The following is a 57,671-nucleotide window of genomic DNA, read 5'->3' as shown; positions in this document are numbered from 1 at the left end:
TGAGGGTTCAATTGACCATATTGGGCCATTTGAGATTTAATAAATCCTTTGGCGAATTCTTTAAGTTCGTCAAATTGAATTTGAATGTCGTTGTCTTTTATTATTTTACCCTCGATAAGCTGATAGCGGAGTCCTTTTTCCGACTTTTCGTATTCTGCATCGGCCTGTTCTTGACTAAGCGGTTCTTCTCCCGTCATTTGTATCCATTTCGTCAAAAATTCGGTTGGCAGGTCGAATTTAGTGTTTTCGATAAAATACTCCGTCACGTCGTTTAGAAGCTTCTGGTCCGATTGTTGTTCGAATTGATTTTCGGAGTCTTCTTTGATCTTGTTCTTAAGCTCTGCCTCTGAACTTACCGTGCCTTCACCAAATAATTTATCGAATAGCTCTTGATTAAGTTCGGCAGGCTGCCGCTCGTTTATTTCTTCGATAGTGAACGTTGTTTCAATATCAAGGGTTTTGGCTTTGTCTCCAGGTATTCCTAGGGCACTTGAAAGAAGGTAGTCTTCTTTGAAAAGTCCTTTTGTCTTTAGGGTGAGGGTGTCACCGACCTTTTTCCCAATAAGGCTTTCCGCCACTTTTTTAGAGTCGATCTTGTCTAGCTCTACCGTGGTTTTGTTGTCGATCTCTTCTTCTTCATTTTTAAAGGTGCCATTGACCTCATCTGTTTTTCCTACTTCAGATTTGGAAACCAGCTTGCCGTATTGTTTCTGAATTCGTTCGATTTGCTCATTGACCATTTTCTCGTCAGCAACGATTTTATAACGGGTCAAGGGCTTTTTTGTTTCTAGGGGCACTGCAAAATCAGGTGCTAACCCTAATTCGAACTCAAATGCAAAATCATCTCCGTCCCAATCAAAATTGTCTTGTTGTTTTGGTAAAGGATTGCCGAGAACATCTAATTTCTCTTCAGTAAGGTATTTGTTAAGGTTGTCTTGTATGAGTTTGTTTACCTCATCTACAAGAACTGCCTTTCCATATTGTTTTTTAATAAGCCCCATAGGAACTTGACCCTTTCTAAAACCTGGGATATTGGCCTGCTTTTTGTAATCTTTTAGTATTTTTTCAACCTTGTCTTGATAGTCGTCTTTTGTTATGGCGACTTTGACAACGGCATTCAATTCATCAATCTGCTCTTTCGTAATATTCATGCTGTTTTCTTTTTACTCATATCTTTTCTTTGCCTATTTCAAAGCAAAAAGGGATTCTGTGAACCAATATACTTGAACAATTTTCGGTGTAACTCTACGGAAATTGTGTTCTTAATTTTTCCGCTAACAAATTACGGGATGCAAAAATACCACATTTTATGAAGCCCGACAAGTTTTAAATTGTTGTATTTCAGAAGTGTGTCGGTACTTTACTTATCCTCCTTTAACAGCGAAAAAAGAATGGATTGAAGGAATGATAAGAGTAGGCTGAACAAAAGGGCCCACCAGATAGAAGATACTTGAAAACCATCGACTAGCGAATCGGCCAATAAGATGATAATTGCATTGATTATCAGTAAAAAAAGGCCAAAAGTGATAATCGTGACAGGAAGGGTGAAAATGATCAAAATGGGTTTCACTATAAAATTTAAAAGACTCAGTACAATAGCTACAATGATGGCAGTGGCGTAAGAATCAACGCCCACCCCGGGTAAAATCTTAGACAAAACGACAACTGCCAAAGCGCTTAAAAGTATTCTTAAAATGAGTTTCATAGGGCGTGGTTTAGGTTTTAAATATAATTATAAATGTTCAATCCCTCTTTTTAGTTTTAAAAGTTTCGGTCTAACTTTTAAGAAATTGTACGGACTTTTCGAAAAATTGTTTCGGATTTTCGGCATGCAGCCAATGACCAGCATTTTGAATAGTCTCTAATCGGGCTTGAGGAAAATGTCTCTTTATTTCTGGAAGGTCGTTTTCCATGACGTATTCCGATTTCGAACCTCTAAGAAAAAGTGTGGGACCGTTATAGATATCGACTGCTTCAATGTTTTCTCCGATTTCTTCCATTTTGTCAGCGAGCACTTCCAAATTAAAGCGAAACCCCAACTTATCTTTAGAGACCCAATGCAAGTTTTTTAAAAGAAATTGCCGGGTCCCAAAATCTGAAATATATCCTCCTAAGATTTTATCTGCCTCGGTTCTTGATGCTATTTGGTCGAAATTCAGCTGTTGAAGGCCGTTGATGATGTCTTGGTGGTGTGGTGGATAATATTTGGGCGCAATATCGGCCACAATCAGTTTCTGTGTCAAATTTGGATGGGAACAGGCAAATTGCATCGCAGTTTTTCCTCCCATGGAATGCCCTAAAATCATTGCGCTTTGAAGTTCTTTCTCCTTGATATAGGTCTTGATGTCTTCGGCGAGAATATCGTAATCAAAAACATCCGAATGAAAACTTTTTCCATGGTTTCGCTGGTCTATCAGATGTACCTGAAATTCGTTTTCGGCATATTGTGCACCAAGGGTTTTCCAGTTGTCTCCCATGCCAAGAAAACCATGTAGAATCAAAAGTGGAGTTCCTTGACCAATGATTTTTGAGTGTAACTGCGCCATTATTTCAGTTTGTTTAAGTACATGTTTACGACATTTTCAAGACCTAGGTATAGAGACTCACAGATAAGTGCGTGACCTATGGAGACTTCCTCAAGATAGGGTACCTTGCTCTTGAAATATTGTATGTTGTCTAGGCTTAGGTCGTGACCGGCATTGATGCCCAGTTTTAGATTGTGGGCCAATTCGGCAGCTTCTGTAAATGGTTTGACGCCTTCTTCTAGGTTGCCTGCGGTGTACGCATCGGCATAACTCTCGGTGTAGAGTTCGATGCGGTCTGCACCGGTTAGGGCTGCTCCTTCGATCATTTTTAGGTCAGGGTCAACAAAAATCGAAGTCCTAATGCTATTTTCCTTAAAAGTGGCAATAACATCTTTGAGAAAGTCCATATTTGAAACTGTGTCCCATCCTGAATTTGAGGTTACCGCATCAATAGCATCAGGTACTAAGGTAACTTGTGTAGGCCTGGTTTCTAGCACTAAGTCGATGAATTTCGGTATGGGGTTGCCTTCTATATTGAACTCGGTAGTTACAATGTTCTTTAAATCGCGTGCATCTTGATATCGAATATGTCGTTCGTCGGGCCGCGGGTGGATAGTTATTCCTTGTGCTCCAAAGGCTTCAATATCGGAGGCTACCTTCAGAACATTGGGCACTTGACCTCCTCGAGAATTTCTAAGGGTGGCGATTTTATTTATGTTTACGCTTAGCTTTGTCATGTTATAAATTGCTTTTTAACAATGACAAAAATACAAATTAGGCATGCCTTTTGATATATTAAATTAGTATTTTGCGTTATATTTAAAGTTATGCACATCCAAACCCACATAATTACAGATCTTCCGGTTTTTGATATTAATGAATCCGTTAAAAAGGTTATTCGCTTTTTTAAGGAGAATACCTTATCACATGCCTCTATTACTCAAAAAGGTGAATATGTGGGAGTATTGAGCGAGAATGATCTGGATTCTTTTGAAAAGGATAAGAAAATAGAGGATTATAGGTATAACCTAGAAACCTTTTTTGTTCGTAACGATAGTAATTGGTTAGATGTTGTTGAAACTTTTGCCAGAAATGAGGCGAATCTTTTGGCTGTTTTGGATGGTCAGAATGAAATTGTCGGCCATTATGAACTTTCAGATATCGTAGGAGCCTTTATAGATACACCGTTTTTTACCGAAACCGGCGCAATTTTAGTTGTGGCGAAAGGCGCTAATGATTATTCGTTCAGTGAAGTCGCTCAAATCGTTGAAAGCAATAATACCAAGATTATCGGAGCCTTTATTACCGATGTTAGAAATGATGTGGTACAGATAACGCTTAAAATAGGATCTTCAAATCTCAATGATGTTGTTCAGACTTTTAGACGTTATAACTACAATATTTTAATGGGTAATAAAGACGATCAATTTCTTGAAGACTTAAAGCAACGGTCTGACTATTTAGATAAATATCTTAACGTTTAGAATACATGAAGGTTGCTGTCTACGGTCAAACGTATTATGATAATTCGGTCAATTATGTGGTGCAACTACTTGATGAACTTCAAAAAGTGGCGGCAACTGTTTTCATAGAGCGCGATTTCTGCGATCTTTTGCGTGATCGAAAGGGAGTTGAAGGTTACGGAACCTTTACCGATAAAGAAGGGCTCGATTCATCTTTTGATATTTTTGTAAGTTTTGGTGGTGATGGTACCATGTTGAGGGCTGCGACTTACGTTGGTAAGTTGGGTATTCCTATGGTCGGGGTGAATACGGGAAGATTGGGTTTTTTGTCTACCTTTAAGAAGGAAGATGTAAAAAGAGTAGTAGAAGAATTTATAAAGGGTGACTATCACATAGTAGAGCGCAGTTTGGTCGAGGTAGCTTCGCCTGAACCGATTTCGGAATTCGGTATGTTGAACTTTGCTTTGAATGAAATAACGGTAAGTAGAAAAGATACTACTTCGATGATTTCGGTTGAAACATATCTAAATGATGAGTATTTGACCAATTATTGGGCAGACGGACTCATAATTTCCACCCCCACAGGTTCTACAGGATATTCGCTGAGTTGCGGTGGCCCTGTAATCGAGCCAACTGCAAAATCATTGGTGTTGACTCCGATAGCCCCACATAATTTAAATGCAAGGCCCTTAGTGGTGTCTGATGATACCATTATAAGATTGAAAGTTTCAGGAAGGGAGGAAAACCACCTATTGTCATTGGATTCGAGGATTGCATCCCTGGAAAATGGGAGGGAGATAATTGTGAAGAAAGCGGGTTTTTCGGTAAAAATGATTGAATATACTTCTGAAAGCTTCTTGAAAACACTTCGAAACAAACTGTTGTGGGGCCAAGACAGACGTAATTGAAATGTATCGAAACAATAAAATTTGCTAAAAGCTGTTTATCAAAAAGAGAACAGGAATATAACAATGAAATAGGCCAAATGGCTGAAATTGCTATATTTGCAAACTTTTAGAATCTATGGGAAGATGTGTCATCGCCATTCTTATTTTTAGTTGCTTTACCATGAGCGCACAAACATATGAAATAGGATTGTTTGCAGGAGGAGCCAATAATATTGGTGATGTTGGGAGAACGAATTTTATTCTTCCTTCAGATCTGGCGTTTGGCGGACTTTTTAAATGGAATAAAAGTCAACGGTATGCATGGCGCGCCAGTATGATTTACGGAAAATTCAAAGCTGACGATTCGAAATCAAGTATTTCCTCAAGAAGGCAAAGGGGGTATGTTATGGATAATTCTATTTTAGAAATGTCGGCCGGTATTGAATTTAATTTTGTTGAATATAATTTACATAAATTAGGCCCCGCGTTTACACCTTATTTATATACAGGTGTCACCTATTTCAGATACGATTACAACTATTTTGATGCAGGTGTCTTTCGACAACTCAATCAAAGGGCCGGTTCTTTTGCTATTCCTATGACGGTGGGCGCCAAAATGAGGTTGAATCAGTTTTTGATATTGGGAGCCGAAATAGGGGCGAGGTATACATTTACCGATAATTTAGATGCGAGCAATCCTGAGAAGTCTAATGTTAACGATCAATTAGGTGTGGCTTTTGGGAATATTTTTAGCGACGATTGGTACGTATTTTCAGGCGTTACGTTGACCTATACATTTGGCAGAAAACCCTGCTCTGATTGTTTTGAGTAAAGCACATGGACACGATAGAGGATATAAAGAATAAAAATTTACCACGACACCTTGCCATTATTATGGATGGCAATGGAAGATGGGCCAAACAACGAGGGAAACTTAGGGTTTTTGGCCATGAAAATGGAGTCCATACCGTGCGAAACACGGTAGAGAACTGTGTTAAATTAGGACTGGAGTATTTGACGCTTTATACATTTTCTACGGAAAATTGGAAGCGCCCGAAAATTGAAGTTGACACTTTAATGAAATTGTTGGTCTCCTCGTTAAAAAAGGAGCTCTCTACTTTTAACGATAATAACGTAAGGCTCAATACAATAGGTGATATAGCATCCTTGCCCAAGAAAGCTCATAAAGAATTGCTGGAAGTCATGGAGAAGACTGGCAAAAATACAGGAATGACCTTGACATTGGCTTTGAGTTATGGTGCACGAGAGGAGCTGAAAAGCGCGATAAAGGAGATAAGTATCAAAGTTAAAAATAATATAATTTCTCCTGAAAATATTGATGAAACCATTATTAATACTCATCTTTACACGCACGATTTGCCTGATGTAGATTTGCTCATACGCACTAGTGGCGAACATCGGATCAGTAATTTTTTACTGTGGCAGATAGCATATGCAGAATTATATTTTACAGATGTGTTTTGGCCCGATTTTAAAGAGCATCATTTGGTGGAGGCCATTAAAAATTACCAGAACAGAGAAAGAAGATTTGGAAAAACCAGCGAACAACTCAAATAGCGGCATGAAAATGTCCTTGTCACTAGGACTTTTATTTACCTTCCTACTAAATTTTACGACGACTACCATAACTGCGCAGGATGTTTCCTATGATGACGGTAAGAAGTATATCTTAGGGGGGTTGGAAGTTACTGGTCTTCAGAGCTATAATGAACAGACGGTAAAGACTTATACCGGCCTGCGGGAAGGTCAGCCGATTACCATTCCAGGAGATGAAATCAGCGAAATAATCAAAAAGTTATGGGGGCTGGAGCTTTTTACCTCTATTGACTTTTATTATCATGTCGAAGATGATAATAAAGTTTTTTTAGAACTTAGGATATTCGAACGTCCCACACTTTCAAAAGTTACTTTGAACGGAGTGAAAAAGGGTAAGGTAGATGATATTTTGGAGGATACTGACCTTAAAAAGGGAAAGAAGATTACAGAAAGTTTGATTGCCAACACCAAAAACTACTTACAGAACAAATACAAAAAACAGGGTTTTTTAAACACCAAAGTCAATATCGCGACAGCTAAGGATACTGTGGGGGTCAATACCCAGAGCATGGTCGTAAATGTTGATAAGGGCGATAAGGTAAAGATAAAGCACATTGTTTTTGAGGGTAATGAGAAATTATCCGATAAAAAGCTGGCAAAGGCCTTAAAGAAGACTAAGAAGAAACGGTTTTATCGCTTTTGGAAGAAATCTAAATATATCGAAGAAGACTACGAAAATGATTTAACGCTTTTGGTAGATAAATATGCTGAAAACGGATACCGTGACGCACGTATTGTTTCAGACACTATCATAAAGGTCGATGAGAACAACGTAGATTTAAAGATTGCAGTTGAAGAGGGAAACAAGTATTACTTCGGTGATATAGATTTCGTAGGTAATACCGTTTACAACGATCGACACTTGAGCAGGGTTTTGGGCATAAAAAAAGGAGATACTTATAATGGAGTGTTGATGCGGGAACGAATTGCAGATGAAAAACCCGATGCACAAGATTTGACCAATCTATATCAGAATAACGGTTATCTTTTCTCAAGTATCAACCCAATCGAAATTTCTGCTGAAAACGACACCATAAATTTTGAGATACGTATTATTGAAGGTAAAGAGACTTTCTTGGATCATATTACCGTTCATGGTAACGATAAAACCAATGACCATGTTATTTTCAGGGAATTGCGTACGCGGCCAGGCCAACGTTACGATAAATCGAACATTATTCGTAGTATTCGTGAATTGGGGCAGTTGGGCTTTTTTGATGCCGAGCAGATAGTACCCGATGTTCAAAATCCGGACCCTAATGCGGGTACGGTTGACATTGCTTACAACTTGGTAGAATCTGGATCGAGTCAAATTGAGTTGCAGGGCGGCTATGGCGGTGGCGGTTTTATCGGTACCTTGGGGCTTTCCTTTAGCAATTTCTCCATGCAGAATTTGTTTAAGGGAGAAGCATACAAGCCGGTGCCAATGGGAGACGGCCAAAGTTTTGCTTTACGCCTTCAGGCAAGTCGATCTTTTAGGGTATATAGCCTGAACTTTTCGGAACCGTGGTTGGGAGGTAAAAAGCCGGTTCGGTTTAATTTATCATTGTCCCGAACCCAACAATTTGGAACCTCGTACACCAGTAGTGGAAACATAGATGTCGATAAAGATCGTGGTTTTTCCATAACGGGTGTTTCACTAGGTTTGGCCAAAAAGGTGTTATGGCCAGATGATTATTTTGTGGTTCAGCATGCACTAGGGTATCAATTATACGAGTTTAGTGATTATTATACGGGGCTATTTAATTTTGGAAACGGAGCTTCCAATGCGCTGACCTATACTTTTGGTATTTCAAGAAATTCACAATTAGGAGGACGAATATTTCCTAGGGGAGGTTCGAATTTTGAGATTACCGCTAAATTGACCCCGCCGTATTCACTTTTTAGTAATAAGGATTTTGAAGCACTGCGTGACCGCAGTGAAGAATTGACGCCTATCGTATTTGCCCAAGGGAATGCAGATACTGAAGAAAGAAGAGAGCTAGAAGAGGTCGATGGCGAACGCTTTAAGTGGTTGGAATATTATAAAATCAAGTTTAAAGGTGATTGGTATACTACTTTGGTGGGTGACTTGGTATTGCGAAGTAATACGGAATTCGGTTTTCTAGGTAATTATAATAACGATGTAGGTGATGTGCCTTTTGAGCGATTTTTCGTAGGAGGCGATGGTCTAGGCAACTTTACCTTAGACGGAAGGGATGTAGTGCAGTTGAGGGGTTATGAAAACCAATCTTTGACCCCTGTCGACCCCTTGACCGGACGGCAAGAAGGTGGTCTAGTGTATAATAAATTTTCATTAGAATTAAGATATCCATTGACTTTGAAGCCCTCCGCTTCTATTTATGGTCTAGCTTTTTTAGAAGGTGGTAATGCGTTCAACAATTTTCAAGACTTTAATCCGTTTCAAATAAAACGATCGGCTGGAGTGGGGCTACGCATTTTTATGCCAGCTTTTGGGCTTCTCGGTATTGACTTTGGCTATGGCTTTGATCCAGATGCTACGGGAACACCGGGTCCAAGTGGATGGCAGACACACTTCATTATTGGCCAGCAGTTTTAATTTAAGAGTCGTGTAATGAGCTAATCGCTTCATTTTAAATTATTTATTAATTTTGGCACGATATTTTCTTTAGGATAAAACGAATAGTAAAATGAAGTCAAAAGTAAAAGTTCTTGTTATTCTTGCTGCAGTCATATTTGCTGCAAATGTTCACGCACAGCGCGGAGTTCGAATCGGTTATGTCGATATGGAATATATTCTCGAAAATGTTGAAGAATATAGGGATGCCGGTGAGCAATTAGAGACAAAAGTGCAGAAGTGGAAAGTCGAGATTGAGCAAATGCAGAGCGACGTCGAACAAATGAAGAAAGATTTGATGGCCGAGAAGGTGCTATTGACCGACGAATTAATCAGTGAGCGGGAAGAGGAGATTGACATAATGGAAAAGGAGATGTTGGAGTATCAACAAGACCGCTTTGGTCCGCAAGGAGATTTGGTGCTTCAAAAGCGCCGATTGATCCAGCCAATTCAAGATCAAGTTTTTAATGAGGTTCAAAAAATTGGAGCCAATAAAAAATATGATTTTATTTTTGATAAATCGGCGGATGTTGTAATGTTGTATTCTGAAAAAAGACACGACATAAGTGATTTGATTCTCAGGGGTATTGCAAGAACTAGAAAAGTAAGTAAACCTCGACAGAAAGCCGATTCGAGAAGTCGTTTAGATGATTTTGAGGGAGAACCCGATGAAGATGTTATAAGTGATGCGCTTAAAGAACGACAGCAGAAGGCACAACAGGCTTTAGAAGAACGAGTCAAATCGACAGAAGAGAAAAGGGCCGAACAGTTAAAACTGAGAGAGGAACGAAAAAAGGCGTATGAAGCCCGTAGGGCAAAACTCTTGGAAGAGCGGGAAGCCAAAAAGAAAGAAAAGCTTGAAGAGCGCAATGCAAGTACAGAAGAGGAAAATTGAATAAATGAAACACCTGGAGGTTGAACAGGTATTAGGAATAAAAATAAATTAACCAAAACGAGAATACATCAACCAAAAATTAACACTAAAATTGTTTAACAGAAAATCATGAAGAAAGTAAAGAAAATAGCCGTTGCCCTAGTATTATTTGTAGCCGCTACTGGGTTTGTGAATGCACAAAGTAAAGTTGCCCATATTGATGTGACAAAACTTTTGTCTGCAATGCCAGAAATGAAGTCGGCCGAAGCTGAGCTTAAGAAGTTGCAAGAAACTTATGGTGCCGATATCGAGAGTTCTATGACTGAATTGCGTAACAAAGTAACATTATATCAGAACGAGGCTCCTTCTAAAACTCCAGAAGAGAATGAAAAAAGAGCTCAAGAACTTCAAGGTTTTGAAAAAAGCATTGGGGAAGCCAACCAAGTAGCTCAGCAAGAGCTTCAGAAAAAGCAAGGGGAATTGTTTGCCCCAATCTCAGCAAAGGCAAAAGCAGCTATCGAAAAGGTTGCTGCGGCACAAGGTATTGACTATGTAATCGATGCCCAGCCTGGTGGAGGGTTGATCGTTGCTAATGGTAAGGATCTTTTGCCTGATGTAAAAAAAGAATTGGGACTTTAATAAAGTTTACTGATAAATAAAAAAGACCGCCCATGCAATGGGCGGTCTTTTTTTATGTTATAATTTTTTTGAATACTTCAAACTAGTCGGATTTTGTAAATGCAAATTATACAGGGCGAGCAGGTTGGTTTTAATTTCAGCTAAAGCAAACAGTGGTTAAATAAGCTTCCTTCTCATATTTTTCCAGCGTAGTTGTCTGATAAATTTTCCTTGGTCTTTTGAAATTAAAAAGGTTTTTTTTCCTTTTTCTGCGACAAAATAACCTTCCATATTATCTAGAAAGGCATGTCCCTTTTTCTGTTTCCAGGCCATTTTTAAAGAGGCGATTAAAGTAATTGCAAATCCATAGCGCATGCGGTACATAGCCTCCCCTTGAAGCAGCTTTGCTTTCTTATTATAAGCGGCACCTGTGGGCCGTAAGTGTTTTACTTTTAGAGTGCCATCTGTGAAAATGGCAAAACCATGGTATTGCGCTAATAATTCATCAACGGTATCCCATCCCATGGCATTCTTAAGGCCGCCTATGGTAGCGAAGCAATTTTTTGAATACGCTTTAAAGGCACCACGAACATGATCTTTGTTCATTGGGTGGTTCAGTTGCCAGCCTCCGCTGGAATCTTTTTCGTAAATAAAGCCTCCCGCAATACCCACTTCAGGATGCCCTCTAAAAATATAGGCGATACGTTCGAAATAATGATCCGGTAAGATGATATCGGCATCCAATTTGACCAAAAAGTCATAGTCCTCATCGAGCAATTGAAGGCCTTTTTCAAAAGCGCTGATGACTTTACTACCGGGCATATGTGCTTCGGAAGAAGTAGTGTTCAGTTTTTCAATAATAGGGCTCAGTGTCAAAAATTCATCAATAATGGCCTCTGTCGCGTCGGTGGAATGATCGTTGACAACAATAACTTTTTTAGGTTGCAGGGTCTGTCGCAATACAGAATTTAGCGTATCTGCCAAAAAGGCTTCTTCGTTATGTGCCGGAATGATTATATAATAGTCCATATCATTCAAGTGTCAAATGGTAAATACCAAATGAGAATGCTTTATCAATCTGTTTTTCTAGTGGCGTAAACAATGTAATATCTTGGTGTAAAACTACGTAGTAAAGGGCGTATTCCTATTTTTTTAACTGGGTTTGTCCATTTGGCTCGATCTTGTATTTCCCATCCAGACTTCTCCAATAACCAATCGAATTGCCAATCTTCAAATTCGTGGTAATGACGGTCCCAAGGGTCGGTTTTGCTTTTGTAAGCAGACGAAAACCATAATTTCAACGGAATACTTGCTACTAATTTGTTCGCTTTTATTTCTCGCAATACATTGAACGGCGCCAATAAGTGTTCGAAAATCTCAAAGGCGGTAATTACTTGGGCATTGGATTGCATTACAGCAGAAAAATCAATATCCAAATCTTCACCTTTGGTGTTTTCTACAACATATCCATGTTCTTCCAATATTTTGGAAAAGGGATTTTCAACCCCCAAATCGAGTATAGACTCATCTTTGGAAATGTGTTTTTGAAGAAAAGCCAAGGTATGTTGAAATCGTTTGCTCGGAAATGTATTTTCGTACATGCTAACTCAATATCTATAAACTATCGCATTGACGTTCATTCCTGCGCCAACACTGGCAAAGATAATAACATCTCCTGTTTTGATGCGCTGATTCTCGAGTTTTCCGCGCTTTACAAGATCTAAAAGGGTGGGTATCGTAGCTACTGAGCTATTCCCCAATTTTTCGATGCTCATGGGCATGATGTCAGCTGGCATTTCAAGAGCATATAATTTATAGAAACGTTTGACAATCGCTTCATCCATTTTTTCGTTCGCCTGATGAATGAAGATTTTTTTTACCTCTTGTATTGAAATGTCGGTGGAGTCTAGGCAATCTTTCATGGCTTGGGGAACCTTTGTGAGAGCGAATTCATAGATCTTTCGGCCGTACATTTTTATATAGTTCGTATCTTTTTGGGAAGATTTGCTATACGATGCTCCGAAAAATAGATAATTTGCTTCCCCGTTTGCATAGGTGGCCGAATTATGGGCTAAAATCGAACCTCCATCGTCGGTATCTGCAATGATGGCTGCACCCGCCCCATCGGAATAAATCATGGAGTCTCGATCATTTCTGTCAACTACTCGAGAAAGTGTTTCGGCTCCGATGACCAAACATTTTTTGGCCATCCCACTTTTGATAAATGCTTTTGCCTGTATCACGCCCTCTATCCAACCGGGGCAGCCAAATAATATATCATAGGCCACACACTTCGGGTTTTTTATTTCTAGATGATGTTTTACCCGTGTTGCCAAAGTAGGTACGGTATCTGCTTGCGATTTTCCAAAAGAAACATCGCCAAAATTGTGCGCAAAAATGATATAATCCAATTCTTCTTTGTCGATTTTTGCATTTGTAATCGCGCTTTCCGCTGCAAAAAAAGCAAGGTCGGAAGTGTTTTGATGGTCTTTCGCATATCGCCTTTCACCGATACCGGTTATCGATTTGAACTTCTCTATAATCACGGTATTGGTTTGTGGAATACGGGAGCCATCGGCATTAAAAAACTCATGTGCAGTGAAGTCACTGTTTTCAATAATTCGGGAGGGAACATAACAACCTGTTCCTATGATTCCAATATTCATAGCATTTACGTTTTGTTATTTACAAGGTATCGAAACACTTTGTATATACAATTTCTGTGGCTCTATGAATATGATGTTCACAAGTAAATGGGAAGTAAATAAATTCTTACCCAGACACAGTGAACAACTCGAGGTGGCCCGAGATCGTTGTAGTTGCCCTATTTTCTATACCTCGGCATAAGCTTCTATGGGTGCGCAAGTACAAATTAAATTACGGTCTCCATAGGCGTCATCTACACGGCGTACTGACGGCCAGAATTTGTTTTCGGTAACATAAGGCAAGGGAAAGGCAGCTTTTTGTCTTGAATAAGGAAAACTCCACTCATCGTTAGTAACCATAGCCAATGTATGCGGAGCATTTTTTAAAACGTTGTTCGGTTCATCGATCGAAGCTGTATCTATTTCTTCGCGAATAGCTAGTATTGCACTACAGAATCGGTCTAGCTCAGCCAAGCTTTCACTTTCTGTGGGTTCGATCATAAGTGTTCCGGCTACGGGAAAAGAAACTGTGGGCGCATGAAAACCGTAATCCATTAATCGTTTTGCGATATCGGATACTTCAATACCGTTCTTTTTAAACGGTCTGCAGTCAATAATCATTTCATGTGCGGCCCGACCTTGTTCACCGGTATACAGCACATCGAATTTTCCGCTCAAACGTTGTTTGATATAGTTGGCATTTAAAATGGCAGTTTTAGTCGATTTTGTGAGTCCACTTTCCCCTAACATCTTAATGTATCCATAGGAAATCAAACAAACTAAAGCACTGCCCCAGGGAGCTGCAGAAATTGCGGAAATTGCCTTTTCTCCTCCAGTGGTAATTACAGGGTTGCTAGGTAAAAATGGAGCCAATTGTTTGGCTACACAAATAGGGCCCACTCCAGGTCCGCCACCGCCATGGGGAATGGCGAAGGTTTTGTGTAGGTTCAGGTGGCAAACATCGGCTCCTATGGTGGCGGGGTTTGTAAGCCCGACTTGGGCGTTCATATTGGCACCATCCATATATACTTGTCCGCCATTGTCGTGAATTAACTGCGTAACTTCTTTTATGGAAGATTCAAAAACTCCATGTGTCGAGGGGTAGGTCACCATTAGGGCGGCTAGACTATCTTTATGAAGTATTGCTTTTTCCTTTAAATCGGTGACATCGATATTGCCTCTTTCGTCTGTTTTTGTAACTATGACCTTCATTCCGGCCATTACAGCCGAGGCAGGATTGGTACCGTGCGCCGATGCGGGAATGAGACAGATGTTCCGGTGCCCTTCATTTCTTGATTCGTGATAGGCCCGAATGGTCATCAGACCGGCATATTCCCCTTGTGCGCCAGAATTCGGCTGCAACGAGGTGGCGGCAAATCCTGTTATGGTGGTCAGGTCTTTTTCCAATGCCTTTAACATAATTTGATATCCTTTGGCTTGATCGATAGGAACAAAGGGATGGATATTGCTCCAATGGGGCATGCTCAAAGGCAACATCTCTGAAGCGGCATTTAACTTCATCGTGCAGGAACCTAGCGAAATCATGGAATGGTTAAGGGCGAGATCTTTGCGTTCAAGTTTTTTGACGTAGCGCATGAACTCGGTTTCCGAATGATAACAGTTAAAAACCTCATTCTCTAAATAGGGAGATAAACGTAGCAAGGCACCCGAAATAATAGGGTCATCTTGCAAGCTATCTATTTGCAAGGGTTGTTTGTTCGAAGCTTCTGCAAAAACGGCAACAATTTGTTCAAGGTCTTTTAGCGAGGTCGCTTCGTTGACAGAAATCGAGATTGTTTTCTCATCGACATATAGAAAATTGACTTGATTATTTTCTGCTATAGGTCGAATGATATTTGTATCGGCCTCAATGAGAATAGTATCAAAATACACGTTGTTAATTTGTTGGAACCCTAGTTGCTCCAACTTGTTGGTAAGGGTGATGGCGGTGGTATGCACTTTTTTTGCAATATATCGCAATCCTGTAGGTCCATGATAAACCGCATACATTCCGGCCATAACGGCCAATAAAACTTGGGCGGTGCATATATTCGATGTCGCTTTATCTCGTTTAATATGTTGCTCACGGGTTTGAAGGGCCATTCTAAGGGCAGGATTTCCGTCGGTATCTTTGGTCAAACCAATAATTCTACCAGGAATATTTCTTTTGTACGCTTCCTTTGTGGCGAAAAATGCAGCGTGAGGCCCCCCATATCCCAAAGGAATACCAAAACGCTGGGTGGTGCCAACAACGACATCTACTCCAAATTCACCGGGAGGGGTAAGCAAAACAAGACTTAAAATATCAGCGGATACAGCAACTCGAATATCATTTTCCTTGGCCCTGGCTACAAAATTGGCATAATCGTATACCTCGCCATATTTCCCAGGGTATTGTAATAAAACCCCATAAAAATCCGATGTGAAAGTGAATTCGTCATGATTGCCAACAACCAACTCTATGCCTAATGGTAGAGACCGGGTCTGTAAAAGAGACAGGGTTTGGGGCAATACTTGATCTGAGACGAAGAATTTAACGATGTTGTCTTTTTTTTGTTGCCTGCTACGTACATCGTAGAGCATGGTCATAGCTTCTGCAGCGGCCGTACTTTCGTCCAACAGCGAAGCATTGGCAAGCTCCATTGCCGTAAGGTCACATACCATGGTCTGAAAATTCAGTAAAGCTTCTAATCGCCCTTGTGCTATTTCAGCTTGATATGGCGTGTAGGCGGTGTACCAACCAGGGTTTTCAAGAATATTTCTTTTGATTGCCGATGGGGTTAGGCATTCATGGTAACCGAGCCCAATATAGGAACGAAACATTTTGTTTTGGAGGGACAATTCTTGAATATGAGCCAGAAATTTGTGCTCACTCATTGCATCTGAAAGATTGAGCGAATCTTTGAGTCTAATATCATCGGGAAGTGTCTCGTTAATGAGTTGTTCCAAATTTTCGACACCGATTGTCGCTAACATATGTTGAAGGTCTTCTTCTTTGATGCCGATATGGCGCTTTGCAAATACGTCCGTTCTCATAAATAATACCGTGTCTTAAAATAAACGTGAGCAAAATTAGTTATTAATTCTTGTAAAATAGATACCTTGGATGGGTCTAAAGGATAAAGTTTTTAACCAAAAGCGAAGGTTATAAACACTCCACGCCTTTTATTTGATGAGGAACCTAAAACATCTTTTTGATTTTTACATAGATGCAAGTATACATGTCGCTTTGGCAGTTTATTCTTTGCTATGGGTTTCTTCCTGCTTTTTTGATATCGCGGTTGACAATTACCTGGGTGGCTTTGTCTTTTTCGGAACCATTGCCTGCTACAATTTTATGAAGTATGGTGTCGAGGCCCATAAGTATATTCTAGTGGCCAGCCGATATCATAAGAATATTCAATTTTTTAGTTTACTCTGTTTGGGCATTGCGCTGTATTTTGCCTTCTTTTTACATGTTGAAGTGTTGCTTGTTTTGGGTGTTCTTTCGCTTTTAATCGGACTATACACACTGCCTGTTTTGCCAGGCACCAAAAACCTAAGAAGCTTCGGTGGCTTTAAAATTTTTCTTGTAGCTCTGGTGTGGGCCGGTACTACGGTACTACTTCCCGTATTGATGGTTGATATGAATATTTCTTGCGATGTAATTATAGAAATTATGCAACGATTTATTTTGGTTTTGATATTGCTCGTGCCCTTCGAAATCAGGGATTTAAAATTCGATGCACCAGAATTAAACACGCTGCCTCAGCGTTATGGGGTTACAAGGACCAAGATTTTTGGGGCTTTCGCTACCTTGCCTTTTTTCTTTTTGACGCTCTTTAAAGATGATATTAGTCAGCTTGAAGCAGTAAGCAGGGGAGTTATGTTTTTAGCGCTCGGGAGTATGATATTTATTACTCGAAGGAACCAATCGAAGTATTTTGCATCGTTCTGGGTAGAAGGAATACCTATTTTTTGGGCAATTCTGTTATGGGGTCTTTCAAAAGTGCTTTAAATCTTATCTTTCAGTTCCTTTTTCATTTTAAGCTTTTCACTTTGTGAAAGACTGTGTAAATCTGCCTTTTGGCACAAAGAGGTCAATTGCGTATTTTTCTTGGAAAATACAGAACACGTTTTACATATTAGCAAGTGAAACTTTAACTGAATTTTTTCTTTAAGGCTGGCCTCTTTGTACTGCATCTTATCGCAAATCATTGCGGCTTTTTCACAAGAAATCATAGTTTAAACCAATTTTGATTAAGGCACCCCATCAAGGCAGCCCTTGCCCTGTGGATCATCACCCAAAGATTAGACGGGTTAATGCTAAGTTCATTACAAATATCTTCGGTGCTCATACCTTGAACAGTTTTCATTGTAAAAACTAACGATTGCTTCTTGGGTAATTTTGATATACAATCGTGTATGGCTTCGCCTAATTCTTCGTTTTCAATAGCGTTGTTTTCAAAAGTGCTGAAAGGGTCTGATACCTGCTCTTCGAGCCAATCACCTTCTGCATCAGTATGGTTACTGTAACCCATTCGTACTTCGGCCTTGCCTTTTTTTGAATTTATTTTCCGGTAGTAATCTATAACCTTACGCTTTAAAATGGCGATGAGCCAAGTGCGTTCGGCGGCATCCCCTTTGTAATTTTTGGCAGATTTCAATCCGGCAAAAAAAGTTTCTTGCACCAAGTCTTTAGCGATTTCTACATCGTTGACTCTTGCTATGGCATAATTGAAAAGGTAGTCTGCGTACAAATCTACCCAAGTATCCGGTTTTAGCTGATGCGCTGTCATACTAGTTTTTGATGTTATCAAAAGTAGGTGAATTTTAATTAAACTTCGATTTGAATGCTCCCAAAAAGTGACTGTCAGTAAATGTTGATTGTCTTATACTATAGTTAATATACTAATATTGAAATAATTGAATTCCAACGATGGTGTTATTGTTATTTTTTAATGTCTTGATAAATGTTTGTTTTGAGAGCAAAGAAAACACTACAAAATCCGTTTACATTCTTACCTTGGTTTTATAGATAAGTTCTTGCCAGTCACAAAGTAAGTCAAAACCTATCACAGAATTCTCACGAATGGATTTAAATAACGGGATCTTGCTGAGTGTTGGTATCCCGAAAGAATTTACGGCAGAGGATTTGAAAAATGCGATAAGTATCACCCAGTTCGATATCTATTCTAGAAAGCAGGGCGATGTTAGATAAGCAAAAGACCGTTTATGAGTACCGTAATAGGGTAGGTCGAAGTGCCAAGGCGGTGCCTGTTTTTAGATTCTTTAGGCTTCGCGGAGGTAGTCGATTTGTTTGGGGTTATGATGCCCCGCCAAGCATCGGGATTATGTGTTAACCAGCACCTAGAGTAATTTTCGCGCGACTTCTTGCCAATTGTTTACGCGTTCGAAACCATTTGAGTTTATGTTATGGGGGGAAGTGAACAAGAGTGACCTTCCTTCAAAGCTTTCTAGATTATAACTTCTGTCGTCGATTAAAATATCACCTTTTAGAATATGCTTATGACCACAAAGGATGCGGTTTTGCCATGGCACAAAAGGGAAGTGTTCATCAAGCCACTCCGATTTTTCTATTAAGGAATTGGGAAATTGCATCGCTGCAGATGCGATGAACAATTCATATTTTTTGGAAAGCGCCTCTAAGACCTCTATACTGTCGGCTATTGGTTTAAGGTTGCGAAAAAAACCGACATTGGTCGCGTGTTGTCGAACACTATCTTGACGATCGACCGGAACTTTCTGCCATACTTCACTCCCCATACAGAGATCCGGTGTCAGGCATTCTTGATAATCCCGATTGTAAATTTCAATGTGAGCGCCGTAAGTATCGGCCATCACTTCGTCCATGTCAACGAATAAAGTCATAAATATCGATTTTCTGCGAAGTACGTAAAAAAGAAACTACGTATGAAATGCATTTTGAAGAATTAAAGATTTAGTAAATAGTTAAGGCCATAAAAATGTGTACAACAACAAACGTGTCAGATTTTTTGCATTTGACAAGTTTGTTGTGGGTTTTTATTTTATACCACTCTATTGATGAGTCCTGCACGCTCTAGAAGAGGCTCTATTTTAGGCTCGGCACCCCTGAAGCGTTTGTATAGTTCCATTGGGTTTTCGGTACCTCCTTTTGAGAGCACGTTATCCTTGAATTTTGTGGCGACCTCACGATTGAAAATCCCTTGTTCCTTGAAATAGGCAAAGGCATCGGCATCTAAAACTTCTGCCCATTTGTAACTGTAATAACCAGACGCATACCCTCCTTGGAAAATATGGGAAAAGGCTGTGCTCATACAGGTTTTCTTGGTCTGAGGGTATAGGTTGGTGCCCTCAAAAGCTTTTTCTTCATATGCCTTTACATCTGTGATAGATGTAGGGTCGGTACCATGCCATGCCATATCCAATAGGCCAAAGCTTAATTGTCGCAAGGTTTGCATACCCTCTTGAAATGTCGCAGATTCTTTTATTTTTTGAACCAGATCCATCGGAATTAAATCGCCCGTTTCGTAGTGGGTCGCAAAGAGTTCCAAGGCTTCTTTTTCATAGCACCAGTTCTCTAATACTTGACTCGGAAGTTCGACAAAATCCCAATAGACAGAAGTTCCTGATAGACCTGGGTATATGGTATCGGCCAACATGCCGTGAAGTCCGTGCCCAAATTCATGAAATAAAGTGGTTACTTCATTGAAGGTCAGTAACGACGGTTTGCTTTCAGTGGGTTTTGTGAAATTACAGACGTTTGAAATATGTGGGCGTACATTTTCGCCGTTGCGCACATATTGTGATTTATAGGAAGTCATCCAGGCGCCACCGCGTTTCCCGGCCCTAGGGTGGAAATCGGCATAGAATAACGAAACTAGATTTTTGTCCTCATCATAAATACGGTACGTTTTTACATCTTTGTGATAGGTGTCAACGTCAAAAACTTCTTCAAATTGGAGGCCATAAAGTTTCTCGGCTACTTTGAACACTCCGTCAATAACATTTTCCAATTTGAAATAGGGCTTCAGTTTTTCGTCGTCAAGATCGAATAATTTCTGCTTCAGCTTTTCAGAGTAATATGCGCCGTCCCATTTTTCCAGGCAGTCTATGGCATCTAATTTCTTGGCGAAATCTTCTAATTGTTTGAATTCCTTCTCGGCCGCCGGTTTTGCTTTTTCTAAAAGTTCGCTTAAAAAGGCATGGACCTTTTCTGGAGTTTCGGCCATGCGCTCCTCCAAGACAAAATGGGCATGGGTCTTATACCCTAAAAGATTGGCCCTTTCGTGTCGAAGGTTGGCTATTTTTAGAACGTTTGCCTGATTGTCCAAAGCATCGTTATGAAAACCTTTGCTTCCGAAAGCCATAGAGAGGTCTTTTCGCAATGCACGGTTTTTGGCATATTTCATAAAAGGTATATAGCTTGGGTAGTCCAACGTTATCAACCAGCCCTCTTTACCCTTTGATTTGGCCAATTGAGCGGCCGCTTCCTTTTCTCCTTCCGGCAACCCTTCCAAATCTTTTTCATCGGTAAGGTGCATTTCAAATTTGTTGGTCTCGGCCAAAATGTTTTCGCCGAATTTCAGTTTTAATTTTGAAAGTTCGGCGTCTATTTCACGTAAGCGTTTCTTTTTGTCTGCCGTTAGATTCGCACCGTTTCTACTAAAACTTTTATATTTTTTATCAAGTAAGGTCTTTTGTTCTGTAGTTAACTTTAGTGTATTTTGTTGTTCGTGAACGGCTTTAACCCTATTGAATAAGTCTTCATTAAGGGTAATGTCATTACTGAATTCAGAAAGTAATGGAGAAACCTCTTGGGCAATTCTTTGTATTTCCTCGTTGGTTTCAGCCGAATTTAGATTGAAGAACACACTTGAAATGCGGTCTAACTGTTGCCCCGAGAAATCAAGGGCTTCGATGGTATTCTCAAAAGTGGGGGGTTCTGAATTTTCTGTAATAATAGCTATTTCTTTTCTAGTATCTGCTATGGCAGCCAAAAAAGCAGGTTTAAAATCTTCATTTTTTATTTTTGAGAAGGGGGCGGTATCGAAAGGGGTCAATAAGGGGTTCATATATTTTTGTGAATTAATTGCCGTTAGTAACCTATAAGAATCACACGATTTTAATAAATGCTATTTCTCGGTTCGGCAAGAGTTACTGTTGAATCGTTTTAATTTGCTCACTGCTCACTGCTCACTATTTAGTGACTTTGCTCCTTGAATAACTTTTTCTTTCAAGCTTTCTTTATAGGAGATGATTGCTTTTAATACCTCATTATCGGAACTGCCAATAATTTGGGCCGCTAAGATTCCTGCATTTTTTGCCCCGTTCAGGGCAACAGTAGCTACGGGAACGCCTCCTGGCATCTGAAGAATTGAAAGAATAGAGTCCCACCCATCGATAGAGTTGCTGCTTTTTACAGGAACTCCAATAACGGGAAGTGGAGACATTGACGCGACCATCCCGGGCAGATGGGCCGCCCCCCCAGCACCGGCAATGATTACAGCATAGCCATTTTTATGGGCATTTTTACTGAAATCGAAAAGCTTTTCAGGAGTACGGTGTGCGGAAACGATGTCGACGTCAACGGCAATATTGAATTCCTTTAAGATGTCAACGGCTTCTTGCATTACAGGAAGATCACTGGTGCTGCCCATTACTATGGCTACTTTGTTCATAAACTTCTAAATTTTGACCACTGAAATCCAATGCTCATACTTTTTGTATTTAACATTGGCTTTTCTGGTTTACTTACTAATTACTTTAATTGTTTCTTTTACCGTTTGTGCAATTTCCCGGGCTTTTACAATGTCTTGATCTACTATGGTCACATGGCCCATTTTACGAAAAGGACGGGTCTGTCTTTTCCCGTATAGATGTGGGGTGACCCCTTCGAGTTTCAAGATGTCTTCCATATGTTCATAAACTACCTCTCCGGTATATCCTTCGGCACCTACTAAGTTCACCATAATTCCAGCGACTTTGCTGTCCGTGCTGCCCAAGGGCAAGTCTAAAATGGCGCGCAAATGTTGTTCAAATTGATTGGTGTAACTCGCTTCGATACTATAATGGCCGCTATTATGTGGTCTGGGAGCTACTTCGTTCACTAAAATTTTATCGTCTTGAGTCTGAAACATTTCTACCGCCAATAGGCCTACATGTTGAATTTTTTCGGATACTTTCAAGGCTATTTCTTGGGCTTTTTGCGCGACATGCGCTTCAATACGGGCCGGACAAATAACATATTCGACTTGATTGGCCTCAGGGTGAAATTCCATTTCGACTACAGGATAGGTTTTTATTTCACCGCTCACGCTCCGCGATACGATTACCGCTAGTTCGTTCTTGAACGGAATCATATCCTCGGCGATACATTCATCAGTTGGGAGGCCTTCAAGGTCTTCCAGTTTTCTAACCACTTTAACGCCCTGCCCGTCATAGCCGAATCGGGCAGCTTTCCAGATAAAGGGGAAACGTAGCCCACCATTGGCAATGGTGTCTTCGATTTCACTTTTATAAGCAAAACGATGGAAGTCGGCCGTAGGTATGCCATTGTCGACATAAAAAAGTTTTTGCTTCGCTTTATTCTGTATTATACGTAAGGCTCTGGTCGGAGGGTATACTTTTTTACCTTCGTCTTCAAGTTTTTCCAGTGCATCTAAATTTACATTTTCAATCTCGATAGTGAGAACGTCGACATCCTTGGCAAAGTTGTATACCGCATCGAAATCGAGTAAATCTCCTATTACAAAGGTGTTACAAGCTATTTTGCAAGGGGCTTCGTCTGAGGCGTCCATTACTTTGGTTTGAATATCCCATTTCCGGGTTTCTTGCAAAAGCATTTTTCCTAGCTGCCCGCCGCCTAAGATTCCTAGCTTAAAATCGGAAGAAAAATATGACATTGTATTTTTTTAAGTCCAACTGTGGTACACGCACAAAAATACACCGAATTCTTAAAACGAGTCCCGTAGGCGCAAAAAAGAGAAATCAAAATGTTATATTTGGCATCCCGTTAAAATTTTACCATTGATAAAATTACACGACAAGTATTTTGAACCCTATTTGAGCGAAGCGCAGATTGCAACGGCGGTTAAAAAAATCGCCGATGAAATTGCCGCTGACTATAAAGACCAAGTCCCAATTTTTGTGGGAGTGCTTAATGGGGCCTTTGCCTTTGTTTCTGATTTTCTAAAACATTATCAACATCCGTGTGAGGTGTCGTTTATAAAATTGAGCTCGTATCAGGGCTTGACCTCAACGGGTATTGTCGAAACTTTACTTGATGTTTCAGAGGATATTGAGGGGAGAAGCCTTATTATTCTGGAGGATGTTATCGATACGGGCAGAACACTTCAAGAACTGGTGCATCTTTTTTCACATAAGAATATCAAGGAATTCAAGGTCGCCACGCTTTTTTACAAATCAGCAATATACAATGGGGAATATACCATAGACTACTTTGGTATGGAGATACCCGATAAATTTATAGTAGGTTACGGACTCGACTACAACGAACTGGGGCGTAACCTTCGTGCTATTTACCAATTAAACCAATCGCATATGATCAATCTTGTGCTGTTCGGAAAGCCAGGTGCTGGAAAAGGTACCCAAGCCGAATTTTTAAAGGAAAAGTATAATCTAAAGCATATTTCCACAGGGGATGTGTTCCGTTATAACATTAAAAACGGAACCGAACTTGGGAAGTTGGCCAAATCGTATATCGATAAAGGTGATTTGGTGCCAGACGAAGTTACTATAAAGATGCTTCGTGATGAGGTTGAAAAGAACCCTGATGCCAGTGGCTTTATTTTTGATGGATTTCCTAGAACAGCTGCACAAGCCGAAGCCTTGGATAATTTGTTGGAATCAAAAGATATGCAGATCGATGCAACTATAGCTTTAGAGGCCAACGACGAAGTTTTGATTCAGCGCCTTTTGGAGCGGGGCAAAACCAGCGGTCGTAGTGATGATGTTGATGAGGCAAAAATACGAAACCGATTTGATGAGTATAGCCAAAAGACGGCTCCTTTACGTGATTACTACGAGGCTCAGGGAAAGTTTCATGTTGTTAATGGTATTGGAGAAATTGAGGAAATTACCGAGCGCCTACATGCTGTTATCAATCAGCTACAAGAAGCGTAAACCTCATAGCGTACTATATAGGTGAGCTGCGAATTTAGATAGCCTTTGTGCTGTTCTGTTTCTCCTGAGATCTTAATAGAGCCATAACGATGGTTTCGCTACTGACCATGTTGTTGGTCTTGATGATTTTTGGTACGCGGTTTATAGCCTCGAAATGTACTGCTTTGGCTTTGCTGAATCTCCATTTTTATTCCGTCCTTGGTCGTTTGAATTGTGTACTTTTGCAATCTTAAGTGCTTAATTTTCTAAGAGACAACATGACTGAAGGCAATTTTGTAGATTATGTAAAGGTATATCTTTCTTCCGGTAACGGAGGTAAAGGATCAACACACTTACATCGTGAAAAATATATAACAAAAGGTGGTCCTGATGGTGGCGATGGTGGCCGTGGGGGGCATATTATTTTTCGAGGAAATAAAAACTTATGGACACTCGTTCATTTTAAGTTCAAGAAGCATTTCAAAGCCGGTCATGGAGAACACGGCAGTAAGAATCGAAGTTCGGGCGGTGATGGTGAAGATATCTTTATAGATGTGCCATTAGGCACCGTTGTCCGAGATTTTGAAACTAATGAAGTTATACTTGAGGTTACCGAAGATGGTGAGGAAAAAATGGTGATGGAAGGCGGCATGGGCGGTCGTGGTAACTGGCATTTTAGAACGGCTACCAATCAAACGCCTCGATATGCGCAACCAGGGGTTTCAGGACAAGAAAGAGAGGTTGTTCTAGAACTTAAGGTTTTGGCCGATGTAGGATTGGTAGGTTTTCCTAATGCCGGTAAATCAACGTTGCTTTCGGTTATCACCTCGGCAAAGCCAAAAATAGCCGATTACGAGTTCACTACATTAAAGCCCAATTTGGGAATTGTGGAGTACCGCGATTTTCAGAGTTTTGTGATGGCGGATATTCCGGGTATCATTGAAGGTGCGGCAGAGGGTAAAGGTTTGGGGCACTATTTCCTGAGACATATCGAACGCAATGCAACATTACTGTTCTTAATTCCCGCCGATAGTAATGATATTTCGAAAGAATATGAGATTTTGTTGGATGAGCTACGTCGATATAATCCCGAATTGTTGGATAAAAATCGATTGGTGGCCATTTCAAAATCAGACATGCTCGATGAAGAGCTGATGGATGAGATGCGGGTCGAACTTGATAAAGATTTAGCCTCGGTGCCCTATATGTTTATTTCTTCGGTGGCACAACAGGGTATTCAAGAGTTAAAAGATAGACTTTGGGTGATGCTCAATGATTCCCCGGATTAGACTTCTTTTTTCTTGAGTTATCTTTTTTTGTAATTTCAAATCACTTTAAGGCTTGGAGAATGAGAATGTTGCTCTTCGTATTATTGGTTTTTGGTGCATGTCAGTCAAAACAAGCGCTTGTCAGAGAGGTGAAGGTCAAAGATATGGTGACGGCGACTGAAGAATATTGTGTGCTTTCCAACCTTCCGAAAACCGTCAATTATGTTGATGAGATAAAGGGTCTGAAAGAAATTTATTTAGATACTGTCGTTGCTTTGGAAAGTCGTGAAGTTGATGGTGTTCGGTACGACGTAGTATTTGATTTAAAACAATCTTCTCATTCACTCTGGTTGATAAAGCGCTATAGTACCATGAAGGTTGACTCTATCCTGCTCGAATGTTTGCAGGAGACCAAGTCTGTCGAATCATTTTTTGATTTAGAGCAATGTACTATTGAAAAAATGATAACTGAGTTCCATGAAAATGGAGATCCAAAAAGAGATTTTACGGAAGTAATTAGTCTATGAAAATGAAATATAACACATTTTTGCTGGTACTGTTTGTGGTCGTATCCTCTTGCAACGCCATTCGTGTCAACTATGATTATGAAAAAGATGCTGACTTTGCGAGCTATACTACCTATAGCTATTATGGCGATATGGATACGGGCCTCAGTGAGTTGGATGCGAAACGGCTAATACGTGTCTTTGATGAAGCCTTAAAATCTAAAGGTTTGCGATTTTCTACTGAGCCAGATTTTTTTGTAAATATTCAAAGTACCACTTTTCAGACACCAAAAAAGAATACGGTTGGGGTAGGTGTTGGGGGTACTGGTCGTGGTGTGGGAGGTGGTGTTTCGGTAGGAATTCCCGTTGGACGGCCTGATGTGTTTCGAGAAATACGATTCGATTTTGTAGATAGTCAGAAAGATATGCTTTTCTGGCAGGCTATTAGTGAGAGTAGTTTTAAAGAAAATGCTTCTCCGGATATTCGAGAGGAAAACCTTCGACAAATTGTCGAAAAGGTTCTGGTGAAATATCCACCCAAATAGTTAAGGAGGGTGGGTGTGATTTTTCCTGTTTTCGGGCTTGTTCGTAAGCCTTATTTTTTTCTATCATTACGACTTTTATGGATTATTGTTGAACTCGGTATAGGATTGTTATGCGTTATTTTTTAAGGAATATATATTATTAACAAATCTTCGCATTAAATATACGTTGCTCCGGTTTTTCTTGATAGCCGAATGAGTGCCGGGAATATCGGGTAATTACATTGAAATATTATATTAACCATTTAATTTTCAGAACATTGTTTTTTTTGGTGTTATTAGTGGAGTGACAGTGAATTTAAGATTTGGATCAGAATAGTTTTAGGCTTAAATTCGATATTAACATTATAAACCAACGATGTTTGTAAGAATATTTCTTTTGTTGAAAACTTTCGTTTGCAATTCTTTTTTAATTTTCTATTTTGCGTCTCCCAAATGGGAAAATCTCTTATTTGGAATCCCCTAGATTAACGGAGACTGTTTTATAAATAGTTTCAGTATTTTTTTTCATTCAAATTTTGAATGATGTTTTTGTGACCCCTAAAGAGCTAATTTTTTAAATTTTGACACCCTTGTATTGAAATATGAAATGCGCTGAATACTATATTGAAAACCACAAAATAGAAGTTTATAATAGCTCTTTCGGGAAAGAGCGGATTTTGCTTAATGGTAATGAGATATCTAAAAAGAAATCTGTTTTCGGCAAGCACCATCAATTCAAGATAAAAAATAACGAATATACAATTCGACCGAAGTTGAGTATTACAGAGCCACAGGGGAGGTATTTTGAAGTATGCAAAAATGGCACACCTTTGACTTTGGTGAATTTTACCACACAAAATTCGAGAGGGCTTCTTTATCTTCTTGTGTTTATCGGTTTGGGAATCGGTTATTTATTAGGGATTTATTTGTTCGATGTTTTGGGTTTTTAAATATCCGATAAACAAGCGTAAAAACTGATTTTTAAAGGACCATCATGTAAATCGTCTATAATATACTGGTAAAAAAAAGGAGCGGATTCAAACGAATCCGCTCCTTTTTTTTTACGTAAGAAAACTTTCAAGGTCTTAAAATATCTGTATATCGGTCTTTGTAAGAAAAAAGCATAACGATGTTAAAAAGAAGCAGAACTACAGCACCCCAAATTGAACCAGGTTCTAAAAAGGCATGAAACAATATGGCGTTTATTGATATAATCATTAAAATGATCATCATTAGTGCTCCGAATTTGTTTATCAAAAGGGAAACACCGGCAAGTATTTCGACTATTGCCACCACATTAAGGGTGTTTGTGCTCATGAGTGCCGAGAAATAATTCATGGCAGCCTCTGACATTTGGGCCGCTGGCATAAAGTGTAAAAACTTATTGGCACCAAATGTTATAAGAAAAAGACCAAAAACGATGCGAATTGCTAAAGAAAATGTAGGATTCATGCTTTTGTATTTTTAGTTGTTGTATGTTAAATTAATAAAAATAACAATGCATTGTTGTGAATTTCTTAAAAAATACTTATTTAATTTGTAGTCTAACTCCTTCACTATGGCTGCTGTATTCGGGTGCATACATGCTTTGAATGGTGGTAATACCATTGCTGAAATCTCCTGAGTTGTTCACGCGTAAATCATATTCGAAGACATATACACCTTTCGGTAGATAATCAAAAAAGAAATTTGTACTAACGTCTTTGGTGCTTTCATAGTAACCCAGACCATCTTGCCATTTGTATTGTGATAATACATTTATAGGTTCGGTACCAGCAGAACGCATGTCTTTCATATGAACAAATTCCATAGAGCGGTCGACTTGTAGTGTTATTCGTATACGTATTAGGTCACCTACTTTTAGTGTGGATTGAGAGGTTATTTCTGAGATTTCCTCGCCAGAAGCGGTGTTCTTTTTGAGGAATAGTTTCTTTTTCAATTGCAAAGGAGTTTTTGCGGAAGAGATTTTATCTAAATCTTCAAAATACTGCCAGTATAGGGTGCCCCATGTGATGCCCTCACCTTTTTTATCAAGTTGTATCTTTGCCATTTCATTGTGTACCTCATTACTGTTCCAGGTGGTTTTAAAATACCCAGAGCCCGCTTCAATTTTTATATCTTCCGATTGGGATGGGTCTATTTTTTTTTCACCCACTTGGAGATTTACGGCATTGGTAACCGCAAGCCAATCGCCACCTTGGAGCAAGAGTGCATAAACGGCATCGGTGGTGGCTTTAGTCGAATTCCATTGGTTGGTCTTTTTTTGTTGTAATAACCAAATTTTGAGATTGTTTATGGTGGTTTTGTCATTTGTGAGTTCTGAAAACACTTCGATCATTAAGGCTTGGGTCTCAACTGGTGCTTGGTGCCAGAACCAAGAGTTGGTATTTTCTTTCCAATACATGCCCAACTCTTCCGAACTGACGCTATTTTCTTTGAGCGACCGTACGATTTTTTTGGAAGTGGTATCGTCACCCATACGATTCAAGCTTAAGGCTAACAGCCCTTTGGCGTAGAGATTTTTCTTGGGCCAATATTTTTGGGCTTGATTTTTGTAATAAGCCATTGCGTCAATTACGGCGTTTGATTTCGGAATATCTTTGAAAAAACTGCGCATGTACAGGTAATGTAACTGTGTATGGCTTAAATGGTCGGCTTCTAGATTTATGGCTTGTTTTTTCATTTGATCGAATTCATCAACAAATTCTTTGTCGAGAAATTGTAGTGCCTGTTCGATTATTTCTTGTGCATTACCATTCGTTTCGGTCACACGTAATTGTTTTAAATGCCCTAGCCCTGAAATAATATGTTGGGTTATGAAGCGATTTTCGCGTCCGCCGTTAAACCATGCCCAGGCTCCCGATGACATTTGATTTTCTTTAAGTTTATACAAGGCATCGTTTTGTTCGCTTCTCATTTTATTGAGGTCGAACAACAAAGCGATGCGCTTCTTTTGCTCTGTTTCCGATTGGGCATCGCGCAGCCATGGGGTTTCTTGAATCAGTATTGATTTTAATTCCTGATTTTTTTCGAGATTACTCAGTAAGGCTTTCGAATTTGACCACTGATCAAAAACTTCGCGAATTCTCGGGTTATTGTTGGCTATATGACTGCCCAAAGTGTTGGCATAGTATCTCGAGAAAATTTGTTCATTGCAATCGTACGGATATTCCATTAAATAAGGCAGTGCCTGCACAGCGTACCACGCGGGGTTAGAAGTGATTTCAAGTGTAAGTTTATGGTTTCTCAGTGTAGTCGAATTATTTTCTTGTAATTTTTCAAGCACAAAAGTTTTGGTCTGGTTGCTACGTACCCACATGGGTAAGGTTTCGGTGACCAGCATTCTATTGGTTAAAACAGGTAGTACATTTTGTTCCCCATCACTAAAACTCCCTGTTTTTGCCGTAATCGTATACTGAATACCTTGAAGACCCTCGGGGATTTTTAATCGCCACGATACTTGCGTGTTGCCTAGAGCGTCTACTGTAAAAGGTTGTTTTGCTATTTCTTCCGAAGGAGCGAGAATAATCAAGTCTTCCGTAACATCTTTGCCTGTGACAACATTGGTCAATTGCAAATTTGATTGTCCTGAAAGTACTTTATCCGTTAGGTTGGCAATTTTGGAGCTGATTACGATTTCATCGCCTTCCCGCAGAAATCGTGGTACGTTGGGAATGACCATTAAATCTTTTTGAGTAACGGTCTCGAAAGTGGTTAAGGCGTGTTGTAATGTCTTCGTATGGGCCAGCAGCTGTAGTTTCCATCGGGTCAAGGCTTCCGGCGTGGTAAAACTAAAGGAAGTATTTCCCTCGGTATCAGTATGCAATTGTGGAAAGAAAAAGGAGGTTTCCTGGAGGTTTTTTCGAATCTGAACGGTACCGGAAGCTTTATCTGTTTTTTCGTTGGTGGCTCCTGCGACATCGCTTTTTTCCTGCTCGCCATAACCTATGGTTACGACTTCATCTAAACTTTCTGATTCAGGAGCCATCATCCCCATAGTAGGAGAAGTTTTTCGCACGGCCATGGTATTGTATAACCGTTCTCGGCCGTAGCCAAAGTGGAACCCGAACCAATTAAAACTGTCAAACCCCTGAAATTTATAGGTATCTGTAGTTTTAGAATATGTTAGAAAGGAACTGGTTCCGTAGCTTTGATTGGCATTGCTGTAAATGGATGAATAATAATTGGGACGGCAATTGGGGTCGAAACTCCAATTATGCTCTCGGAAGGCATCGAGTGAGGCATCGTACATACTCGCCAATACCTCGGAAGCTACTTTATCTCCCTTTGGTCCTTTTATTTTAAAAGTCCATGTTTCTTCTGTGCCTGGCTCTAGTTTATCACGAAAAGTAACGGTCTCTATTTCGAGATCTGTAGCAGGGTAGGGAACAAAAATAGGAACCGTGCCCGACTCAAAGGAATTAAAGGCAGAAAAGCTGTAGTTGACGGCAAACCCACCTAAATCATCAGGGTTTACTGGTATGCTTAAGGTCTTGGAGCCCTCGCTCAGAAGAACGGTTCGACTATCGACGATTTTTTGGTTTTTTTCCACAAATATCGATACGGTAAGATTTATGGCACTGCTCAACAATGTAACTTCGACCTTGTCACCAATGTTGTACTTCGGTCGGTCCGTTTTTATTTGGAACAATTGATAATCGGCCAATTTTTTGTCCTTACCACTGAATAATCTTGTGTGGGCCGCATCTTTTACTATTTGACCGAATTTATCTTCGGTTTCCAGCTCGATTAAATAATTTCCAGAGGACCATTTTTTGGTGTTGTTCAGTATAACTTTCTTCGATTTTTTTGTGTCGAATTGAACTTCCCAGACCAATTTTCCCTTTTCCCAAGTTGTGGGGTCATGTTCGTTTTCAAAGGCATCGTGGGGATAAAGTGTTTTGAATTCTTCCCTTGAAAAACCTTTATAATCGGGGGTAGGCCAAGGTCTATTTCGGAGCACTATACCAGGCCCTTTTAATTTATACATTTTCAGTGTTCCCCTTGCGGGAACAAACTGCCCGTTAAGATTAGTGGTCGAAATCGTGAGTTCGGTATTATCTTTGTCTTTGTTCAAAGTGTCGGATACTCCGATATTGGCGGTTAGGGTATGATAGCCTACTCGAACAGTGGTATTTGTGCTATGGGTTTCCCCATTGATATCGGTTACATCGGCAGTGATTTCATAAGTGAAAGTAGGCTGTGTTTTGGGGTCTAGGCCGGCATCTGGTATGGCTTTGAACTCTATGTTGTAATTGCCTGAAGCATCGGTAACAGTTTCACCGTGGGCGATTTCTTTGGGAACCCCGTTATGCTGGGGGCGACCCCAATAATACCATCTCGGAAAGTATACTACGCGTTTTACCCTATAGCTTACTTTGGCATCGGTGATATTGCTTCCTGCGTAGGCAATAGCTTTTCCATCTAATGATATACGATCATTTACCTTATAAGTTTCAGTCACTGGTTGAAAAGAAGTTTCAAACTTTGGTCGCTTGTATTCTTCTACCGAAAAAACTGTATTCCCATGAAGATTAACTGCTTTTGAGGTTACTTCCATCGAAAAATTTCCTGTAAGTCCTGCCGAGGGAAGAAGAAATTCCCCGCTAAAAGACCCGAATTCATTGGTGATGAATTCTTGCTTGCCGACCTCTTGGCGATTTACGTCATATAGAATTACTGACACGGTCGTGTTCTCTAGTACGGAAGAAGCGGCCTTATTTTTTTTGATGGCTATTCCCTTAAAATATAATGGTTGTCCGGGTCGGTAGATACTTCGGTCGGTGAAAAGAAAGGATGTATAATTCGTTCTTGGGGTACCGTTGTCCTGTTTCTGATTGACATAGTAATCTCCGAAATAAGCCGTGTCTCCTTGGTAGGTAACCTCGGTCTTGACATTGGTCCAATAATCATTATCCAGTAAGATTGCTGCCATTCCCAATTCGTCAGTAGAAAAAGTATCGGTTAGCTCGGGACCATTATAGTTCTTTCGGTAAGTGAATTTAACTTTTGCCCCATGTATTGGGCTGCCATTGGTTCTATCTATCACCTGGAATTTATGATATTGCGGTGTGCGCGTTTCGACGAGCGCCAAATCTGTCACTTGTATCGGGCTATAGGCAAAATCGGAATCCGAACCACTTTCCGGTATTGCCAAAATCAAATATTGCCCATTAGCCAAAAGCGGAACGGAAACTTCCGTTTTATGTGATTGATAATCTTTTTCGTTTTTTAAATCGACACCCCATTCCTTGATTCTTTTTAATTTTTTGATGTAGGCCAATTTCATGGGCTCGGGGTAAAGTGTATTCAGATGCCGTAGCTCATTTTGCGAAATGGCATAGACGGATAGTCGCAGCCCATCATGATTCTTGTAATCGACCAATAATCGCGATGGTCTATTAACCGGTATGTGCCGTTCGGTAGTCAGTTGAAGGCTTTCTTTTGTTATTTCCGCTCGTAGGGCGCTGCATTTTTTGGCACCCCTACTTTCAGGGAATTTGGCAATAATTTCTTGGCAAATCTCCAACGCCTCTTTCTGTTTCCATCGGTGCTCTTCATTAACATTGGGGATATACTTATTTCCCCATTGCCGATACAAGGAGGCTATTTCATAATTATAAAGCGCTGAGACTTCACTGTGCGATAGACTTTGTGCCGCCTGCTGCAAAACATCGAGATAAAGCTGGTCTTTATCATCGAATGTAGCGTTCTCATGAATATATCTTAGTCTTTCGGTATCGACCTCGACAAGCGCATCCAATTGCGCATCAGGGAAATGAGATTGTATCAGTTGTTGGTAGACTGCCAACGCTTTTGCCTGAAGCGAAGTGCTGTCTTCAGTATTGATTTTTAGTTGTGTAAATTCATAGGCGCCGCACAATATTTCCGTGGAGGCGATTTCAAATTTTTCAGCGGGTCGGGTAATAGTATTTTCGGCGGTCTTATAAAATTGGAGAGCCGTATGGGCCAAAAGGTCGAATAGGGTGGGGCGGTAGGTTTTAGAACCTGGATGTTCGTTTAAAATATCTTGAAAACTGGAGGTGTCCAATTCTTGAAGCCCTTTGGGGTTTTCGAGAGATTTATCGAAATGGATGCTAATTTCCTCGAATAAAGTGGTAAGGTCCCATGTTCTGAAATCGGTACTGTTTCGCTGTGTAGTTTTTGTTCTGGCGTAAAATTTATAACGATTTTGTTGAAAATGCTGCCAATACAAGTTAGCCAAATAACTTTCTAAAATGTTTTTGGTCGGAAATTCTGTATTTTCAATTTCCGCTCTAAAATCACCAATAATCTTCAATTGACTATCATCCTCTAAAGTCATGGCATATTTTGAAGAATATAAAAGGGCTTTGATTATTTGCGCCGAATTGTTTTCTTTTTTGGCCCTTTCCGAAATTGATTGCACAAGTGTCAGTGCAGACTTGCTCAGAGCTTGATCTTCGAGCTTTTGCACCTTTTTCCAAAGGTCTTCGTATGATTCACTATGTTGTTGTGACTGCGTCATTTGTGAAAACAGGATTATGGTGAACAGTGTTGCTATATATTTCATCATCAGGGGTATTTAAGCCATGGCGAAGTCCTTTTCGGATGCCGGTCGTATAACGTAAAATTACGGAACAAATATGGTGCCGATTGCTTTATTGCTCAATAATAAACGAGGGAAGCAGTGCTTTGGGTTAGGGAGGTGTTTTCTAAGTTAGGCGAAATAGCTGCTACATGCTTTTCAGCAAGCCACCGTCGATCGGTATGTTTGTGCCTGTGATATAGGCTGCTTTTTCTGACGCCAAAAATGCAACTAAATGACCATATTCTTTGGGGTCGCCGATGCGGCCTACCGGTACTCTTGCTTCCATTTCCTTTAGCACCTCTTCTGGGGTAACCCCCATTTTCTCCGCTTTTTTGGTGTTGAGTTGGGCTATACGGTCAGTATCGAAATAACCTGTGAGAACATTGTTCACGGTAATTCCGTATTGGCCCACATCAGATGCCAATGTTTTTGCCCAAGTAGTTACAGCCGCCCGAATGCTATTTGACAACGCCAAGTATGATAAGGGTTCTTTGACAGATATCGAAGCTACGTTTATAATGCGCCCCCATGCATTTACTTGCATTTGCTTGAGCGCGAGTTCACTGGTAAAAACTACGGTTTTGAAGAGCAAATCAAACGCATCTTGATAATCATTTACGTCTTTTTCCAATGCTCCGCCACCTGAGGGCCCCTGGGTATTATTAATGAGAATATCGACTGCATTGTTTTCGAAATAGGCGGAAATCACTTTTTTATATCCTTCGAAATCATTAAAATCAACCAAAAGATATTGATGTTTTTGTCCGTCTGCTGTAGGCAATTTCGATAGTATGGCTTTTAATTTATCTTTATTTCGAGCCATTAAGGTTACAGTAGCCCCACTTTCTGCCAATTGTTCCGCTATGGCCCTTCCGATACCACTACTACTTCCGCCAATAAGCGCTTTTTTATTTTTCAAAGATATATTCATAGCTATGTATGTTGACTATGCAAGATAAAAATAATCTGCCCATTAAAGAAGCAGTTTGCGATCACCTTTTCAATCTGTATCTTTGGACTATAATTTTTTTCCATGCAAATTCATTTTATTGCCATTGGGGGAAGTGCCATGCACAACTTGGCCCTCGCACTTCACCATAAAGGGTATACTATTACGGGTAGCGACGATGTAATTTTTGAGCCTTCAAAATCGCGGTTGGACGATAAAGGATTGTTGCCCGAGGAGTTTGGTTGGTTTCCTGAAAAAATACATTCGGGCCTAGATGCTATCATATTAGGCATGCATGCCAAGGCGGATAATCTTGAATTGGTGAAAGCAAAGGAATTGGGAATGACAATTTACTCCTATCCCGAGTTTCTCTATGAGCAGTCGAAGAATAAAACCAGGGTTGTCATCGGGGGTAGTCATGGTAAGACGACGATAACCTCGATGATTCTTCATGTATTGAATTATCACAATAAGCCGGTCGACTATATGGTAGGTGCCCAGTTAGAGGGGTTTGACCGTATGGTACATTTGACCGAAGAAAATGATTTTATTGTTTTGGAAGGGGATGAATACTTGTCTTCCCCAATCGACAGACGACCTAAATTTCATTTGTATAAACCTAATATCGCACTTTTGAGCGGCATTGCCTGGGATCATATTAACGTTTTTCCCACTTTTGAAAATTATGTAGAACAGTTTCAAATTTTTGTAGACAGTATCGTAAAAGGCGGAAGCATTACCTATAACGAAGAAGATTCAGAAGTAAAAAAGGTTGTTGAAGCTTCAGTGAATGCCATTAGAAAATTACCCTATCAAACTCCTTCTTACACTGTAGAGAATGGTGAAACGTTTCTGGAGACGCCTGAAGGGGCCATGCCCATTGAGGTTTTTGGAAGGCATAATTTGAGCAATCTCGCCGGCGCTAAATGGATTTGTCAAAATATGGGTGTAGATGAAGACGATTTTTATGAAGCCATCGCTACATTTAATGGGGCTTCAAAGAGGTTAGAGAAAATTGCCGAAAATAGAAATTCGGTCGCCTATAAGGATTTTGCCCATTCACCAAGTAAAGTCGCAGCTACCACCAATGCGGTGAAAGAACAATACCCGGATCGTAGGTTGATCGCTTGTCTTGAACTTCATACCTATAGCAGTTTCAATGCAGAATTTTTAAAGGAATATAAAGGGGCTTTGAACGCCGCAGATCAGGCTGTCGTCTTCTATTTGCCTGAATCGGTTAAAATCAAAAAATTAAAGGAGGTGACTCCCAGGCAGATTTCAGACGCTTTCGAGCGCGACGATCTGAAAATTTTTACCGATGCAGCCTCATTTCAAAAATTTCTTTTTGATCAAAAATTCGATAACAGTACACTGCTGTTGATGAGTTCGGGCAATTATGGTGGCCTGAACCTGGAAGAATTTACCAAGCATTTTACGGGATAGCATTTTCTCAGGCATGTTCGTGAAGTTAGTTTTTTGAAAAATATCTGCTTTTAGTATTGATTGTTTCGTTCAATAGATAGCTATGGGGTTTTTGACGCTGCGGCTCTTGTTAAGGCGTAATTCTAAACTATTAGCCCTTTAGTTAAACTCAGGTGTTCGAACCGATATTCCAAACTTGCAGGCAATTGGCTATATTTACGCTATGCAAGAAAAACCAACATCTTTCTCTATAAAACACTGGTCAGATGATGATAAGCCCAGGGAAAAGTTGGTGTATAAAGGGAAGTCTGTGCTTTCGGATGCCGAGCTTATTGCTATTCTCATTGGTTCTGGAAGTAGAAACGAAAGTGCAGTGGAACTATCAAAGCGCATACTGGCTTCGGTCAATAATAATTTAAATGAGTTGGGGAAACTCTCCATAAAACAATTGATGCAATTCAAGGGGATTGGTGAGGCGAAAGCGGTGACAATAGCAGCAGCACTTGAAATAGGAAGACGAAGAAGGGGAGAAGATGCTGTGAAAATAACTAAAATAAGTAGCAGTCGCGATGCATTTGAATTATTGCATTCAACAATGGGCGAGTTGCCACACGAAGAATTCTGGATTGTCTACCTAAACAACGCAAATAGTGTTTTACAGTTGTCGCAACTGAGCAAGGGCGGCTTGACCGGCACATTGGTCGATGTTCGAATTGTGATGAAGCAAGCCTTGGAACTTGGGGCCGTTGCTTTGATATTGGCACATAATCATCCGTCTGGCACTTTAAAACCAAGTGCCGCCGATAAACAGATTACCCAAAAGTTGAAATTGGGTGCTGAAGCTTTGGATATAAAAGTTCTTGATCATTTGATCATTACCCAAAAGGATTATTTTAGTTTTGCCGATGAAGGAGTGCTCTGATAGACGGTAGTGAAAATTATTCCTTACCAATTTTCGGTAAAGTACCAAATGAAAGCTCTTGATTTTTTTAACTGGAATTTTAATTTTCGACAATTATGTTGCTGATCTATACCCATAAAATAACGCCCCGTTTTAGCTATATTATGAGGCAACTGTTTACGCGGATTTTAGGTATAGAGGTGTCGTATTGTACTAAGGTAGAAGATTTTATAAAGCATACTGGCCCTAAGATAACCTATACCAAGCAACCCTTGCAGAACGAATTTTTTGTGAGAAGCAATGATTTGTTGTTTGAACAGGGTATTAATGACTTTCGAATTGTTATGGGCGATTGGGAGGGCACTCCCTGTTTCTTTTCAGCAGGGGAACGAAGTAATATTCCTTTTGATATTTTTGCTGCCAGTTTTTTTCTGCTGAGTCGTTATGAAGAATATTTGCCCCATGTGAAAGATATTCATGGTCGATTTCCTCCCAAGGAAAGTCTGGCATACCAGAATGAATTTCTACAACAACCGGTAGTCGATATTTGGATGCTAAAATTGTTAAAGAAGTTGATTGAGCGATTTCCTGATATCGAATATACTGCGAAGACTTATAGATATACTTCGATTGTTGATGTTACTACCTCACACTGTTTTGCTTATAGGGGCCTTGGTCGTAGTTTGGCGGGGCTGTTTCTTGATTTGGGAAACCTAAGGCTGAAAAGGGTTGCGCAACGGGTCGGGGTATGGTTCAATGTAGGTAAAGATCCCTATAATAATTTTGATTACCTTGTAGAAACGCATAAGAAATTCAGCGTAAAGAGTATGTTTTTTTTTCAATTTGCCTCGTACTCGACTTATGACAAGAACGTGTCGCCCAATAATAACAATTTCCGTTTTTTGATTAAGTACATTGCCGATTATAGCTTGGTGGCTTTGTCAGCATCCTATAGTTCCTTTCAAGATGTTGAGCTATTAAAAAAAGAAAAGAAAAATTTAGAAGCCGTAATCAATCGCACTGTAAGCTACTCTAGACAACGCTATAACCGGGTTGACGTTCCTGAAACGTACAGAAACTTGGTCGATGCTGAGTTTACCGATGATTATACCATGGGTTACACACATGAGGTTGGCTTTAGGGCAGGTACCTGTAATCCTTTTTATTTTTATGATATAACTATGGAGATTCAACAACCTATCAAGGTTCATCCGTTCGCTGTACACGATTATGCATTTATAAACACAAAGAGTAAAGCGGCCATTTTAGATCAGGTAAATACTTTATATCATGAAATAAGAAAGGTGAACGGCAATTTTGTGCTCATCTTTTCAAATGAATTGTTGGGGGGTGATGCAAAGTTGGATTGGAAAGACTTGTATCAAACAATAATTACAAAATATCATGTTTAAGAATGTAGTAACTGATGTGTTTTTTGATTTAGACCATACACTCTGGGATTTTGACAAGAATTCGGCCCTTACTTTTGCAAAGATTTTTAAAGACAACGGAATTGATGTTGATTTGTCGGATTTTCTACAAGTATATGTTCCTAAAAATTTAGCTTTTTGGAAATTGTATCGGGAGGAGAGAATAACAAAGGAGGCCCTGCGTTACGAACGCCTTAAATCAGTTTTTGATGAGTTGACTTATACGATCCACGATGATACGATCCATACCTTATCAGAAGATTATATTACACATCTGTCCTCATTTGATCATTTGTTACCTTACACAATTGAAGTATTGGATTATTTGAGCCCCAATTATAAACTTCACATTATAACCAACGGTTTTAACAAGATTCAAGAGAAAAAACTGAAGGGGTCTAGAATACATGGCTATTTTGACCAAGTTATCGACTCTGAAATCGCAGGGGTCAAGAAACCCAACCCACTTATTTTTCAAATGGCCTTGGAACGAGCCAATGTGCAAGCTCAAAATGCCTTGATGATAGGTGATAATATAGAGGCCGATATATTGGGGGCGAGGGCCGTTGGCTTTCATGTAATGCATTTTAACGCACATAATGAACCAATGCACGAAATTTGCCAAGTGATTCACGATTTACGTGAAATAAAAACCTTTTTATAGAGTTATATAACCGTAGCACCCTTCCATTTTCGATTCGAAATCGGTGTATATCGCGCATTATTAAGATGAAAAGTTTCAGAACCTATTTAATTGCAAGTTTTGTATTGGTCTTCCTACTGAGTTCTTGTATGGAAGAACAAAACTTCGATCAATACGAAGATCTTAGATTACGTCCGACCTATGAGGCTAGTATATTGTATATTGAAGCACCTGAAAGTGCTATAGATGCCGTGTCATCGACAACCTTTTTTTCAAGGGATTTTAATTTTGACGCTTTTTCTGAAAGTGTTTTTGCCGAAAGGGTTCGCAGTGGAGTAATTACCTATGAAGTGGAGAATACGACCAATAGAGAGTTTGATCCAATTTTTGTGGAGTTTTTGGATGAAACCGAAAATGTGCTGTATACAGAAAGTTTTTATGTGCCGCCAGCCCCGACCGCAGTTTTACAACGAGAGATTACTTTTGGCCCCGGTGGTGAAAATATAGATATTATACGAAATACTTCAAGCTTTCGGGTAAGCGCCACGGTTGGTGCTGATTCAAGCACTTCTGATTTGTCGGATCCTAAAATCACCTTAAAATCGAGTGGTAAATTTACCGTTGCCTTAAAATGAGATTCCAAAAGACCTTTTTAGCGACCATTTTACTGGTATGCGGCTATGCCCATAGCCAAAATAAACAGCTCTTATATGATTTTGGGGAAGTTCCACAATCATTGATGGTCAATCCCGGTACAAAAATAGATTTTAAGTGGTACGCGGGTATTCCAATGCTTTCCGGTATTTCACTCCAAGCAGGGTCAAGTGGAATTTCGGCGAATGATATTTTTGCAGATGACGGTCTCGATATCAACGATAAGGTGCGGGATCGGGCAATCGGTGGTATGAAAATCAAGGATGAACTCAGCGGAACCTATCAGGTAGAATTGTTAACCGGTGGGTTTCAGGGTAGAAATCCCAATAATTTTTATTCCTTTGGTATTTATAACGAAGGGGATGCCATTGGGTATTGGTTCAAAGATTATGCGATTCTCGCTTTTGAAGGTAATGCTGATTATTTGGATAAAAGATTTGACCTAGGTCATTTGAAGACCCGGGGAGAAATGATGAATGTTTTTCATTTTGGCGTGAACAAACGTATGGATGATGGCTTGGTTCTAGGGCTAAGGGGCAAGCTATATTCAAGTATTTTAGACTTCAATTCAACGGGTAACCGGGGCTATTTTGTAACTACAGAAGGGCAGAACAACCTTTTGGCAAGTACCTTGAATGCCGATATGCAACTTAGAACTTCGGGACTCAATGCCTTGGAAAATGCTCAGGATGAGGGGAATTTAGCCTCTACGATTGTTAAGCGCGGTTTTTTTGGTGGCAATTTGGGGGTGGGACTGGATTTTGGTTTTTCCTATAATATAAATGAGCAACTTGTTGTAACGGGCAGCCTTTTAGATCTGGGGTTTATTTATCACGCCAACGACGTCAAGAGTTATACCTTAAATGGAAGCGCTACGGTAGAGGGAATAGAGATTATTCTGCCCAGTGCCCTGTCTGATTCCGACAGGGATTTTTGGCAAGATTTTGTTGATGAGGTAGACGCCCTAGTGCCCTTTGAAGATAACTCTGAGAGTTATATTGCCTTTAGGCCAACAAAATTATATGCGTCATTAAGGTATAACTTTGGTAAGCCGGTGCGATCAAGGTTAGACTGTGATTGTAATTATTCAGTGTCTAGCAATAAGGGTAGTTTAAAATATGCAAACGGAGTAGGGGCGCAAATTTACATGATAAATAGGCCTAGAGGCCCGCAAACTGCACTTAGCGCTTTTTATCATCGGCGATTTGGTAACATTATGGCAGCAAAAGCTACGTACACGGTAGATAAGTTCTCTCTTACAAACGTAGGTTTGGGTGTTAGCATACAGGCCGGACCCGTAAATTTATATCTTATGGCCGACAACCTTCTGGCCTATCAAAATTTGGCGGCTAGCCAGTATACTTCTTTTCAGTTAGGATTAAATATCATATCTTGGGGAAAGAATTGATATTTTGAATGCAGCGTTGATACCTTCATTTCAATTTATATAGAAGGGCATGCTTTTTGAATACTTGAATGATAAGTATATCGGAAAGATGTTTTTTGTTGATACATTGCATCTTACCAAATATATTCTTGATTCAATGTTTAGTTTTTAATATACTAGCGTGGTTTATAATAATCCAGCTTTTAAATGTACCCCTATATGAAAAAAATGTTTTTTGCGATACTCCTTATCGGAGGTTTTGTTGGCACCGTCAGTGCCCAATTGAATAATTATAAATATATTATAGTTCCCAAAAAATTCAATGAATTTAAGAAGGAGAATCAATACCAGACCAGTACGTTGGTAAAATATTTATTTGAACAGAAAGGTTTTAATGCCTTGTATGGGGATGAATTGCCCGATGAGTTGAACAGCAATAGGTGCTTGGGTCTTTGGGTCGATTTAATTGATGGTTCTTCTATGTTTACGACCAAAACTAAATTGGTTCTTAAAGATTGCGCAGAGAAAGAAGTCTTCGCTACCAAAGATGGTAAAAGTAAGAATAAAGAGTTCAAGGCGGCTTACAGCGATGCCATTCGCGATGCTTTTGATTCATTTAATACTGTTAACTATGTTTATGACGGTAAAGATAATTCGCAAAAATCAGCCCCAATAACCGTTAATTTCAAGAACGATGTAAAAAAATTGGAAGAGAAGAAAGAGGTGGTCGCTCAAAAAAATAATGAAAATGCGGCTGTTATTAAACAAGAAGCATCAACGGCACGACAAACCTATAAAAGTGTCAAGCCCGTGCAATCTGATATTAAGAAAGTGGCAGCCGCTACCGGAACGCTTTATGCGCAAAAACTACCAGAGGGCAATGGGTATCAATTGGTAGATAGTACGCCCAAAATTCTGATGAAAGTTTATAAGACTTCAATGCCAGACTATTATTTAGGAAAGAAGGACGGTACTGATGGAGTGTTGCTAAAAAAAGACGGAAAATGGATTTTTGAATATTATGAGGATGGTGTTTTGAAGGCTGACGAGCTCGACATTAAATTTTAATAATTCTATTGGTACTTATCCTTCCATCGTTTTTTTAAAAAGTCCTGTATGGCATTTTCCCGCTGATTGTTGCCTGGTTTGTAGAATGAAGTACCCGTCAATTCTTCAGGTAAAAATTCTGCATTCACAAAATTATTCTTAAAGTCATGGGCGTATTTGTAATCTGCCCCATACCCGAGGTCTTTCATTAACTTCGTCGGGGCATTGCGCAAGGGCATAGGAACAGAGAGGTCCCCTGTTTGTTTTACGACCTGTTGGGCTTTGCCTATCGCCATATAACTGGCATTGCTTTTGGCGGAAGTCGCTAGGTAGATGGCGCATTGACTTAAAATAATACGTGCCTCCGGGTAGCCAATTGTGGTGACAGCTTGAAAAGCATTGTTGGCAATGACCAGTGCTGTCGGGTTGGCCAAGCCAATATCTTCCGAGGCCGAAATAAGCATTCGCCGGGCTATAAACTTTACATCTTCACCTCCTTCGATCATACGTGCCAGCCAATAGACAGCTCCGTTCGGGTCACTTCCACGGATCGATTTGATAAACGCAGAAATAATATCATAGTGCTGCTCGCCGGTTTTGTCATAGAGAACGGTGTTCTTTTGTACCTTTCCCATAACCATTTTATCGGTAATAATTATCGTATCCGACGCCTCGGATGTTATAACCAATTCGAAAATATTAAGAAGTTTTCTACCGTCTCCCCCTGAAAGTCGCAGTAAAGCTTCCGTTTCTTTTAATGTTATTTTCTTAGATTTTAGAAAAGTATCCTTCTCCATGGCACGGTGGAGTAGATTCTCAAGGTCGCTTTTGCCAAAGGGATTAAGTACGTATACCTGACAACGTGACAACAGGGCCGGAATGACCTCGAAGCTGGGGTTTTCAGTGGTAGCGCCTATTAGCGTCACCCAGCCCTTCTCAACGGCCGCCAACAATGAATCTTGTTGTGATTTGCTAAAGCGATGAATTTCGTCAATAAATAAAATCGGGTTTTTAGAAGTGAAAAGGCCACCGCTTTGCTTTGCCTTTTCAATGACTTCCCGAATGTCTTTTACCCCACTATTGATGGCACTCAACGTATAAAATGGACGACCGCTTTCATGGGCGATAATATTGGCGAGGGTGGTTTTTCCTGTTCCTGGTGGTCCCCAAAAAATAAGGGAGGGTAGAAGGCCTTTCTTAATTTGTTGGGTCAATGAACCATTTTCCCCAACCAAATGGAGTTGGCTAATGTAATCGTCTAAAGTTTGTGGGCGCACCCTTTCGGCTAATGGTTCATTCATGCGATAAAATTAAGATAAAATAGGAGATGACGATTTGTCGTTGTTATATTTATGGAGAGGTTCTTGTTTTTTGAATGTTAAGTTCAATAATTTGATTTGTCGTTAACTCTTTGATTTGAGTTTCTTTAGGGAATAAAGGGGGCGGCAAAATAATTTTTTAACGGCTAGTTGCAACAGGTTTATTTTTTAATCTACATGTCTGAACATCAATATTTCAAATTTACAAATGCAGTGGTTTTGGCGCCAATGACAGCCATACTTTTGATTTGGACGGTGTTTTGGTTTGAACTACGCTTTCAGGTCAACCTGAACCAATTTGGTGTTGCCCCCAGAAATTTTGTGGGGCTACGTGGCATAATTTTCAGCCCTTTTATCCATAGTTCTGTTGAACACCTTTACAACAATACCATCCCTTTGGCGGTATTGTTAGCTGCCTTGTTTTACTTCTATAGAAATATTGCCTTGAGGGTTTTGTTTTTGGGAATACTGCTTTCCGGATTTATGACATGGGCAATCGGTAGGCCTTCATACCATATTGGGGCGAGTGGGGCTATTTATGTTTTGGCCAGTTTTATGTTTTTTAAAGGCATTTTTAGTAAGTACTACCGGCTGGTGGCGCTTTCGCTCATTGTTGTTTTCATTTATGGAAGTTTACTCTGGTATATTTTTCCGATAAAGGACGATATTTCTTGGGAAGGCCATTTGTCGGGATTTTTAACCGGATTGCTGCTGGCCATATTCATCAAAGCAAAACTACCTTCCGTGAAGAAATATGATTGGGAATTAGAGGATTTTAATGAGGAGGAAGACGAGTTTTTACAGCAATTTGATGAGGATGGGAATTTTATAGAGCGCAAGGCCGATGAAATGAAGCTTGGCGCCGAAGAGGTGAAAATCACCTATCACTACAAAGAGAAAGGAGACGATGCCAATTCTTAAACTATCAATTCAGGATTGCAAATTTTGACGCTGCCGTACGGCCTCATAAAGAAAAACACCACAGGCCACAGATACATTTAAGGAGCCAATTTCACCAAGTAGGGGAAGTTTGGCGCTATGATTTGCTACCTTTATAATAGAGGGCGAGATACCTCTGTCTTCTGAGCCCATAATTATGGCACATGGCTCATCAAAGGGAATCTCATAGATCATGGTGTTCGTTTTTTCAGTAGCCGCGATTATTTTGATATCGCATGCCTGCAAGTAAAAAACGGCATCTTTGATATGGTCTACTTTTGCAATGGGAACCTTAAAGGCTGCTCCTGCCGATGTCTTTATCGTGTCGGCGGTTACCGGAGCGGCACCTTTTTTTTGTATTATGATGCCATCAACTCCCGTGCACTCGGCAGTTCTAATGATAGCTCCAAAATTTCGAACGTCGGAGAGTTGGTCCAAGAGTAGAAATAAGGGTAGTTTCTTGTTCGCCGTTACGTTCTCCACTAATTCTTCAAGACTATAAAAGCTAATTGGTGATATGTTGGCTACAACCCCTTGGTGGTTGTTTTGTGTCAAGCGGTTTAATTTCTCAATCGGTACGTATGAGGCATTGATGCCTTTTTTACGTAGGATGCCTTCAAGCTCTTTGAACAGGTCGCCCTTTAGTCCTTTTTGAATAAAGACTTTGTCAATGGGCTCACCCGCGTTTATAGCTTCAATGATGGCCCGTATTCCGTAGATTTGGGTTGTTTTTTGCATGAGGACAAAGGTAAATAAAAAAACCACCTCGATCGAGGTGGTTTTTAGATGTATTCACTTAAAAGTAATTTTTAATGCTCGTCTTCTGGGAAGCCGGTCCGCTTATAGCCTATCATCGAATAGATAGTGCCTGCATCATCAGAGAACTCGGCGTCAAAGGAGATTTTATCAACAGTTGTACCTCCGGTCGAAGTTGTACCGTTTTTTTCGATAACTCCATTCGTTATCGTCACGGAAACCTCATAACCATCGACATTGCTGCTCAGGGTTTCCCCTGAAAAAGTTAAAGCATCAAGGTTAATGGGGCTTTTAACTTTAAAATCCCAGATATGTCCGTGATCGTCTACCCACATTTGAGTACCATCATCGGCTGCCGTATTATATGTCGAGATTTGTTGGTAATCCAATACCAAATCGTCACCGACAAAGGTCTGAACAAACCAATCTCCAGACATTTCAACGGTACTGGTCGCTCCTGCCTCTGGTTCTCCTCCTTCATCACATGAAATTACAAGGCCACCAATCATTACAAACAGTAGTAGTTTTGAAAATATGTTTTTTTTCATTTTTATTTTTTTTAAGGTTACAGTTGCACTTGCTCCAGAGTCACGTCAAAAACGTAAGGGCCAGCGTCCCAATCAGTTTTAAAGTTTATGGTTTTGGCAGTTGGGTCTACTGTCATTTCAGTAATCATGGCTATGCCTCCAAAAGCACCAACGGCAAAATTAGGTCCGAAAGTATAGTCGTTTAAACCATTTACGGTTACCTTGGCTCCCGAAGCCGCATAGGCACTTCCATAAGCCCGGCCGTACATATAATAACCGCCAATTCCGTCAGACATTGTAAAGCTGCCATCGTCATTTTTCCAAATTATGACATATTCCATATTCTCATAATCTTCATCGACTACACCATTTCTAACGACCGTAGATCTATATAAACCTGCAATATTATCAACAAGATTACCTGTCTCCGCCACAATTACATTTCTCGAGCCTGAAGCTTCAAACCCGTCTTTGTTGACAGCTGAGTAAGATATTGAGTAATTGTCTTCTACATTGACATCCAGGGTACCTCCCCTGAAAATTCCATTTGAAGTAGTTTCTACATTGACCGGTACACCTGATTCAGCGGCGTCGGCACCAGGGTCTTCATAGTTTGAGCCTTTTTCAACTAAAATAACGCTGCTGCCCTTAATATTGAAAACGGCGAAATTGGTAACTTCGGAAACATCACCTGTAGATTCTGTTTCACAAGCTGTAAATAAGAAACAGCTAACAACCCCTAAGGATAAAATTAAATTTTTCATAATACTATTTTTTTATTATTTCCACCAAACTGGAACTGTTATCTTAACTGGAGTGCTCGGTGCATTTGCATTTCTGGTCAATTCATCATTGGGCCATTCCAACCTTTGGGGGAATTCTCCACCTGTTGAGCCTTCTACTGAATAGGCAAATTGCCCTGAAACATAGCCAGGGTCTGATTGAGCTACACTTGATTCTGCAGGAATACCTGTCCTGTTATGTTCAAAGAACGACTCAAAGCCGTTACCTGGGAAACTTGAAATCCATTTTTGGGTAATAATAGCTTCTAGTTTTTCTTCTAGTGTACCCGCTGTTGGATATTCATAAACGCCACCGCTTGCAATGAAAGGAGCGGCATCAAATCCCCATTTGTTGAAGGACTCGGTCACTGCAGCATCGTACAGAGCCTTCGCTCCCGCACCGGCACTATATCTTTCCCTAGCTTCTGCTTGCATAAACATACTGTGCTCTGCAGAGATAAAATAAACCGGGGTGGTTGCCGATAGGTTGACAATGGAAATTGAGGCAGGAGCTGCACCACTTTGGTAATCACCTTGATTAAGTGGAACTCCCGTGCCATAAAAAGCATCGAGTCTTGGATCGGCATTATCAGAAAGAAAAGAGTGCATTGTAGTACTGGCCCTAAGATTAGTTGCCGTATTCAATTGTCTTCTGTCACTTTCATATAATGGGTTACTTCTATTAGCTTCATCTATGAATTGTGTCATTGCAGCATCTTCAGATAAGAAGTTGTTTCCTAAAGTCGCAATCCCACTCTGAGCTACAGAAGGTCTGGCATTCGTTTGTCTAAGATAAATCTTCAACTTTAAAGTATTGGCGAACTGTACCCATTTGCTCATGTCTCCCGCGAAAATGAAATCATCACTTTGAGGGGCACTACCTTGTGATGATGCTAAATTCTTCGACAGAGCGTCGTTTAAATCGGCGATCATTAGGTCATATACCTGCTCACCAGTGTTGAAGGAAGGTTCAAAGTTGGTAAAATCATTCGCATCCTCATAAGGAATGTCATCATACCAATCAGCCAGAATTTGAGACCCATAAACTTCAAGGGTGGTGGCAATCAAATAATAATTCCAATTGCCCGCCTCAAATGCATTTCTCTTAATGTTTCTAACATCACCAAGCGCATCGTACATATTGTTCCATGCTCCTTGGTAGTTTGTCGAGTTGATAGAATAGGCGTCTATGGTCCGGTATTGGTTTGCAGCATTACTCTGCGCCCAAAATTGAGACCACATTCCACCGATTATCGCGAATTCAGCTCCCTGTGCACCAACGATACCCGTTATGGCAGAAGGTAATTCTGTAGCGGGTGCTACGCCGTCAGGAGATAGTCTATCTGGATCACGGTTTATATCCAAATCATCTTCGCAAGATGCGAATAGAAAAATCATGCATAAAGCACTTACTATTATTTTTTTCATCTCTTTCATTTTTATTTTTTTAAAATGATAATTTAAGGGCGGCTCCATATGTTCTTTGAGCCGGGTTGGCGGCGAATTCTCCGAATTCACTGGCAAGATCACTACCAAAAGTAGTTACCTCAGGATCGACATACGGATTTTCATCCGGAGTCCATAAGAATAAATTCTTGCCATAGACGCTTACAGAAGCGGCAGACAGCCCAATAGCCTTAACGGCATCAGTCGGAAACTTGTAAGACAATGAAAGGTCTCTCAACCTGATGAAAGTTTTATCAATTACGTGGGTATGCTCAATCGCAGGATTACTCCCTGTTCCCCAGAAATTAGTGACTTGATCAAAATCGATGGGAGTGGTGTTCTCTGAATAATTGCCATTACCATCGTCTACTACGGAATTCGGAACTATAAATGGATTACGCTCATTATAAGTCGTAGCAATTGAATTTCCTGTAAAACCTAACAAGCGGTTGGTGTACGAATACATCTCTCCACCTTCTTTCCAATCCAAGCCAAAAGAAAGGCTTACATTTTTATAGGTAAAGGTGTTTTTAAGACCCATTACGAAATCACGTTGCGAAGTTCCTAAGTCTTGTTCCTCTTCATCTTGAACATAAAAGCCCGTATTGGCGTCTACGATATATTGGCCATCAGCGGTTTTTGCCGGACCTCTAAATCTAAATACACCTAAAGGTCTACCTTCTTCAGCATTGAAAGAAGTACCGTAGGCACTGTTAATGACGAATCTGTCAAGTCCTCTTAAGTCGGTAACCTCATTGTCGTTTTTGGTAAAGGTGTAGCCAATGTTCCATTTGAAATTTTCTGTAAGTACGGGAGTGAGCCCTAGCGCTAGTTCAATACCTTTGTTACTTACGTCGGCATAATTTCCAGTTATCTGTAAATAACCGGTTGACCTCGGTAAAAGACGATCGATCAATAGATCTTCGGTTTTCTTAACATAGTACGCAACATCCAAGGTTATTCTTCTATTAAAGAATGCAGCGTCAGCACCAAACTCATACTCTGTTGTGATTTCGGGCTTCAGCTCGGAGTTTCCAAGCTGGGAATTTAACTCGAACGAGTTTACACCTCCTATGGGCATATTAATCTGTCCAAAATAAGCACCTGCCGTACCTTGAACTAAAGTAGATTCAGTTTTGTAAGGACTGGTGTCGTTACCTACCTGTGAAATACCTCCTCTTAACTTAACAAAAGCCTGTCGACTATCAAAAATGATTGCACTTGCCGTTGCCGATGGGTAAAAATAAGAGTTGTTGCCCATAGGCAAGGTTGAAGACCAGTCATTTCTCGCGGTTAAGGTTAGGAAGTATTTTTCCATAAAACCTAAAGTAGCGGTTCCGAAAAGACCCAATGTTCTTCGTAACTCATTGTTATTGGTTACTGTTGGGGTTACAGCACTGTTGCTGATTTCATAGTAGTCAGGAATGTCCAAATCTGTAATAGCCACAGAAAGTTCATCGAAAGATCTCTGGTTGTAGGTAAGACCAGCAGATGAGGTCAAATTTAAATCACTTGAAATTTGTAAATCGTGATTTAAAGTAAAATAAGTATCATACTGTTTTCTTTCAATTTGATATTCTGTCACACCACCGACAATCGGAAGTGTATTTAGTAATTGTTGTGCAGACCCTGGAGTATAGTCTACTTTGGCACCGTAACTTTTACGCTTTAAGTTTTCTATGTCCGCCCCAATTTGCCAAACAGCAGTTAAGGAAGGAGTCACATTAAAAGTGAAATTAAGGTTGCCAAAAAGACGATTGCTCGCAATGTTGGTAGAGTTTTCATTGACAACAAAATATGGATTAGATGCATAAGGGGTGTAAAAGTTGTCATTGGTGTTGAACGGGTTGTTCTCGTAATCATACAAATCTACAAGACTGATATCGCGAGGTACCTGAAGAATTTCCTGCATAAAGGTATTCCCTTGCCCTGCAGCATCACCTTGGCCTGTATTTACAACATTTTGATCTCTTTCGATGTAGTTTGCACTAGCCCTAACGGCAATTTTTTCATTTTTAATACCTGCGTTCAAACTAAAGGCCTTACGGTCATATTTGTCGGCATCGGTCGGTATTACACCGTCACTGTCAGTGTTCGTGAAACCCAAAGAATAATCTGAATTTGCTCCACCACCACTAACCCTGATAGAGTTGGTATATACGCTTCCTTGATCGTAAAAATCTTTGACATTGTCGGGGAGTGCCACGTATGGTTTTATTTGTTGGGCATTGTCAACAATCTGTCCCCAGGGGCGTATGGCTCCATTGTATTCAGGTCCCCAAGAACCATTTTCGTTACTGGCACCAGGCAGGCCGCTGCCGGGAAGGGCGGAAGAACTAGATCCGTTCCATCCTTGTCCGAAATCATTCTGGTAGTGAGGAACCCTTGATACTTCCAAAACATCCATTGAAGTGGTGAAATCTATGGATATTTTAGAGGTGTCCTTCCCTTTTTTAGTTGTAATCAAAATGGCACCGTTGGCACCTCTCGATCCATAAACTGCGGTTGCGGCAGCACCTTTAAGTATGGTTATGTTTTCTATACTGTTCGGGTCTAAATCATTTACACCTGAACCACCATCAAAAGTTCGATCCGCACTATTGTCATCTGTGTTACTATTTGATTCATTGTATATAGGTGTGCCGTCTACCACGTAAAGTGGAGAGTTGCTACCCGTAATAGATGAAAAGCCACGCACGATTACCTTGGCAGATGCACCGGGCTGCGCGGGTGCGGTAATATCCATACCTGCTACCTTTCCTGAAAGAGACTCGAAGGGGTTAGTATTGGTTACATCGGTCAAATCATCGTTACTTAAACTGGTAGAGGCATAACCTTGGGCTCTCGGCTGAAGTTTAGTACCTAATACCCCAGTAACCACAACTTCTTCCAGAGCTTGGGCGTCTTCCTCCATTTGAACATTGATGGTACTGCCAGACCCGATTGTCTGACTCACATCTTTTTGCCCAATAAAGGTGAACGATAATACTTGTCCAACTTCGCCTGAAATTGAATAATTTCCGTCGAAATCGGTTTGCGTACCGTTCGTAGTTCCTTTTACAAGGATGTTTACTCCGGGAAGCGGTAGACCATCTTGGTCGGTGACCGTACCCGAAATTGTTTTTTGCTGTGCAAAAGTAATGTGCACGGCTAACGCCAGAACGAGCGTCAAAAGTCCATTCAGTTTTGTCTTCATTTTATAATTATTTGAATTAGCTAGCTGCAAAAATCCTAAAATCGTGTTAATAATCCAACTTTTTGGGCAAAAAACTTATGCATGCATAGTTTTTTGATTGTTAAATAATGAAAACATTAGGGATATTTTAAGTTTATTTTAACAAAATAAATAGCGCTTATTACAAATATAACAGTAATTCCTACGTAGTTAGGGCGATGTGGGTTATTTATTGTTAAATAATTGACAAAGTCATAAAATGTGAAAAAATATATTAGAAAATCATAAATGTTAATGTTTTTCATGGTCTTTCGAAAGATTTATAAGGAGTACTTCGGTTGTTGGGGCGATTTTATTGGTTGGTTAAGGGGTTTTTAATTGGTCAAGTTCTAGATAGCGGGTGTATATGGCTATTACATGTCGTTATGGGTTTGTTTTGGGGGTGAATTGAAGAATTGATTCTGTTTGGAATGTAAATGAAAATAGGATTGATTGGTAGTGAGTGTTTTGGTGTCTTAATAATGGAATACGGAATTTGTCTTTTGTTTTTTTGTGTGCTGATAGGTAATTCTCCCCAGTTGAGTTTTTAATCTTTTTTAGGTGATTTTAATTTGAATAAACATGTATTGGCTTTTGGGTAATAGTAGGTTAGATGTTTTGTGGGTATTTTAAGGGTGGTAAAGAGGGTGTTTTGCGGGGATTTAAAGAAATCCGACAAAATTAATGGAATAGGATTTGAATTATTATGAAATATTGTTACATTTGCCAGCCCTAAAACGGGGCTAAGTTTTTTTATACATATATAATAGTATGCCAACAATTTCACAATTAGTACGAAAAGGAAGGGCCACAATTACCAAGAAGAGTAAATCGGCTGCTTTGGATTCGTGTCCACAAAGGAGAGGAGTATGTACACGTGTATATACTACTACTCCAAAGAAACCAAACTCGGCAATGCGAAAAGTTGCAAGGGTAAGGTTGACTAATGGTAAGGAGGTCAATGCCTATATACCAGGAGAAGGACACAACTTGCAAGAGCACTCGATAGTATTGGTTAGAGGCGGAAGGGTGAAAGATTTGCCAGGTGTTAGATACCACATTGTAAGAGGTGCTTTGGATACTGCAGGAGTTGCAGGAAGAACCCAAAGAAGGTCTAAATACGGAGCAAAACGCCCTAAGAAGTAAATGAATTAAGGTTGTGTGGGCCGGTTGTTTTGGTGATATGAAGCATTTTTGCTTCAGTGTCTGAAACCATAAAAGCTCGATGCAAACCGCAAACTTTGAAAAATGAGAAAAAAACAGGCAAAGAAAAGACCGCTTTTACCGGATCCTAGATTTAATGATCAATTGGTTACGCGTTTTGTGAACATGATGATGTGGGACGGTAAAAAGTCTATTGCATTCAGTGTGTTTTACGAAGCAATTGATATTGTTGAGGAAAAGAAGACTGATGAGGAAAAAACGGCATTAGAGTTATGGAAAGATGCGCTTTCAAATGTAATGCCCCATGTTGAGGTGCGCAGCCGGCGTGTGGGTGGTGCTACATTTCAGATTCCAATGCAGATTAGGCCAGATCGTAAAATATCAACGGCTATGAAGTGGTTGATTAGCTTCGCGCGTAAGCGTAACGAAAAAGGCATGCCGCAAAAGTTGGCCGCCGAAATATTGGCTGCCTCTAAAGAAGAGGGTGCTGCCGTGAAGAAAAGAACGGATACGCACAGAATGGCAGAAGCCAACAAAGCATTTTCCCACTTTAGATTTTAATCAGAAATGGCAAGAGATTTAAAATATACAAGAAATATTGGTATCGCTGCACATATTGATGCCGGAAAAACTACAACTACAGAACGTATACTTTTTTATACGGGTGTTAGTCATAAGATAGGTGAGGTGCATGATGGTGCTGCGACCATGGACTGGATGGAGCAGGAGCAGGAACGTGGGATAACCATCACCTCGGCGGCTACTACATGTACATGGAAGTTTCCTTTAGAGAACGCGAAGCCGTTACCAGATACGAAAGATTATCATTTTAATATTATCGACACTCCCGGTCACGTTGATTTTACCGTTGAGGTAAATAGGTCTTTACGTGTGTTGGATGGGTTGGTTTTTCTTTTTAGTGCGGTTGATGGTGTTGAGCCTCAATCTGAAACGAACTGGAGGTTGGCCGACAATTATAAAGTGCCGCGTATCGGTTTTGTGAACAAAATGGATCGCCAGGGTTCTAATTTCTTGATGGTGTGCAAACAGGTCAAGGAAATGTTGGGTTCTAATGCAGTTCCTATTGTGTTGCCAATTGGTGACGAGGCTGATTTTAGAGGTATTGTCGATTTGGCTAAGAATAGGGCTATTGTATGGCATGATGAGGGCTTTGGTGCTACTTTTGATGTGATTGATATTCCTGAGGAAATGAAGGCTGAAGTACGCGAGTACAGAGCAGCTTTGATTGAGGCTGTAGCGGAATATGATGAGGAGTTGATGGAGAAGTTCTTCGAAGATGAAGATTCAATTACAGAAGAAGAGGTGCACGCGGCTTTAAGGGCTGCTGTTATGGATAGGGCTATTATACCTATGATTTGTGGTTCTTCGTTTAAGAATAAAGGGGTTCAGTTTTTATTGGATGCTGTTTGTAGGTATTTGCCATCTCCATTGGATAAAGATGCGATTGTAGGTACGGATCCAGAGACTGGTGAGTCAATAAGTAGAAAGCCTGATGTAAAAGAGCCATTTTCTGCTCTAGCTTTTAAAATTGCTACAGATCCTTTTGTAGGGCGCTTGGCTTTCTTTAGAACATATTCGGGTCGTCTAGATGCGGGATCGTATATTCTAAATAACCGTTCGGGCAAGAAAGAACGTATTTCGCGCATCTATCAAATGCATTCGAATAAGCAAAATGCTATAGATTATATTGAAGCAGGAGATATTGGGGCCGCGGTAGGTTTTAAGGATATTAAAACGGGTGATACGATGTCTTCTGAAAAACATCCTATTGTGTTGGAGAGTATGGACTTTCCTGACCCGGTGATAGGTATTGCTGTAGAGCCTAAGACCAAAGTCGATGTAGATAAGTTGGGTATGGCTTTGGCGAAGTTGGCCGAAGAGGATCCTACTTTTCAGGTGAAAACCGATGAGGCTTCAGGTCAGACCATTATTTCTGGTATGGGTGAGCTTCACTTGGATATAATCGTTGATCGTTTAAGACGTGAATTTAAAGTTGAGGTCAACCAAGGTCAGCCTCAGGTTGAATATAAAGAAGCGCTTACTAAAATGGCGGCTCACAGAGAAACTTATAAAAAGCAATCTGGTGGTCGTGGTAAGTTTGGTGATATTGTATTTGAAATGAGCCCTGCCGATGAGGATTTCGAAGGAGAAGGATTGCAATTTGTCGATGAGATAAAAGGTGGTCGTATACCTAAAGAGTTTATTCCATCGGTAGAGAAAGGTTTTGCTGCTGCAATGCTTAATGGACCATTGGCTGGATTTGAAATGGATACTATGAAAATAGTATTGAAAGATGGCTCTTTCCACCCTGTGGATTCTGATGCACTTTCTTTTGAATTGGCTGCGAAAATGGGTTATAAGGCTGCTGGTAAAGCTGCTGGTGCGGTTATCATGGAGCCTATAATGAAAATCGAGGTGATAACGCCTGAAGAAAATATGGGTGATATTGTCGGTGATTTAAACCGAAGACGAGGTACTATTACCAATATGAGTGACAGAGCTGGTGCAAAAGTGGTAAAAGGTACAGTTCCGCTTTCAGAAATGTTTGGCTATGTTACATCTTTAAGAACGTTGTCTTCCGGTAGGGCGACATCAACTATGGAATTTTCTCATTATGCAGAAACTCCATCGAATATTTCAGAGGAAGTTATTAAGGCAGCTAAAGGGGTAACGGCATAATTTTTAGAAGATGAGTCAGAAAATTAGAATAAAATTAAAATCTTACGATCATAATTTAGTGGATAAGTCTGCTGAGAAAATTGTAAAAACGGTTAAGACGACTGGAGCTGTGGTAACGGGACCAATTCCATTGCCAACACATAAAAAGATATTTACCGTTTTGCGTTCTCCGCACGTAAATAAGAAATCGAGAGAGCAATTTCAGTTAAGCTCATATAAAAGGCTTTTGGATATTTATAGTTCTTCATCTAAAACTATTGATGCGCTTATGAAGTTAGAGCTTCCTAGCGGTGTCGAAGTAGAGATTAAGGTCTAATCGCTTTCCCGTTAGAGACGGGTCTCATCTAAAAATGGATGAGGAGGGAATTAATTTCCCGCATTCGTGGGAATGAACATGTCCGGAGCTGCGTGCAAAGGAAAAACGGAAAAAGAATACATTCAGGGCTGGATGATTTCTTGCCCTGTTTTTTTGCAAAAAAAATTGAGTAATAGTTGAATATTAAATATAAATAAATTATGTCTGGGTTAATAGGAAAAAAAGTAGGCATGACCAGTATTTTTGATGAGAACGGAAAGAATGTTCCGTGTACTGTCATTGAGGCTGGACCATGCGTGATTACCCAAGTCAGAACCGAAGAGGTCGACGGGTACAGTGCCCTTCAGCTTGGTTTCGATGACAAGGCAGAGAAACGTGCTAATAAGGCCGAAGCGGGTCATTTCAAAAAAGCAGGTTCTTCTCCGAAGAAAACAGTCGTTGAATTCCGGGATTTTGAAGGTGAATACAAATTGGGAGACACTATAGGTGTCGATGTTTTCCAAGAAGGGGAATTTGTTGACGTTGTTGGTACGTCAAAAGGTAAAGGTTTTCAGGGGGTTGTTAAAAGACACGGCTTTGGTGGTGTCGGTCAGGCAACTCACGGTCAACACAACAGACTGAGGGCTCCTGGTTCTATCGGTGCGGCATCAACACCTTCAAGAGTGTTTAAGGGGATGAAAATGGCTGGTAGAATGGGCGGTGATCGTGTTACTGTTCAGAACCTGAGAGTGTTAAAAATAGTTCCAGAAAAGAATCTTTTAGTAGTAAAAGGTTGTGTGCCTGGTCATAAAAACGCTTACGTAACGATTGAGAAGTAATGAAAGTAGCAGTTTTAGATATTAAAGGAAAAGAAACCGGAAGAAAGGTAGACCTTTTGGATGAGGTTTTCGCAATAGAGCCGAACAATCACGCAGTGTATTTGGATGTCAAGCAATATTTGGCGCACCAGCGACAGGGAACGCATAAATCGAAAGAACGTGGTGAGATTGCTGGTAGTACCAGAAAGATTAAGAAGCAGAAGGGTACTGGTACAGCTCGTGCCGGTAGTATAAAGTCACCTATTTTCAGAGGTGGTGGGAGAATTTTTGGGCCAAGGCCTAGAGATTATAAGCAGAAGCTGAACAAGAACTTAAAGCGTTTGGCGCGAAAATCTGCGTTGAGTATCAAGTCAAAAGAGCAAGCTATTTTGGTTGTCGAGGACTTTAATTTTGAAGTGCCTAAGACTAAAGATTTTATGCAGGTTTTGAAGTCCTTGGGCTTAGAGAACAAAAAATCTTTGTTTGTGTTGGGTGATTCAAATAATAGCGTATATTTGTCTTCGCGTAATTTGAAGCGTTCTGAAGTCGTAAATAGCTCAGAATTAAGTACTTATAAGATATTAAACGCAAATAATATCGTATTGTTGGAAGGCGCTTTAGAAGGGTTGCAATCAAACTTAAATAAATAGGAAAACCATGAGTGTGTTGATAAAGCCAATTATAACGGAAAAAATGACCGCGGATAGTGAGTTGCTCAATCGTTATGGTTTCATTGTAGATCCAAGAGCGAACAAAATACAGATTAAAGATGCGGTTGAAGCTGCGTATGGTGTTTCGGTTAAGAAAGTGCGTACAATGAACTACGGCCCAAAAAGAAAATCGCGATACACCAAAACTGGTGTGCAGCACGGAAAGACTAATTCGGTCAAGAAGGCAATCGTTGATGTAGTAGAAGGTGATATTATTGATTTTTACAGTAATCTATAGAGACTAAAGATGTCAGTTAGAAAATTAAAACCAATCACTCCAGGACAGCGTTTTAGAGTAGTAAATGGATTTGACGCCATTACTACTGATAAGCCGGAGAAAAGCTTGCTTGCTCCGTTAAAAAAGTCCGGAGGTAGAAACAGTCAAGG

General features: G+C 40.1%; 50 protein-coding genes and 1 pseudogene (1 of these 51 running past the window's edge). 29 read left to right on the top strand and 22 right to left on the bottom strand.

Features of this window, described 5'->3' with window-relative positions:
• From tig to AACZ88_RS15875, 4 genes are all read right to left on the bottom strand, one after another.
• On the bottom strand, nucleotides 1–1,151 hold the 5' portion of the coding sequence (tig, locus tag AACZ88_RS15890) for a trigger factor (protein ID WP_339712124.1). It extends 172 nt beyond the left edge of the window; 1,151 of the gene's 1,323 nt are visible here — the first part of the coding sequence; the start codon lies at nucleotides 1,149–1,151; the stop codon falls past the left edge of the window.
• 209 nt (nucleotides 1,152–1,360) lie between these two features.
• Nucleotides 1,361–1,705, bottom strand: a complete 345-nt coding sequence (locus AACZ88_RS15885; protein ID WP_339712122.1) for a phage holin family protein — start codon at nucleotides 1,703–1,705, stop codon at nucleotides 1,361–1,363.
• A 70-nt stretch (nucleotides 1,706–1,775) separates the two neighbouring features.
• Nucleotides 1,776–2,546, bottom strand: coding sequence for an alpha/beta fold hydrolase (locus AACZ88_RS15880; RefSeq protein WP_339712120.1), 771 nt, complete (start codon nucleotides 2,544–2,546; stop codon nucleotides 1,776–1,778).
• On the bottom strand, nucleotides 2,546–3,262 hold the full coding sequence (locus tag AACZ88_RS15875) for a pyridoxine 5'-phosphate synthase (protein WP_339712117.1): 717 nt from the start codon (nucleotides 3,260–3,262) through the stop codon (nucleotides 2,546–2,548). The genes AACZ88_RS15880 and AACZ88_RS15875 overlap by 1 nt, the downstream gene beginning before the upstream one ends.
• 90 nt (nucleotides 3,263–3,352) lie before the next feature.
• Here AACZ88_RS15875 and AACZ88_RS15870 point away from each other — a divergent pair, with 90 nt between their 5' ends.
• From AACZ88_RS15870 to AACZ88_RS15840, 7 genes are all read left to right on the top strand, one after another.
• Nucleotides 3,353–4,009: a CBS domain-containing protein gene (locus AACZ88_RS15870; protein WP_339712115.1), complete on the top strand. Its 657-nt coding sequence runs from the start codon at nucleotides 3,353–3,355 to the stop codon at nucleotides 4,007–4,009.
• Between the two features lie 5 nt (nucleotides 4,010–4,014).
• The gene (locus tag AACZ88_RS15865; RefSeq protein ID WP_339712113.1) at nucleotides 4,015–4,896 is read left to right on the top strand and encodes an NAD kinase; all 882 of its coding nucleotides are present in this window, start codon (nucleotides 4,015–4,017) and stop codon (nucleotides 4,894–4,896) included.
• Nucleotides 4,897–5,056: 160 nt separating this feature from the next.
• Nucleotides 5,057–5,707 carry a DUF6089 family protein gene (locus tag AACZ88_RS15860; RefSeq protein WP_339712110.1) on the top strand — a complete coding sequence of 217 codons (651 nt, stop codon included), beginning with the start codon at nucleotides 5,057–5,059 and terminating at the stop codon, nucleotides 5,705–5,707.
• Nucleotides 5,708–5,712: 5 nt separating this feature from the next.
• Complete coding sequence (locus tag AACZ88_RS15855; protein WP_339712107.1) at nucleotides 5,713–6,453, top strand: isoprenyl transferase; 741 nt, start codon at nucleotides 5,713–5,715, stop codon at nucleotides 6,451–6,453.
• Between the two features lie 4 nt (nucleotides 6,454–6,457).
• Nucleotides 6,458–9,052 (top strand): POTRA domain-containing protein, encoded by a 2,595-nt coding sequence (locus AACZ88_RS15850; RefSeq protein WP_339712104.1) that lies wholly within the window; start codon nucleotides 6,458–6,460, stop codon nucleotides 9,050–9,052.
• Between the two features lie 91 nt (nucleotides 9,053–9,143).
• On the top strand, nucleotides 9,144–9,965 hold the full coding sequence (locus AACZ88_RS15845; protein WP_339712101.1) for an OmpH family outer membrane protein: 822 nt from the start codon (nucleotides 9,144–9,146) through the stop codon (nucleotides 9,963–9,965).
• A 108-nt stretch (nucleotides 9,966–10,073) separates the two neighbouring features.
• Nucleotides 10,074–10,583, top strand: a complete 510-nt coding sequence (locus tag AACZ88_RS15840) for an OmpH family outer membrane protein (RefSeq protein WP_339712098.1) — start codon at nucleotides 10,074–10,076, stop codon at nucleotides 10,581–10,583.
• Nucleotides 10,584–10,739: 156 nt separating this feature from the next.
• On the opposite strand, the gene AACZ88_RS15835 is transcribed toward AACZ88_RS15840, so the two are convergent.
• The 4 genes from AACZ88_RS15835 to gcvP form a co-directional block, all read right to left on the bottom strand.
• Nucleotides 10,740–11,591 carry a glycosyltransferase family A protein gene (locus AACZ88_RS15835; RefSeq protein WP_339712096.1) on the bottom strand — a complete coding sequence of 284 codons (852 nt, stop codon included), beginning with the start codon at nucleotides 11,589–11,591 and terminating at the stop codon, nucleotides 10,740–10,742.
• A 44-nt stretch (nucleotides 11,592–11,635) separates the two neighbouring features.
• Complete coding sequence (locus AACZ88_RS15830; RefSeq protein ID WP_339712094.1) at nucleotides 11,636–12,163, bottom strand: methyltransferase; 528 nt, start codon at nucleotides 12,161–12,163, stop codon at nucleotides 11,636–11,638.
• 6 nt (nucleotides 12,164–12,169) lie between these two features.
• Nucleotides 12,170–13,228: a 3-oxoacyl-ACP synthase III family protein gene (locus AACZ88_RS15825; protein ID WP_339712092.1), complete on the bottom strand. Its 1,059-nt coding sequence runs from the start codon at nucleotides 13,226–13,228 to the stop codon at nucleotides 12,170–12,172.
• Between the two features lie 165 nt (nucleotides 13,229–13,393).
• A complete protein-coding gene (gene gcvP, locus AACZ88_RS15820) occupies nucleotides 13,394–16,243 on the bottom strand; it encodes an aminomethyl-transferring glycine dehydrogenase (protein WP_339712090.1) in 2,850 nt (949 codons plus the stop codon).
• Nucleotides 16,244–16,379: 136 nt separating this feature from the next.
• On the opposite strand from gcvP, the gene AACZ88_RS15815 reads away from it, so the two are divergent.
• A complete protein-coding gene (locus tag AACZ88_RS15815; RefSeq protein ID WP_339712087.1) occupies nucleotides 16,380–17,204 on the top strand; it encodes a hypothetical protein in 825 nt (274 codons plus the stop codon).
• Nucleotides 17,205–17,424: 220 nt separating this feature from the next.
• Here AACZ88_RS15815 and AACZ88_RS15810 read toward each other — a convergent pair whose 3' ends face one another.
• From AACZ88_RS15810 to AACZ88_RS15790, 5 genes are all read right to left on the bottom strand, one after another.
• Nucleotides 17,425–17,985, bottom strand: a complete 561-nt coding sequence (locus tag AACZ88_RS15810; protein ID WP_339712085.1) for a sigma-70 family RNA polymerase sigma factor — start codon at nucleotides 17,983–17,985, stop codon at nucleotides 17,425–17,427.
• Between the two features lie 571 nt (nucleotides 17,986–18,556).
• Complete coding sequence (locus tag AACZ88_RS15805; RefSeq protein WP_339712081.1) at nucleotides 18,557–19,078, bottom strand: 5'(3')-deoxyribonucleotidase; 522 nt, start codon at nucleotides 19,076–19,078, stop codon at nucleotides 18,557–18,559.
• Nucleotides 19,079–19,236: 158 nt separating this feature from the next.
• Nucleotides 19,237–21,264 carry a M3 family metallopeptidase gene (locus AACZ88_RS15800; RefSeq protein WP_339712079.1) on the bottom strand — a complete coding sequence of 676 codons (2,028 nt, stop codon included), beginning with the start codon at nucleotides 21,262–21,264 and terminating at the stop codon, nucleotides 19,237–19,239.
• A 114-nt stretch (nucleotides 21,265–21,378) separates the two neighbouring features.
• Entirely contained in the window at nucleotides 21,379–21,870 is a 492-nt protein-coding gene (purE, locus tag AACZ88_RS15795; RefSeq protein ID WP_339712077.1) for a 5-(carboxyamino)imidazole ribonucleotide mutase, read from the bottom strand.
• A 69-nt stretch (nucleotides 21,871–21,939) separates the two neighbouring features.
• Nucleotides 21,940–23,094 carry a 5-(carboxyamino)imidazole ribonucleotide synthase gene (locus AACZ88_RS15790; RefSeq protein ID WP_339712075.1) on the bottom strand — a complete coding sequence of 385 codons (1,155 nt, stop codon included), beginning with the start codon at nucleotides 23,092–23,094 and terminating at the stop codon, nucleotides 21,940–21,942.
• A 124-nt stretch (nucleotides 23,095–23,218) separates the two neighbouring features.
• Here AACZ88_RS15790 and AACZ88_RS15785 point away from each other — a divergent pair, with 124 nt between their 5' ends.
• The 5 genes from AACZ88_RS15785 (at nucleotide 23,219) to AACZ88_RS15765 (ending at nucleotide 27,561) form a co-directional block, all read left to right on the top strand.
• On the top strand, nucleotides 23,219–24,334 hold the full coding sequence (locus tag AACZ88_RS15785; protein ID WP_339712073.1) for an adenylate kinase: 1,116 nt from the start codon (nucleotides 23,219–23,221) through the stop codon (nucleotides 24,332–24,334).
• A 257-nt stretch (nucleotides 24,335–24,591) separates the two neighbouring features.
• Nucleotides 24,592–25,602 (top strand): GTPase ObgE, encoded by a 1,011-nt coding sequence (obgE, locus tag AACZ88_RS15780; protein ID WP_339712071.1) that lies wholly within the window; start codon nucleotides 24,592–24,594, stop codon nucleotides 25,600–25,602.
• Between the two features lie 59 nt (nucleotides 25,603–25,661).
• Entirely contained in the window at nucleotides 25,662–26,108 is a 447-nt protein-coding gene (locus AACZ88_RS15775; protein ID WP_339712070.1) for a hypothetical protein, read from the top strand.
• Nucleotides 26,109–26,110: 2 nt separating this feature from the next.
• Nucleotides 26,111–26,632: a DUF4136 domain-containing protein gene (locus AACZ88_RS15770; RefSeq protein WP_339712068.1), complete on the top strand. Its 522-nt coding sequence runs from the start codon at nucleotides 26,111–26,113 to the stop codon at nucleotides 26,630–26,632.
• Between the two features lie 581 nt (nucleotides 26,633–27,213).
• On the top strand, nucleotides 27,214–27,561 hold the full coding sequence (locus AACZ88_RS15765) for a hypothetical protein (protein ID WP_339712066.1): 348 nt from the start codon (nucleotides 27,214–27,216) through the stop codon (nucleotides 27,559–27,561).
• A gap of 127 nt (nucleotides 27,562–27,688) precedes the next feature.
• Here the strand turns inward: AACZ88_RS15765 and AACZ88_RS15760 are convergent, their stop codons facing one another.
• The 3 genes from AACZ88_RS15760 to AACZ88_RS15750 all read right to left on the bottom strand — a co-directional run bounded on the left by AACZ88_RS15760 (nucleotide 27,689) and on the right by AACZ88_RS15750 (nucleotide 35,112).
• On the bottom strand, nucleotides 27,689–28,063 hold the full coding sequence (locus AACZ88_RS15760; protein WP_339712065.1) for a DoxX family membrane protein: 375 nt from the start codon (nucleotides 28,061–28,063) through the stop codon (nucleotides 27,689–27,691).
• Between the two features lie 76 nt (nucleotides 28,064–28,139).
• Complete coding sequence (locus AACZ88_RS15755; protein WP_339712063.1) at nucleotides 28,140–34,166, bottom strand: MG2 domain-containing protein; 6,027 nt, start codon at nucleotides 34,164–34,166, stop codon at nucleotides 28,140–28,142.
• 160 nt (nucleotides 34,167–34,326) lie between these two features.
• Entirely contained in the window at nucleotides 34,327–35,112 is a 786-nt protein-coding gene (locus tag AACZ88_RS15750; protein WP_339712062.1) for an SDR family oxidoreductase, read from the bottom strand.
• Between the two features lie 102 nt (nucleotides 35,113–35,214).
• Here AACZ88_RS15750 and AACZ88_RS15745 point away from each other — a divergent pair, with 102 nt between their 5' ends.
• From AACZ88_RS15745 to AACZ88_RS15715, 7 genes are all read left to right on the top strand, one after another.
• Nucleotides 35,215–36,573: a Mur ligase family protein gene (locus AACZ88_RS15745; RefSeq protein WP_339712060.1), complete on the top strand. Its 1,359-nt coding sequence runs from the start codon at nucleotides 35,215–35,217 to the stop codon at nucleotides 36,571–36,573.
• A 202-nt stretch (nucleotides 36,574–36,775) separates the two neighbouring features.
• Nucleotides 36,776–37,474 (top strand): DNA repair protein RadC, encoded by a 699-nt coding sequence (radC, locus tag AACZ88_RS15740; protein WP_339712058.1) that lies wholly within the window; start codon nucleotides 36,776–36,778, stop codon nucleotides 37,472–37,474.
• 95 nt (nucleotides 37,475–37,569) lie between these two features.
• Entirely contained in the window at nucleotides 37,570–38,865 is a 1,296-nt protein-coding gene (locus AACZ88_RS15735; RefSeq protein ID WP_339712056.1) for a polysaccharide deacetylase family protein, read from the top strand.
• A complete protein-coding gene (locus tag AACZ88_RS15730) occupies nucleotides 38,858–39,547 on the top strand; it encodes a YjjG family noncanonical pyrimidine nucleotidase (RefSeq protein ID WP_339712055.1) in 690 nt (229 codons plus the stop codon). Before AACZ88_RS15735 ends, AACZ88_RS15730 begins: the two co-directional genes overlap by 8 nt.
• A gap of 65 nt (nucleotides 39,548–39,612) precedes the next feature.
• Complete coding sequence (locus AACZ88_RS15725) at nucleotides 39,613–40,161, top strand: hypothetical protein (protein WP_339712054.1); 549 nt, start codon at nucleotides 39,613–39,615, stop codon at nucleotides 40,159–40,161.
• Nucleotides 40,158–41,588, top strand: a complete 1,431-nt coding sequence (locus AACZ88_RS15720) for a DUF5723 family protein (protein ID WP_339712052.1) — start codon at nucleotides 40,158–40,160, stop codon at nucleotides 41,586–41,588. The genes AACZ88_RS15725 and AACZ88_RS15720 overlap by 4 nt, the downstream gene beginning before the upstream one ends.
• Nucleotides 41,589–41,786: 198 nt before the next feature.
• Nucleotides 41,787–42,635, top strand: a complete 849-nt coding sequence (locus AACZ88_RS15715; RefSeq protein WP_339712050.1) for a hypothetical protein — start codon at nucleotides 41,787–41,789, stop codon at nucleotides 42,633–42,635.
• A 5-nt stretch (nucleotides 42,636–42,640) separates the two neighbouring features.
• Here AACZ88_RS15715 and AACZ88_RS15710 read toward each other — a convergent pair whose 3' ends face one another.
• On the bottom strand, nucleotides 42,641–43,915 hold the full coding sequence (locus AACZ88_RS15710) for a replication-associated recombination protein A (protein WP_339712048.1): 1,275 nt from the start codon (nucleotides 43,913–43,915) through the stop codon (nucleotides 42,641–42,643).
• A gap of 195 nt (nucleotides 43,916–44,110) precedes the next feature.
• Here AACZ88_RS15710 and AACZ88_RS15705 point away from each other — a divergent pair, with 195 nt between their 5' ends.
• Nucleotides 44,111–44,854, top strand: coding sequence for a rhomboid family intramembrane serine protease (locus AACZ88_RS15705; RefSeq protein WP_339712046.1), 744 nt, complete (start codon nucleotides 44,111–44,113; stop codon nucleotides 44,852–44,854).
• Nucleotides 44,855–44,863: 9 nt separating this feature from the next.
• Here the strand turns inward: AACZ88_RS15705 and rlmB are convergent, their stop codons facing one another.
• From rlmB to AACZ88_RS15680, 5 genes are all read right to left on the bottom strand, one after another.
• Nucleotides 44,864–45,610 (bottom strand): 23S rRNA (guanosine(2251)-2'-O)-methyltransferase RlmB, encoded by a 747-nt coding sequence (rlmB, locus tag AACZ88_RS15700; RefSeq protein WP_339712044.1) that lies wholly within the window; start codon nucleotides 45,608–45,610, stop codon nucleotides 44,864–44,866.
• A 71-nt stretch (nucleotides 45,611–45,681) separates the two neighbouring features.
• Nucleotides 45,682–46,176, bottom strand: coding sequence for a lipid-binding protein (locus AACZ88_RS15695; RefSeq protein WP_339712042.1), 495 nt, complete (start codon nucleotides 46,174–46,176; stop codon nucleotides 45,682–45,684).
• Nucleotides 46,177–46,193: 17 nt separating this feature from the next.
• Nucleotides 46,194–46,919: a BT_2262 family domain-containing protein gene (locus tag AACZ88_RS15690; protein WP_339712040.1), complete on the bottom strand. Its 726-nt coding sequence runs from the start codon at nucleotides 46,917–46,919 to the stop codon at nucleotides 46,194–46,196.
• Between the two features lie 15 nt (nucleotides 46,920–46,934).
• Nucleotides 46,935–48,365 (bottom strand): SusD/RagB family nutrient-binding outer membrane lipoprotein, encoded by a 1,431-nt coding sequence (locus AACZ88_RS15685; protein WP_339712039.1) that lies wholly within the window; start codon nucleotides 48,363–48,365, stop codon nucleotides 46,935–46,937.
• Between the two features lie 19 nt (nucleotides 48,366–48,384).
• The gene (locus AACZ88_RS15680) at nucleotides 48,385–51,579 is read right to left on the bottom strand and encodes a SusC/RagA family TonB-linked outer membrane protein (RefSeq protein WP_339712037.1); all 3,195 of its coding nucleotides are present in this window, start codon (nucleotides 51,577–51,579) and stop codon (nucleotides 48,385–48,387) included.
• 789 nt (nucleotides 51,580–52,368) lie between these two features.
• Between AACZ88_RS15680 and rpsL the strand changes: the two genes are divergently transcribed.
• The 8 genes and pseudogenes from rpsL to rplB form a co-directional block, all read left to right on the top strand.
• Nucleotides 52,369–52,743, top strand: coding sequence for a 30S ribosomal protein S12 (gene rpsL / locus AACZ88_RS15675; RefSeq protein ID WP_013305196.1), 375 nt, complete (start codon nucleotides 52,369–52,371; stop codon nucleotides 52,741–52,743).
• Nucleotides 52,744–52,845: 102 nt separating this feature from the next.
• Complete coding sequence (gene rpsG, locus AACZ88_RS15670) at nucleotides 52,846–53,322, top strand: 30S ribosomal protein S7 (protein WP_089894041.1); 477 nt, start codon at nucleotides 52,846–52,848, stop codon at nucleotides 53,320–53,322.
• A gap of 6 nt (nucleotides 53,323–53,328) precedes the next feature.
• Nucleotides 53,329–55,461: an elongation factor G gene (gene fusA / locus AACZ88_RS15665; protein WP_339712033.1), complete on the top strand. Its 2,133-nt coding sequence runs from the start codon at nucleotides 53,329–53,331 to the stop codon at nucleotides 55,459–55,461.
• 10 nt (nucleotides 55,462–55,471) lie between these two features.
• Complete coding sequence (rpsJ, locus tag AACZ88_RS15660; RefSeq protein ID WP_007094989.1) at nucleotides 55,472–55,777, top strand: 30S ribosomal protein S10; 306 nt, start codon at nucleotides 55,472–55,474, stop codon at nucleotides 55,775–55,777.
• Between the two features lie 200 nt (nucleotides 55,778–55,977).
• Nucleotides 55,978–56,595 (top strand): 50S ribosomal protein L3, encoded by a 618-nt coding sequence (rplC, locus tag AACZ88_RS15655; RefSeq protein WP_339712031.1) that lies wholly within the window; start codon nucleotides 55,978–55,980, stop codon nucleotides 56,593–56,595.
• Nucleotides 56,595–57,224, top strand: a complete 630-nt coding sequence (gene rplD, locus AACZ88_RS15650) for a 50S ribosomal protein L4 (RefSeq protein WP_339712029.1) — start codon at nucleotides 56,595–56,597, stop codon at nucleotides 57,222–57,224. The genes rplC and rplD overlap by 1 nt, the downstream gene beginning before the upstream one ends.
• Nucleotides 57,225–57,231: 7 nt before the next feature.
• Nucleotides 57,232–57,522, top strand: coding sequence for a 50S ribosomal protein L23 (rplW, locus tag AACZ88_RS15645; RefSeq protein WP_339712027.1), 291 nt, complete (start codon nucleotides 57,232–57,234; stop codon nucleotides 57,520–57,522).
• 9 nt (nucleotides 57,523–57,531) lie between these two features.
• Nucleotides 57,532–57,671, top strand: a pseudogene (rplB, locus tag AACZ88_RS15640) (50S ribosomal protein L2); the annotation flags it as partial.

This window comes from uncultured Kriegella sp., assembly GCF_963975415.1.
In the GTDB taxonomy this organism is placed as follows: domain Bacteria; phylum Bacteroidota; class Bacteroidia; order Flavobacteriales; family Flavobacteriaceae; genus Kriegella.
The sequence above is the reverse complement of the archived record's forward strand: the minus strand, read 5'-3'. Positions and strand labels throughout refer to the sequence as shown.

Bases quoted from the DNA above. Each gene is read 5' to 3' on its own strand.
- AACZ88_RS15810 (WP_339712085.1), bottom strand. From the start codon at position 17,985: ATGACAGCGCATCAGCTAAAACCGGATACTTGGGTAGATTTGTACGCA.
- AACZ88_RS15680 (WP_339712037.1), bottom strand. From the start codon at position 51,579: ATGAAGACAAAACTGAATGGACTTTTGACGCTCGTTCTGGCGTTAGCC.
- AACZ88_RS15750 (WP_339712062.1), bottom strand. From the start codon at position 35,112: ATGAATATATCTTTGAAAAATAAAAAAGCGCTTATTGGCGGAAGTAGT.
- AACZ88_RS15885 (WP_339712122.1), bottom strand. From the start codon at position 1,705: ATGAAACTCATTTTAAGAATACTTTTAAGCGCTTTGGCAGTTGTCGTT.
- AACZ88_RS15865 (WP_339712113.1), top strand. From the start codon at position 4,015: ATGAAGGTTGCTGTCTACGGTCAAACGTATTATGATAATTCGGTCAAT.
- AACZ88_RS15875 (WP_339712117.1), bottom strand. From the start codon at position 3,262: ATGACAAAGCTAAGCGTAAACATAAATAAAATCGCCACCCTTAGAAAT.
- AACZ88_RS15725 (WP_339712054.1), top strand. From the start codon at position 39,613: ATGAAAAGTTTCAGAACCTATTTAATTGCAAGTTTTGTATTGGTCTTC.
- AACZ88_RS15770 (WP_339712068.1), top strand. From the start codon at position 26,111: ATGAAATATAACACATTTTTGCTGGTACTGTTTGTGGTCGTATCCTCT.
- AACZ88_RS15790 (WP_339712075.1), bottom strand. From the start codon at position 23,094: ATGTCATATTTTTCTTCCGATTTTAAGCTAGGAATCTTAGGCGGCGGG.
- rlmB (WP_339712044.1), bottom strand. From the start codon at position 45,610: ATGCAAAAAACAACCCAAATCTACGGAATACGGGCCATCATTGAAGCT.
- AACZ88_RS15685 (WP_339712039.1), bottom strand. From the start codon at position 48,365: ATGAAAAAAATAATAGTAAGTGCTTTATGCATGATTTTTCTATTCGCA.
- AACZ88_RS15705 (WP_339712046.1), top strand. From the start codon at position 44,111: ATGTCTGAACATCAATATTTCAAATTTACAAATGCAGTGGTTTTGGCG.
- rpsL (WP_013305196.1), top strand. From the start codon at position 52,369: ATGCCAACAATTTCACAATTAGTACGAAAAGGAAGGGCCACAATTACC.
- AACZ88_RS15835 (WP_339712096.1), bottom strand. From the start codon at position 11,591: ATGGACTATTATATAATCATTCCGGCACATAACGAAGAAGCCTTTTTG.
- AACZ88_RS15695 (WP_339712042.1), bottom strand. From the start codon at position 46,176: ATGAAAAAAAACATATTTTCAAAACTACTACTGTTTGTAATGATTGGT.
- AACZ88_RS15800 (WP_339712079.1), bottom strand. From the start codon at position 21,264: ATGAACCCCTTATTGACCCCTTTCGATACCGCCCCCTTCTCAAAAATA.
- AACZ88_RS15840 (WP_339712098.1), top strand. From the start codon at position 10,074: ATGAAGAAAGTAAAGAAAATAGCCGTTGCCCTAGTATTATTTGTAGCC.
- rplD (WP_339712029.1), top strand. From the start codon at position 56,595: ATGAAAGTAGCAGTTTTAGATATTAAAGGAAAAGAAACCGGAAGAAAG.
- AACZ88_RS15825 (WP_339712092.1), bottom strand. From the start codon at position 13,228: ATGAATATTGGAATCATAGGAACAGGTTGTTATGTTCCCTCCCGAATT.
- AACZ88_RS15745 (WP_339712060.1), top strand. From the start codon at position 35,215: ATGCAAATTCATTTTATTGCCATTGGGGGAAGTGCCATGCACAACTTG.
- AACZ88_RS15765 (WP_339712066.1), top strand. From the start codon at position 27,214: ATGAAATGCGCTGAATACTATATTGAAAACCACAAAATAGAAGTTTAT.
- AACZ88_RS15830 (WP_339712094.1), bottom strand. From the start codon at position 12,163: ATGTACGAAAATACATTTCCGAGCAAACGATTTCAACATACCTTGGCT.
- AACZ88_RS15815 (WP_339712087.1), top strand. From the start codon at position 16,380: ATGAGGAACCTAAAACATCTTTTTGATTTTTACATAGATGCAAGTATA.
- AACZ88_RS15850 (WP_339712104.1), top strand. From the start codon at position 6,458: ATGAAAATGTCCTTGTCACTAGGACTTTTATTTACCTTCCTACTAAAT.
- AACZ88_RS15690 (WP_339712040.1), bottom strand. From the start codon at position 46,919: ATGAAAAATTTAATTTTATCCTTAGGGGTTGTTAGCTGTTTCTTATTT.
- gcvP (WP_339712090.1), bottom strand. From the start codon at position 16,243: ATGAGAACGGACGTATTTGCAAAGCGCCATATCGGCATCAAAGAAGAA.
- AACZ88_RS15735 (WP_339712056.1), top strand. From the start codon at position 37,570: ATGTTGCTGATCTATACCCATAAAATAACGCCCCGTTTTAGCTATATT.
- AACZ88_RS15855 (WP_339712107.1), top strand. From the start codon at position 5,713: ATGGACACGATAGAGGATATAAAGAATAAAAATTTACCACGACACCTT.
- AACZ88_RS15775 (WP_339712070.1), top strand. From the start codon at position 25,662: ATGAGAATGTTGCTCTTCGTATTATTGGTTTTTGGTGCATGTCAGTCA.
- fusA (WP_339712033.1), top strand. From the start codon at position 53,329: ATGGCAAGAGATTTAAAATATACAAGAAATATTGGTATCGCTGCACAT.
- AACZ88_RS15760 (WP_339712065.1), bottom strand. From the start codon at position 28,063: ATGAATCCTACATTTTCTTTAGCAATTCGCATCGTTTTTGGTCTTTTT.
- radC (WP_339712058.1), top strand. From the start codon at position 36,776: ATGCAAGAAAAACCAACATCTTTCTCTATAAAACACTGGTCAGATGAT.
- AACZ88_RS15720 (WP_339712052.1), top strand. From the start codon at position 40,158: ATGAGATTCCAAAAGACCTTTTTAGCGACCATTTTACTGGTATGCGGC.
- AACZ88_RS15870 (WP_339712115.1), top strand. From the start codon at position 3,353: ATGCACATCCAAACCCACATAATTACAGATCTTCCGGTTTTTGATATT.
- AACZ88_RS15845 (WP_339712101.1), top strand. From the start codon at position 9,144: ATGAAGTCAAAAGTAAAAGTTCTTGTTATTCTTGCTGCAGTCATATTT.
- AACZ88_RS15755 (WP_339712063.1), bottom strand. From the start codon at position 34,166: ATGATGAAATATATAGCAACACTGTTCACCATAATCCTGTTTTCACAA.
- rplC (WP_339712031.1), top strand. From the start codon at position 55,978: ATGTCTGGGTTAATAGGAAAAAAAGTAGGCATGACCAGTATTTTTGAT.
- purE (WP_339712077.1), bottom strand. From the start codon at position 21,870: ATGAACAAAGTAGCCATAGTAATGGGCAGCACCAGTGATCTTCCTGTA.
- AACZ88_RS15805 (WP_339712081.1), bottom strand. From the start codon at position 19,078: ATGACTTTATTCGTTGACATGGACGAAGTGATGGCCGATACTTACGGC.
- AACZ88_RS15860 (WP_339712110.1), top strand. From the start codon at position 5,057: ATGAGCGCACAAACATATGAAATAGGATTGTTTGCAGGAGGAGCCAAT.
- rplW (WP_339712027.1), top strand. From the start codon at position 57,232: ATGAGTGTGTTGATAAAGCCAATTATAACGGAAAAAATGACCGCGGAT.
- AACZ88_RS15880 (WP_339712120.1), bottom strand. From the start codon at position 2,546: ATGGCGCAGTTACACTCAAAAATCATTGGTCAAGGAACTCCACTTTTG.
- AACZ88_RS15710 (WP_339712048.1), bottom strand. From the start codon at position 43,915: ATGAATGAACCATTAGCCGAAAGGGTGCGCCCACAAACTTTAGACGAT.
- rpsG (WP_089894041.1), top strand. From the start codon at position 52,846: ATGAGAAAAAAACAGGCAAAGAAAAGACCGCTTTTACCGGATCCTAGA.
- rpsJ (WP_007094989.1), top strand. From the start codon at position 55,472: ATGAGTCAGAAAATTAGAATAAAATTAAAATCTTACGATCATAATTTA.
- AACZ88_RS15730 (WP_339712055.1), top strand. From the start codon at position 38,858: ATGTTTAAGAATGTAGTAACTGATGTGTTTTTTGATTTAGACCATACA.
- AACZ88_RS15715 (WP_339712050.1), top strand. From the start codon at position 41,787: ATGAAAAAAATGTTTTTTGCGATACTCCTTATCGGAGGTTTTGTTGGC.
- obgE (WP_339712071.1), top strand. From the start codon at position 24,592: ATGACTGAAGGCAATTTTGTAGATTATGTAAAGGTATATCTTTCTTCC.